Raw genomic sequence first — 56,262 nt, forward strand, 5'->3', positions numbered from 1 at the left:
TGCTCATCGGCGGCGTCTCCTTCAAAGAGCAGGACAAGCTGATCGACAAGGGCGTCGACGTGCTGATCGCCACCCCGGGCCGCCTTCTGGATCATTTCGAGCGCGGCAAGCTGATCCTGTCGGACGTCAAGGTCATGGTCGTGGACGAAGCCGACCGGATGCTCGACATGGGCTTCATCCCGGACATTGAGCGGATCTTCGGCCTCACGCCCTTCACCCGGCAAACGCTGTTCTTCTCGGCCACCATGGCGCCCGAGATCGAGCGGATCACCAACACCTTCCTCAGCAACCCTGAGCGGATCGAAGTGGCGCGTCAGGCGACCACGAGCGAGAATATCGAACAGGGCGTTGTCATGTTCAAAGGCTCGCGCAAGGACCGCGAGGCGAGCGAGAAGCGCAAGCTGCTGCGCCTGCTGATCGATGCCGAAGGCGAGAAATGCACGAACGCGATCATCTTCTGCAACCGCAAGATGGACGTGGATATCGTCGCGAAATCGTTGAAGAAATACGGCTATGACGCAGCCCCGATCCACGGCGATCTGGACCAGAGCCAGCGGACTCGCACGCTCGAAGGGTTCCGGGGCGGCGAGCTGCGCTTCCTCGTGGCTTCTGACGTCGCCGCGCGTGGTCTTGACGTGCCGAGCGTGAGCCATGTCTTCAACTTCGACGTGCCCAGCCATGCCGAAGACTATGTGCACCGCATTGGCCGCACCGGCCGCGCGGGCCGCGATGGCAAGGCGATCATGATCTGCCAGCCGCGCGACGAAAAGAACTTCGAGGATGTCGAGCGTCTGGTGCAAAAGGAAATCCCGCGCATCGAAAACCCGCTCGGCAAAGCCAAACCCGCCGAGGAGACCTCCGACGCACCGGCCAAGTCCGATGACAAGCCCAAGCGGACCCGCTCGCGCAGCCGCAAGGCCGACAAACCTGTCGACGCACCCGCCGAGGACAAGCAACCGCAGGCCGAGAAGGCCGAGGCCAAGGTCGACGCCAAAACCGACGACAAAGCGCAGCCCGAAAAGGCAGAGGCCGCGCTGGACGAACGCAAGTCGGGCCGCGGCAACAAGGACGAGAAGAAGTCGCGCGGCGGACGTGGCCGGGGCGACAAACGGGGCGGCAACGACAACCGTGTCGTCGGTCTGGGCGATCACACGCCAGACTTCATCGGTCTAAGCTTCCGCGAACGCATCTGAACCGCGCCAACGCGGGCATGAATTCGCCGCCGATCCCCGCCGGGATTGGCGGCTTTTTCGTCTGTGCTATGTGAGGGGAAACCCCTCAGATAGGACCATCATGCTGCGCCCCGCCCTCTTCGCCCTTGCCTTTACCCTGACCGCCCTCACCGCCGCCCCCGCCAGCGCCGAACGCTGCCGGGCCGAAGTCAATGGCGCCGAAGTTGTGGTGGAGGCCGAGAATTTTGCCAATTTCGCCGAAGAGGTCGGCACCCGCGAGCGTCTGTTGAATTGGCCCGCGCGGAAGTGGAGCAAGCTTTGGGGCACGCCGCCCGCCTGCGACAGCGGGGTGCTGTTCGACTACCTCGCCACCACAGTGCCGCTGGATCAGATCGACGGCTACTGCCTGACCGCCACGCCCGAAGACGGGCATTTCCTGATCCCCGGCGCGCGGAACTACCGCGGCTATTGCAAGAAGACTTTCTGCGAGCGGGTGAACACCACCAAGGAAGAGACCGTCGAGATCAGCAAGAACATCGCACGCTCCGCCGTGGACAGGCTCAGCCAGCCGGACAACCTCCGCGCCGTGGCGCATAAATCGGGGGCGTTCATTTTGACGGGAGGGGCTTCTGCCCTCAGCGCCAATTTGGCGACGACAGGCAGCACGCTGGCCACCGCACTCTCGACCCCCGCCGCCCTTGCGGCCACGGGGGTAAGCGTGGTCGCGGTGGGCGGCGCGGTCTATATGTGCAGCGGTGACGCGGAGGTCAGCTCAGACGGCTGACCACCACGGTGACTTCGGGCTTCTTGCCGATTTCGTCATAGGACGACTGCCGCGCGACCTTTTTCAAACCGTCATTCAGCTTGTCGTCATCCCGCAGGGTGGCGGCTTTCTGACGGTTCAGCCATTGGCTGAGGTCTTGTTCCAGCACGTCCACGAGCGGCGCGTTGGAGCGGCCCGTTTCCGGCAGGCCCATCAGATCGACCCAAGGCTCGCCCAAAGGCTCGTCATCGGTATCGAGGATCAGCGTCACTGTGGCATGGCCGTTCAGCGCCATGCGGATACGGTCGCGGATCACACCATCCAGCGCGCCGACCTGAACCGAACCGTCCAGATACATGCGACCTGTATCGACATGTTCGACCACCTTGGGCTGGTTGCCCGACAGGTCCACCATCATCCCGTTCACCGCCAGAACGCCGGTGATGCCCTTGGCATCGGCGATCTTGACGTGTTCGCGCAGGTGGCGGTGCTCCCCGTGCATAGGGATCAGAACCTGCGGTTTTACGATGGCATGGAGGGTTTCCAGATCGGGGCGGTTGGCATGGCCCGAAACGTGGTAGAGGCCCGAAGAGTCATCGACCACATCGACGCCCTTTTCCGAGAACTGGTTGATGATGCCGATCACGCCACGCTCATTGCCCGGAATGGTTTTCGACGAAAAGAGGAAGAGATCGCCCTCTTTCAACTCAATCCCCTGATACTTGCCCCGGGCCAGTTGCGCCGAGGCCGCGCGGCGCTCCCCTTGGCTGCCGGTGACCAGCAACATCAGGTTCTCGCGCGGGATGGCGCGGGCGTTCTCGGGCGAGATGACGGGCGGGAAGTCTTTCATCACACCGGTCTGGATCGAGGCTTCGACCATGCGGTTCATCGCACGGCCCAAGAGCACGATAGACCGCCCTGCCCGCGCGCCGGCTTCGGCCAGTGTTTTGACCCGCGCCACGTTGGAGGCAAAGGTCGTGGCAACGACCATGCCCTCGGCGCTGCTGACGAGCTTTTCGATCTCGGGGCCAACGGTGGCCTCCGAACGACCGGGATGCGCGGAGAAGACATTGGTGCTGTCGCAGATCAGCGCATTGACGCCATCCTTGCAGACCTCGGCCCAGAGGGCATCGTCAAAGGCTTCGCCAACACCCGGCGTCCGGTCGATCTTGAAGTCGCCAGAGTGGATCGTGCGCCCTTCGGGCGTGTCGATCACCATGGCCGAGGATTCAGGGATCGAGTGCGAGATCGGCAAGAAGCCCACCTTAAACGGGCCTGCGGTGATCTGCTCGGGCCATGCGCTGACCGTGGTGACCGCATCCTCGGGATGGCCGTGTTCAGACATCTTCCGGCGGGCGATATTGGCGGTAAAGGCGCGCGCATAGATCGGCGCCTTCAGCACCTCATAGGAATGCGCGATGGCACCGATGTGGTCTTCGTGGGCATGGGTGATAAAGATCGCCTCGATCTGATCGCGACGTTCTTTCAGCCAAGTGATGTCAGGCAGGATCAGGTCCACGCCCGGCGTGCTGTCCATATCCGGAAAGGCCACACCGATGTCGACGACGATCAGCCGTTCTTTACCGGGTTTGCCGTAACCGTAGACATAGGCGTTCATGCCAATTTCACCCGCCCCACCGAGGGGCAGATAGATAAATCGTTCGCTGCTCATATTATTCAGCTTTGTCCTTATTATAATCGTGGATCACGGTCAGACCGTGCATCGTGAGTTCATCTTGATAATCATCGAACAGGTCGACTGCCTGCTGAAACAGCGGTGCCAGACCCCCCGTGGCAATAACGCGCATGGGTCTTGCACGTTCCGCCCTTATCCGCTCACATATCTCACGAACCAGCCCGACATAACCCCAAAAGACACCGGACTGCATGCAGGCCACCGTATTGGTGCCAATGACGGAGGGCGGTTTCGAGATATCGACATGCGGCAGGGCGGCGGCGGCATTGTGCAGCGCCTCTAGGCTGAGGTTCACCCCCGGCGCGATCACACCCCCGATATAGGCCCCATCATCGGCCACCACGTCAAAGGTCGTGGCCGTGCCGAAATCCACCACGATCAGGTCGCCGCCATAGAGGTCATAGCCTGCCACGGTGTTGACCAACCGGTCCGGGCCGACCTGCGTCCCCTCGTCCACACGCACGTCGATGGGCAGTGCGCAGCCCGGTTTCCCGACAACGAAGGGCCGCGTGTTAAAGTAGCGATCCGCCAGAACGCGCAGGTTGAACACCACCCGCGGCACTGTCGAGCTGATGATCATATCGGTGATGTCTGCGTCGATATTCTGGAGCCGCATCAAGGTGTTGAGCCAAACGTAGTACTGGTCGGCAGTGCGCTTCCATTCGGTCGATGTGCGCCATGTGGCGATAAACGTGTCCCCGTCCCAGATAGAGAAAACGGTGTTGGTATTGCCGCAGTCGATTGCCAGAAGCATGGTGCCTCCCCTCCCCCCGATTTTAGAAAAACACGTCCGCCGCGGTGATGGGCACCGCGCCGTCGCGGGTGCGCAGGATGAGATTGCCTGCGCCGTCTACATCTTCGAAAACGCCGGTCATCTCGTCGCGCATGGTGCGCGCGGTGATGACCTCTCCGAGCCGCGCGGCATGGGCGAGCCACGCCGTGCGGATCGTGCTGAACCCATAGGTCGTGAACTGCTCTTCCAGACCGGCGTATTCCCGCGCAAGCACGTCGAGGAACTCTTCTGCGCTCACATTGCCCCCCGCTTCGCGTAGGGTCACCGCAGGTAAGGCGCGCGCTTCAAGGCTGCCTGCCGCCGGCCCGTGGGCAAGGTTCACGCCGATGCCAATGGCCAAATGCTCGCCCACGCTCTCCAGCAGGATGCCAGCGACCTTGCCCCCGCGCAGGAGAACGTCATTCGGCCACTTGAGTGCAAAAGCGTCCTCCCGCCCCGTCACAGCCACGAATGCACGGTAAAGCGCGAGCGAGGCCACGAAAGAGCGCAGCGCGGCGACGCCCGGCGGCTCTTTGCGCGGCATCATCAGGGTGGCCGCAAAATTGCCGCGGGGGGTGGCCCAGCTCCGGCCCCGACGCCCGCGCGCCGCCGTCTGCTCTAACGCCAAAATCCAAGTCGGCGCGGTCAGCTCTTGCTGTAACCGCGCCGCCTCTGAGAGGGTGGAATCGAGCGTGTCATAGACGCGCCGGCCATAGCCTTCCGGCCAAGGGGTCATGCGCGCCTCTGGCCGATCTCGTGCCGCACCGCTCAGTTCACCAGCGATGCCGCTGCCGATGCCGCCAAGCCTTCGACGCCGAACATATTGGCAATACCGACGATCATGATGACGGCAGAGGCCATCAACACCACGGTCAGCACGCCGCCGTTCTGGTGATCGAGCGTGTCCGAACGCTCTTCGCCAAAGTACATGTAAAAAACAATGCGCAGGTAGTAATAGGCACCGATCACACTGGCGATCACGCCTGCGATGGCCAGCCATGTCATATTGGCGTCATAGGCCGCGCGCAGCACATAGAACTTGCCGAAGAAGCCCAGCATCGGCGGCACGCCCGCAAGGCTGAACAGCAGCACCAGCATCGCCAGCGCCCGGCCCGGGTTGGTCTTGGCATACATGTTGAGCAGGGTGATATCCGTCACCGGCGCGCCGTCTTTCTGCATCAGCAGGATAAAGGCGAAGGTGCCGAGGTTCATGGTCACATAGATCGCCATATAGACCAGCATCGCCTGCACGCCAAAAGCGGTGCCCGCAGCCAGACCCATCAGCGCATAGCCAATATGCGCGATGGAGGAGAAGGCCATCAGACGTTTGATATTGGTCTGACCGATCGCGGCTACCGAGCCAAAGAACATCGACAATACCGAGAGCAGCGCGACGATCTGGGTCCAATCGCTGACGATCTGGCCAAAGGCGTCATGCATCACCCGCGCGAAGAGACCCATCGCCGCGACCTTGGGCGCCGTGGCAAAGAAGGCCGCGATCGGCGTGGGCGCGCCCTCATAGACGTCCGGTGTCCACATGTGGAAGGGCACGGCGGAGACTTTGAATGCCAGACCGGAGATCAGGAAGACCAGACCAAAGAGCAGGCCAAGCGATGTGCCGCCCGTCTGCGCCGTGGTGATGATGCCCGCGAACAGCGTGGTCCCGGCGTAGCCATAGACCAGCGATGCGCCATAGAGCAGCAAGCCCGAGCTGAGTGCGCCGAGCACGAAATACTTCAAACCCGCTTCAGTGGACTTAACCGAGTCGCGGCGCAGGGAGGCCACGACGTAAAGCGCCAGCGATTGCAGCTCGAGGCCCATGTAGAGCGCCATCAGGTCGCCTGCGGAGACCATCATCATCATGCCGACGACAGCCAAGGCCACAAGCATCGGATACTCGAACCGCAGCAAGCCGCGCAGTTTCATGTAGTTTTCCGACATCACCAAGACGGCAGCGGCCGAAAGCAGGATCGTCACCTTGGCGAAACGCGCGAAAGTGTCGTCGATGAACATGCCGTGGAAGGCGATATTGGTAGTGCCGTCGCCAGACATGGCCACCCAACCGGCCAGCAGCACCATCACCACCGCGGTCACCCAGACGAGCACCCCGGCGGCCTTGTCTTTCGACGTATAGACCGCGCCGAGAAGGCCAAGCAGGGCAAACCCCGCAAGGACGATCTCAGGCAGAATGATGTTCAGATCAGCGGATATCATGCGCCAAGTCCTTCTTAATGCGAGGCATCGGCGGTCTGCACGGCGGTATCAGCCGCCTCCAGCGCCATGTCGTAATTTTCAATCAGGGCCGCCACGGAGGGCCCGATCATGTCCAGCACCAGCGCCGGGTAGACGCCGAGGATCAGGGTCATCGCCACCAGAGGGGCAATGATCCATTTCTCACGCGCAGTCATATCGGTGATCGCCTTGAGGCTTTCCTTGATCAGGTCACCCATCACCACGCGGCGATAGAGCCACAGCGCATAGGCCGCGGAGAAGATCACCCCTGTGGTCGCCACAGCCGCCACCCAAGTGTTCACTTGGAAGGTCGCCATCAGCGTCAGGAATTCCCCCACGAAGCCCGATGTCCCCGGCAGGCCCACGTTGGCCATGGTGAAGAACATGAAGACCAGCGCATAGGCGGGCATCCGGTTCACCAGACCGCCATAGGCGTCGATCTCACGGGTATGCATCCGGTCATAGATCACGCCGACACTGAGGAAGAGCGCGCCAGAGATGAAACCGTGGCTGATCATCTGGAAGATCGCCCCATCGACACCCTGCTGGTTGGCCGCAAAGATGCCCATGGTCACAAAACCCATATGCGCGACCGAGGAATAGGCGATCAGCTTTTTCATGTCCTGCTGCACCAACGCCACCAGCGAGGTATAGACGATGGCGATGGCCGACATCCACAGGATCAGCGGCGTCATCACCTCGGCACCCACTGGGAACATCGGCAAAGAGAAGCGCAGGAAGCCGTAGCCGCCCATCTTGAGCAGGATTGCCGCCAGCACCACGGAGCCTGCCGTCGGCGCCTGAACGTGGGCATCGGGCAGCCAAGTGTGCACCGGCCACATCGGCATTTTCACCGCGAAGCTGGCGAAGAAGGCGATGAACATCAGCGTCTGCATGCCGCCGACGATCTGGATGCCCAGAACCTCAAAGCTTTCGGAGCCGAAGTTATGCGTGAGCAGGCTGATTTCGCAGCCACCGATGCAGGTTGTGCCCGCTTCGGTGAACATCGCCACCATGGCCACCAGCATCAGCACCGAGCCGAGGAAGGTGTAGAGGAAGAACTTGAAGCTCGCGTAAATACGCTCTTTCCCGCCCCAGATGCCGATGATCAGAAACATCGGGATGAGCCCCGCTTCGAAGAAGAGGTAGAAGAGCACCAGATCCAGCGCCATGAAGACGCCCAGCATCAGGGTCTCCAACAGGAGGAAGGCGATCATGTATTCCTTAACGCGATGCTCGACGTTCCAGCTTGCCGCAATGACGAGCGGCATCATGAAGGTCGTGAGCATCACGAAAAGGATCGAGATGCCGTCGACGCCGAGGCGGTATTTCAGGCCCAAGAGCCAGTCGGCCTCATCCACGAATTGGAAATCGGTATTCGACGGGTCGAACTCGAACAGCACGAAAAGCGAGATTAGGAAGGTGACCGTCGTGGTGATGAAGGCCAACCATTTCGCATTGCGCCCGGCGGCGGCATCGTCGCCCCGCAAGAAGACCGCAAGGATCAAGGCGGCGAATGCCGGAATGAAAGTGATGATTGAAAGCAGATGCGTGTCCATCAGTTCGCTCCTCCGCTCATCGTCATCCATGTCACCAGAACGGCGATGCCGATCACCATGGCGAAGGCATAGGTGAAGATATAGCCCGTCTGAGCCTTACCCGCGAGGCGGGTGAAGAAGGGGATGATCCCCATGGCGACGCCATTGAGCGTGCCGTCGATCACAGTGCCATCGCCGCGTTTCCACAGGAACCGGCCGATCGTTTTGGCAGGACGCACGAAAATCACGTCGTAAACCTCATCAAAGTACCATTTGTTTTTCAGGAACAGGTAAAGCGGGCGTTGGTTTGCCGCCAGCCGTCCCGGGACGGTCGGGCTCCAGATATAGAACCACAGGGCCATGACCAGACCGGCCAGCATCGCGATGAAGGGCGAGACCTTGACCCATTTCGGCGCGGCATGGGCATCTTCCAGCACATGGTTGTCAGGTGCGAAGTAAAGCGCCCCCTCGCCCGGCGCACCGCCGAAGGCTTCGTGATGGGTGCCTGCGTCTTGGGGGCCTTCAACCAGCGCATCCGCGCCATGGTCGCCATCGACCGGACCAGTTGCGCCGTGGTCATCCTCGGCCCCTTCGACATGATCGTCGCCGTGGCCTGCCATCTCGGCCATCGGGATGCCGTAGAACTTGCCGACTTGATCCGCGTGACCAAAGAAGCTGCCGTACCAGATCATCCCGGCAAAGACCGAGCCGAGCGCCAGAACGCCAAGCGGGATCAGCATGACCATCGGGCTTTCATGCGCATGCTCATGCGTGTGCTTGTTGCCGCGCGGCTTGCCAAAGAAGGTCAGGAAAATCAGGCGCCAGCTGTAGAAGCTCGTCATCGCCGCGGCGATTACAAGAAGCCAGAAGCCATACATCGACCCACCGCCCCAAGCGCTCTCGATAATCGCGTCCTTCGACAGGAAGCCCGCGAAACCAATATGCGTGAGCGGAATGCCGACGCCGGTGATGGCCAGCGTGCCGATCATCATCGCCCAGAAGGTATAGGGGATCTTTTTGCGCAGACCGCCGTAGTTGGTCATATCCTGCTCATGGTGCATCGCATGGATGACCGATCCCGCGCCCAAGAAGAGCATCGCCTTGAAGAAAGCGTGCGTGAACAGGTGGAACATCGCCGCCGAATACATGCCGACGCCCGCAGCCACGAACATATAGCCAAGCTGCGACATGGTGGAGTAAGCAATGACGCGTTTGATGTCGGTCTGCACCAGACCGATGGTCGCCGCGACAAAGGCGGTGGTGGCACCGATCACGGTGACGAAACCCATCGCCTCGGGCGCGAATTCCATCACAGGCGACATGCGGCAGACAAGGAAAACACCCGCGGTCACCATGGTCGCGGCGTGGATCAGCGCCGACACAGGCGTCGGGCCCTCCATCGCGTCAGGCAGCCATGTGTGCAGGAAAAGCTGCGCCGATTTACCCATCGCGCCGAGGAACAGCAGGAAGGCGATCAGGTTCGCCGCGTTCCAGTCGTTCCATAGGAAGGTAACGGACTGTTCGGCCAGATCGGGTGCGGCGGCAAAGATATCGTCAAAGCGGATCGAGTCCGTCAGCATGTAAAGGCCAAAGATGCCGAGCAGGAAGGCAAAGTCCCCCACCCGGTTGACCACAAAGGCTTTCATCGCTGCGGCATTGGCCGACGGCTTGCGGAAGTAGAAACCGATCAGCAGGTAGGAGGCCACGCCCACGCCTTCCCAGCCAAAGAACATTTGCACAAGGTTGTCGGCTGTCACCAGCATCAACATCGCGAAGGTGAAGAAAGACAGATAGGCGAAGAACCGAGGGCGATAGCTTTCGTTATCGCGGAAGTTCTCGTCATGGGCCATGTAGCCGAAGGAATAGAGATGGACGAGGCTCGACACCGTGGTGATAACGATCAGCATGATCGCGGTCAGACGGTCGAGCCGGATCGCCCAATCTGTGCTCAGCGTGCCGCTCTCGATAAAGCGCAGGATCTGGATTTGCTCGGCTGGGCCGTCCAGCGTCAGGAAGACCACCCAAGACAGGAAGGCGGCAAGGAACAGCAGCCCGGTGGCGACCCACTGGGCTGCCTTCTCACCGATGATCTTCCAGCCGAAACCGCAGAGGATGGCACCCACCAGCGGGGCGAATAGGATCGTGGTTTCCATTGCCTCAGCCCTTCATCACGTTGACATCTTCCACCGCGATCGAGCCACGGTTGCGGAAGAAACAGACCAAAATGGCGAGGCCGATGGCGGCCTCGGCGGCGGCGACGGTGAGCACGAAAAGCGTGAAGACCTGCCCCGTCAGATCACCAAGGAAGCTGGAAAAGGCGACGAGGTTGATGTTCACCGCGAGCAGCATCAATTCGATGCTCATCAGCAGAATGATCACGTTCTTGCGGTTCAGGAATAGCCCGAAGATGCCGATGACAAACAGCGTCGCCGCCACTGTCAGGTAATGCTCAAGTCCGATCATGTCGTCCCTTACGTTCCCGCCCCTTGATGGGCTTTGGTCGCGCCCCGTTCGATGGGGCTTTTAGTATCACTTTGTCCCGGCTGCCACCGGGATTGCCAAGGGTTTAGCCGATAAAGCTGTAGCCGCCGAAAAACACGACGATCAACACCACGACCAGTACCACGATTGTTGTCCTCGACATTTCGACGTCCCTTCTCTCTCTTGGTTCAGCCGTTCTCTTTCAAAATGAACGGCCCCGGAATTTTCAAAAAATTCCGTCTGTTACAGGCCCTGCCCCGACTTCACGTCGCGCAACTCCATCGCCTTGGCCGGGTCGCGCATCATCTGGGCCACCACGTCTTGGCGCTTTACATCCTTGCGGTGACGCAATGTCAGCACAATCGCCCCGATCATCGCCACCAGCAGGATCAAACCCGCCAGTTGGAACAGCAGGAAGTAACGGTCATACAGCAGCAGGCCGAGGGCTTCGGTGTTGAACCGCGCGGGATCAATAGCATTGGCCCGCAGGCTCTCCGCCGCCGCGCTCTGCTCCCATGCGCCGAAGGCCATGACGAATTGCATCAAAATCACCAGCCCGATCAGCAGCGCCAGCGGCATGTAGCGCGCCATCTCGGCCTTGAGTTCGGCAAAGTCCACGTCGAGCATCATGACGACGAAGAGGAAGAGCACCGCCACCGCGCCCACATAGACGATGACCAGCAGCATCGCCACGAACTCCGCGCCGAGCAGAACAAAGAGCCCCGCCGCCGAGAGGAAGGACAGGATCAGCCAGAGCACCGAATGCACCGGGTTGCGACTGATCACCGTGAACAGCCCGCCGGTGATGACGCTGATCGCGAAGAGGTAAAATGAAAAGACCGTCATGCGCCGTCTTCCTTCTTGGTATCTTGTTCTTCGTCTAGGACCGATTGCGCCAGTTCCAGGGCCCGGGTCATCGCGGGAAGCCCGGCAAAGACCGACATCTGGCTGATCGTCTCGACGATATGTTGTTTCGTGGCCCCCGCCTCGCGCGCGTGGCGCACGGTTTGGCGAAGGGCCATGTCATTCTGCGCGCCCTGCATGGTCAGCCCGGCAAGGGTGAGCAGCAGCCGCGTCCGCGCGTCCAGCCCGCCCTTGTTGACCGTGTCGCCGAACCAGAAATCCATCATTTCCTTCGGCATGGTGCCCATCATCGCCTCGAACCCTTTGGGCGAAAAAGCATCCATCGCTGGAAAGGCTTTCGCCATCTCCTGCGCTTGCTTCATCATCGCATCAAAAGGGTTCTTGGGGTCGCTCATCTGTAGGGCGCGTCCATTTCGAGGTTGCGGGCAATTTCGGCTTCCCAGCGTTCGCCGTTGTCCAAAAGCTTGGCCTTGTCGTAGTAGAGCTCTTCGCGGGTCTCGGTCGAGAACTCGAAGTTCGGGCCTTCGACAATGGCATCCACCGGGCAGGCTTCTTGGCAGAAACCGCAGTAGATGCATTTGGTCATGTCGATGTCATAGCGCGTGGTGCGGCGGCTGCCGTCTTCGCGGGCTTCTGCGTCGATGGTGATCGCCTGCGCGGGGCAGATCGCTTCGCAAAGCTTACAGGCAATGCAGCGTTCCTCCCCATTGGGATAACGGCGCAGCGCATGCTCCCCGCGGAAGCGCGGCGACAGCGGCCCCTTCTCATGCGGGTAGTTCAGCGTGGTTTTCGGCGCAAAGAAATAGCGCATCCCCAGCATGAAAGCCTTGGCGTAATCTGCCAGCAGGAAATATTTCGCGGCGCGGGTGTAATCAGTCGCAGCCATATCAGCCCCCTACGGTCCAGCGGGCGTAGATGCCCCAGAACCAATCGAATTTTGCAGCGAATGCCACGAAGACCACCCAGAAGAGCGAGAAGGGAAGGAAAACTTTCCACCCCAGCCGCATCAGCTGGTCATAGCGGTAGCGCGGCGTGATAGCCTTCACCATGGCGAACATGAAGAAGACCATCAGCATCTTGATGAACATCCAGAAGAAGCCATCGGGCAGGAACGGCACCGGCGACAGCCAGCCACCGAAGAACATCAGCGACACCAGCGCGCACATCAGCACCACGGCCACCAACTCGCCGATCATGAACAGCAGGAACGGGGTCGAGGAGTACTCCACCTGGTAACCCGCGACGAGTTCCGATTCTGCTTCCGGCAGGTCGAAGGGCGGGCGGTTGGTCTCCGCCAGCGCCGAGATGAAGAACAGGATCAACATCGGGAAATGCGGCAGGAAGTACCAGTTGAACAGGCCCCAGTCGCCGTCCTGCGCCGCCACGATGGACGAGAAGTTCATCGAACCGGTCGAGAGGATCACGCCGATGATGATCAGACCGATCGACACTTCGTAAGAGATCATCTGCGCGGCGGAGCGCAGAGAACCCAAGAAGGGATATTTCGAGTTCGACGCCCAACCGCCCATGATCACGCCGTAAACCTCAAGCGAGGAGACGGCGAAGACATAGAGGATCGCCACGTTGATGTCCGACAGGATCCAGCCGTCGTTAAACGGGATCACCGCCCAGGCGATCATCGCCATGACAAAGGAAATCATCGGCGCAAGGAAGAAAACCCCCTTGTTTGCGCCCGCCGGAACCACCACTTCCTTAACGATATATTTGAGGAAGTCGGCAAAACTCTGCAGCAGGCCGAAGACGCCCACAACGTTGGGGCCGCGGCGCATCATCACGGCGGCCCAGATTTTGCGGTCGGCATACATGAGGAAGGCCAGCGCCAGCAGCAACGGCACCACCAGCAGCAACACCTGCCCAACCGTCAGCAGGGCAATGCCAAGCCCGGTCGTGTAAAAGAAATCAGCCATAAGTCCTCACACCGTCGGAATGCCGCGTTCCGCGCATTGAAACGCGGTCACTTCGGCATCAATTGTCTTCAAGCCTTTGGGCAGGCTCGGCGAGATTGTGTAAACAGCATCTGCCCGCCATATGCCACCCTCTTCGCTCACATTTGTCCGCACATGACGCGCAAAACCGTAGCCCCGGATCAGCGTGTATTGCGCGGCGGCGCATTCGGCGTAGTCCGACACGTCCTGCGCCGAAAGCGCCTTGGTCATCGCCACGTTGAATTGCACCAAATCCCCGTCCAAAAGCTGGGTTTCGACCCCCTTGTAATCGGGGATAAAATCCTCGGCCACCGGCACCTGCGGTTCGCAGGCGGCCAGTAGCATCAAGGGGGCCAGCGCCATTGTTCTCACTCCGCCGCCATCGGCTCGGCCCGGCGCGCGGCGGCCAGTGCCGACAGTTCCGCCATCAACTGGCTGGCCCGTGCGATCGGGTTGGAGAGATAGAAGTCACGCACCGCAGGCGCGAAAGACGCATCGCCCAGCTTGCCCGCAGGCAGCGCGTTCCATTCGTTTTCCGGCACCTCATCGACATTCGCCAGATGCGGCACGGCCTCGGTCAGTTTGCGGCGCAGCTCAGCGATGGAATCATAGCCCAGTTGCGCGCCCATCTCAGCCGAAAGCGCCCGGAGAATCGCCCAGTTCTCTTTCGCCTCCCCCGGTGCAAAGCCTGCGCGCAGCGCCAGCTGCGGACGGCCCTCGGTGTTGACGAAAAGCCCCGGCTCCTCGGTATAGGCGGCGCCCGGCAAGATGATGTCGGCACGGTGTGCGCCGCGGTCGCCATGGCTGCCTTGGTAGATCACGAAGGGGCCTTCGCCGATCTCGATCTCATCGGCACCGAGGTTGTAGATCACCTCTGCCGCGTTCACGTCGTCCATACCGTTTTCGGCCACGGCACCGATGTCCATGGCACCGACGCGCGAGGCGGCGGTGTGCAGGACCATCAGCTTGCTCTTGGTCTTCTCGGCCAGTTCCATCGCTTTCGCCAGAACCGCCGAACCATCGGCTTCGCGCAGGGCGCCCTGACCCACGACGATCACCGAAGGCTGCTCCAGCACTTCGTCGAAGTCGCTGCCCATCAGTTTGTCGAGCGTGGCGCGGTCGTTGCCCAGATGGTGATGCGGATAGGTCAGATCAGCCGCTTCGCCGATCAGGCCGATCTCGGCGCCATTGGCCCATGCCTTACGGATACGCGCATTCAGCACCGGCGCCTCGACGGCGGGGTTCGTTCCAATGAGCTGGATCATCTTGGCATTGTCCAGATCCTCAATCCGCGCGTTGCCGACATAGCCGAAACGGTTGCCCGCGGGCAGTTTCGCGCCATCGGTGCGGCATTCGACAACACCGCCCTGCCCTTCGATCAGCTGTTTCAGGGCAAAGGCCGCCTCAACCGGGGCCAGATCGCCGATCAAACCGGCCAGCTTCTTGCCCTTCATCGCGGCGGCGGCGGCATTCAGCGCCTCGGGCCAGCTGGCTTTGCGCAGCTTGCCGTTCTCGCGGATGTAAGGTGTATCGAGACGCTGGCGGCGCAGACCGTCCCAAACGAAGCGCGTCTTGTCCGAAATCCACTCCTCGTTCACGCCATCATGGTTGCGCGGCAGGAAGCGCATGACTTCGCGGCCCTTGGTGTCCACGCGGATGTTGGAGCCGAGCGCATCCATCACGTCGATGCTCTCGGTCTTGCTGAGTTCCCACGGACGCGCGGTGAAGGCATAGGGTTTGGACACCAGCGCACCCACCGGGCAGAGGTCGATGATATTGCCGGACAGGTTGCTGTCGATGAGCGCGCCGAGATAGGTCGTGATCTCCGCATCCTCGCCGCGACCGGTTTGGCCCATGACGTGCTGGCCCGCGACCTCGGTCGTGAAGCGCACGCAGCGGGTGCAGGAGATGCAGCGCGTCATATGTGTTTCCACCAGCGGGCCGAGATCGAGATCCTCGGTCGCGCGCTTGGGCTCGCGGTAACGCGAGAAGTCGACGCCGTAGGCCATCGCTTGATCCTGCAGGTCACACTCACCGCCCTGATCGCAGATCGGGCAATCCAGCGGGTGGTTGATGAGCAGGAACTCCATCACGCCTTCGCGGGCCTTCTTGACCATGGGCGAGTTGGTTTTCACGACCGGCGGCTGGCCCTCGGGACCGGGGCGCAGGTCGCGCACCTGCATGGCGCAGGAGGCGGCGGGCTTGGGCGGCCCGCCGACGACTTCCACAAGACACATGCGGCAGTTGCCAGCGATCGACAGACGCTCGTGGTAACAGAAGCGCGGCACTTCGATGCCGACCTGCTCGCAGGCCTGAATGAGCGTCATCGCCCCTTCGACTTCGACTTCCTTGCCGTCGATGATGATCTTGCGGATATCGCTCATAAGCTCACTTTGCCTTCAGTAACGAACCGATCCGGCTCGATTTTTGAATCTCTTCGCGTCCGAGCGCACAATAGCTTTGCGGGTCCGAAGTATCGACCCCCTTCGCCTTGAAAAACGCGGCGCCCCGCGCTCTCATGCGCGCTTTTTCAGCGTCACTATCAATATAGGCGTCGATCTCGGCGTCGGAGTAGCCCAGATCGCCCGCCTTGCCTTTCAGGTCCCAAGCCATCTTGACCGCGCGCAGCATCCGCGCGCTGATGTCGGGGCAGTTCTTACGGATGATGTCGGCCACGCCCATGTCCAAGAGCGCATCGTCGATGGCCGCCACCTCGCGCAGCGGCGGTTTGGCGGCGACCGGTGTCACGGTGGCGGCGGTCAGGCTCAGGCCCATCACGGCGATCATCAGGGTGCGCATATCAATTCTCCTTCAAGCAGCGGGCCGGAACGGCCCGTCTGACAGATGGAGATTGCAGGCCGTGATATTCAATATCACCGCCCCAAAGACCCGCAGGCCCGCGATATGTCGCCGATGCGATCACTGTGGGCAGCGGCCCTGAAAGGTCAGCGCCCCGCCATCGAACCGCAGCGCGCTTGCCGGTGCATCGGGGCCAAAGGTCCAGTCGATTTTCGAGTTGCCGTAGTTGCCGACACAGTATTTCACCGCCTCATAGCGCGCCGCTGCACGGGCGCCGTCGATGGATTTGCCGGCGTCCTTGACTGTCACCTGAAAGACATCCCGCTGGCCGTCGACCTTGCGCAGTTTGGTGTTGAAATACTGCCCGTCAAAGGCAATCCGCTCGCCATCATTGGCGCAGCCCGCCAGCAGGGCGCTGAGCGTCAGAACCGTCAAAGCATATTTCATAAACCTACTCCGCTGCGCCAAGGCCCGGCCTTGCCGATCGCCCCGCGCCTGTTGTGGACGGACGCGCCTGACGCGCGCCCGCTATCGCCGCTTCTGCGTCAAGCGTCCAGCCGGTGAGGCCCGACGCTGCACAGGGTTTCACTCCGCCGCGACCGCGCTGACGCGGCCCGTGCGCTTGTGTTTGATCCGATCTTCGATCTCATCGCGGAAGTGCCGGATCAGACCTTGGATTGGCCAAGCCGCCGCATCGCCAAGCGCGCAGATCGTGTGGCCTTCGACCTGTTTGGTCACGTCGAGCAGCATGTCGATCTCTTCCGGCTCGGCATCGCCCGAGACCAGACGGTCCATCACCCGCATCATCCAACCGGTGCCTTCGCGGCAGGGCGTGCACTGGCCGCAGCTTTCGTGTTTGTAGAACTTCGACAGCCGCCAGATCGCTTTGATCACGTCGGTGGAGTTGTCCATCACGATCACCGCCGCGGTGCCGAGGCCCGAGCGCTGCTCGCGCAGGTAGTCGAAATCCATGATCGCGTCGCGCATGTCTTTGCCGGGGATCAGCGGCACCGACGACCCGCCGGGGATCACCGCCTTGAGGTTGTCCCAGCCGCCGCGGATGCCGCCGCAATGGGTCTCGATCAGCTCTTCAAAGGAGATCGACATCGCCTCTTCGACGACGCAGGGGTTGTTCACGTGACCAGAGATCGCAAAGAGCTTGGTGCCCGCGTTATTGGCGCGGCCAAAGCCCGCGAACCACTCTGGCCCACGGCGCAGAATGGTCGGCACCACGGCGATGGATTCGACGTTGTTCACCGTGGTCGGGCAACCGTAGAGGCCCGCGCCCGCCGGGAACGGCGGTTTCATCCGGGGCATGCCCTTCTTGCCTTCGAGGCTCTCCAGCAGCGCGGTTTCTTCGCCGCAGATATAGGCCCCTGCCCCGTGGTGCAGGTAAATGTCGAAATCCCAGCCCGATTTGCTGGCGTTCTTGCCCACCAGACCGGCCTCATAGGCCTCATCAATCGCGGCCTGCAGGGCTTCGCGCTCACGGATGTATTCGCCGCGCAGGTAGATATAGCAGGTATGTGCGCTCATCGCGAAAGAGGCGATCAGGCAGCCTTCGATCAGCGTATGCGGATCGTGGCGCATGATCTCGCGGTCTTTGCAGGTGCCCGGCTCGGATTCGTCGGCGTTGACCACAAGATAGGCCGGGCGGCCATCGCTTTCCTTCGGCATGAAGGACCACTTGAGCCCCGTGGGGAAGCCCGCCCCACCCCGGCCCCGCAGGCCAGAGGCTTTCATCTGGTCGACGATCCAATCGCGGCCCTTTTGAATGATCCCGGCGGTGCCATCCCAATGGCCGCGCGCCTGCGCGCCTTTCAGGGTGCGGTCATGCATGCCGTAGATGTTGGTAAAAATGCGGTCTTTGTCCTGAAGCATGATGCCTACCTTTGGTTCTCACGGCTGGCCCGGCGGGCCTGCCACATTTGATATATCACGACCATCGCCCAGAAAAGCGCGGCCAGTGCAGCAAAGTCGAAGAGCAGCGCATAACGCCCCGGCAGGCCAAGCGCCGGGCCGGCCCATTGCATGGCCAGCCACAAGCACATGGTCACGGCAATGACCAGCCCTGCGGTGCGGCCCTTGCGGGCAAGCGCTCTGTCTTCGGCTTCGCTCATGTCTCTCTCTTACCCCGATCAGCCCTCGGCCTTGCCGTCACTGGCAAGTGCCTTGGCCTGACCGATCCAATCGTCGCGCCGGATACGGCCCTTGAAACGCAGACGAGAATCGACCCAGTCGATCTCCTCCCCCTCAAGTGCCGCGATCTGATCGAAATGGAAGATGCCCAATTCATTCAGCGTCTGTTCCAGCTTCGGCCCGATGCCGCCAATGCGCTTGAGGTCATCCGCCCCGCCCGCACGGGGTGCATCCAGCAGCGCGGGTTTGCCATCGGTCGATGCGCCGCCTGTCGCCCCCTTGGGCGCGGTCTCGACGGTCTCTTCCGGGGTGGTCACCACCGCGGGCGCTTCTTCGGCTTCGACAACCTGTTCCGGGGTGGCTTCGACGGCGGCTGTGTCAGCCACGGGCGGCGTCGGCGTTGTTTCCTCGGAGGTTTCGGCTGGCTCTTCCTCTCCCGCCACCTCGGCCTCGGCAACCTCATCCGGCGCAGCTTCAACGGCAGCCGTATCGGCCACGGGCGCGGTCGGCGGTGTCTCCTCCACAGGCTCAACCGGCGCGCTGGCCTTTCGCGCGGCCCCGATGCCCGCGTCACCGGCTGGGACGGTGCCCACCGCTGGCGAGACGCTGTCCGATGCTGTCGGCGACGCCGCAACCGATGCTGCCGCCGCGCTGCGGGTGTTGTCTTGCGGTGCGGCGGCTGGCACGTCTTTGCACAGCAGGGTCATCGCCAGATAGCCCACAATCACCGCCACCAGCACACCGGCCAGAATAGACATCAACAGACCCCAGATGCCGAACGCCAGCAACAGGAATGCCACGAGCAAACCGACACCGGCACCCAGCCACCAGCAGCGCTTGGTGCAGGCTTCTCGTTCCGAAATATCCGTCATGACTGTCCTTCTCTCCCTTGATGCGGGCGATGCGGCTTATGGCTCTGCGGGGTGGTGTGGGTGCCGTCCTTGGCCCGTTGTTAATCTCCGTCTTATTCTTCTGCGAGGCGCGCGGCCTGCTCTACCCAATTGTCGCGGCTGACGCGGCCTTTGAACCCTTCGAGGTTCTGGTCGACCCAAGCGACCTCCTCAGGGCCCCATTGGGCGATCTGATCAAAGTGGTAGAAACCCATGCCGTTAAGCATCTGCTCCAGCTTCGGACCGACGCCTTTGATCTTTTTCAGATCATCCGCCTCGCCCTCACGCGGGCCGTCCAACTGCGCGGGCTTTTGGCCGGGCGTCGCGGGGGTGTCGGTCTCGGCCTCGGCGGCATCGACGGTTTCACCCGCGGGGTCGCGCTTGGAACGCGGCTTGCTTTTCGAGGCGGCCTCGGCCTCCTGCTCGGTGATGCCGGTCTTGTCGGCGCTTTCGCCCTCGGCGGGACGCGGCTCTTCGGCTTCGACCTCTTCCACGGTTTCAGGCTGCGGCGCGTCGGGCTTGCGCTGCCAAGGTGTCAGCAGCGGCACCTCGGTGCCGTCGATGCGCTTGACCGTATCGCCGATATCGACCGCGGCCTGAGCGCTGGCGTTATACTGCGTGCGCCCGCTTTCGTGATCCGTGAGGCTGGTCAACCCGCCTAGAGGCTCAGAGGCATAGCGCCCGTTCTGAGGCCCGGGCACGGGCACGCGCCCGTCGCTCAACTCATCAAGGATTTCGTTCAGCCGCGCGGTGGTCAGGTCTTCGTAATAGTCCTTGCCAATCTGCGCCATGGGGGCGTTGGAACAGGCACCGAGGCATTCGACCTCTTCCCAAGAAAAACGCCCATCCGCCGACAACTCATGCGGCTTGGCGGCGATACGCTCCTTGCAGACGGCGACCAGATCCTCGGCCCCGCAAATCATGCAGGAGGTGGTACCGCAAACTTGGATATGTGCCACGGAACCAACGGGTTGCAGCTGAAACATGAAGTAGAAGGTCGCCACTTCAAGGCCCCGGATATAGGCCATGCCCAGCATCTCCGAGACATGTTCGATCGCCGGGCGGGTCAACCAGCCCTCTTGCTCCTGCGCGCGCCACAAAAGCGGGATGATCGCGCTGGCCTGACGGCCTTCGGGGTATTTGGTGATCTGCGCTTCGGCCCATTCTTGGTTGGCGGGCGTGAAGGCAAAACTGTCGGGCTGGTCAGGGTGTAGACGGCGGAGCATTAGTTCGAACCTATGGTCAGGCGGAGGCCAATGATGCCCCCGGCGTAAATTTCTTCAAAACGGGGTGACGCCAGCGGCATCACCGGTCGATCTCTCCAAAGACGACGTCCATGGTGCCGATGATCGCGGCCACATCGGCAAGCTGGTGACCGCTGGCCACATGGTCCATCGCCTGCAAGTGCAAGAAGCCCGGCGCGCGGATTTTGGAGCGATAGGGTTTGTTGGAGCCATCGGCCACAAGGTAGACGCCAAACTCGCCCTTGGGCGCTTCGACGGCGCAGTAAACCTCCCCCTTGGGAACGTGGAACCCTTCGGTGTAAAGCTTGAAGTGGTGGATCAGGCTTTCCATGTCAGTCTTCATCGCAGTGCGCGATGGCGGGGTGATCTTGCCCCGGGCCAGCACATCGCCCTGCCCGTCGGGGGCGCGCAGCTTCTCGATCGCTTGCTGGATGATGTAGGTCGACTGGCGCATCTCTTCCATCCGGCAGAGGTAGCGGTCAAAGCAGTCGCCGTTCTTGCCCACGGGGATCTGGAAGTCGAATTCATCGTAGCATTCATAGGGCTGCGCGCGGCGCAGGTCCCAAGCAAAGCCCGACCCGCGCACCATCACACCGCTGAAGCCGTAGTTGAGGATGTCCTCCTCGGTCACGATGCCGATGTCGACGTTGCGCTGTTTGAAGATGCGGTTCTCGGTCAGCAGCTCGTCGATGTCGACCATGAACTTCTTGAGGAACTGTTCACACCAGGCTTCAATATCGTCCAGCAGCGCGGGCGGCAGGTCTTGGTGGACGCCGCCGGGGCGGAAGTACGCCGCGTGCAGACGCGCGCCACAGGCCCGCTCGTAAAAGATCATCAGGCTCTCACGCTCTTCAAAGCCCCAGAGCGGCGGCGTCAGCGCGCCCACGTCCAGCGCCTGCGTGGTGATGTTGAGAAGGTGGTTCAGAATGCGCCCGATTTCCGAGAACAGCACCCGGATCAGCGAGGCACGGCGCGGCACCACCGTGTCGGTCAGCTTTTCGATGGCCAGACACCAAGCGTGCTCTTGGTTCATCGGGGCCACGTAATCCAGCCGGTCGAAATACGGCAGGTTTTGCAGGTAGGTGCGGCTTTCCATCAGCTTTTCGGTGCCACGGTGCAGCAGGCCGATATGGGGGTCGCAACGCTCTACCACCTCACCGTCAAGCTCAAGCACCAGACGCAAAACCCCGTGTGCGGCAGGGTGTTGCGGGCCGAAATTGATGTTGAAGTTACGAATCTTCTGCTCGCCGGACTCAAAGTCGGTCGACCCGTCGTCAAAGGCTTTTGTGCGAATGTCGCCGTCCATTACCGTTTCTCCAGTTCTTGCAGCTTCATGCCCATCCACCACAGCAGGGCGATCGTGCCCAGCGGGATCAGACAGGCCACCGCCCAGTATTTGTTGATGCCGAAGAACGGCAGCAGTTTGACCATCGGAATGGCGGTCAGCGCCGAGAGGATCAGCCACCAAAGCCCGCCCATTACTTCGCGTCCTTGCTCACATGACCGTCGGGTGCCGACTTGTCGTCGCCGGGCAGGATGTAATCGGCCCCTTCCCATGGCGACATGAAGTCGAACTGGCGGTATTCCTGAACGAGGCTCACGGGCTCATAGACCACGCGTTTGGCGCCTTCGTCATAGCGCACCTCGGTATAACCAGTGGTCGGAAAATCCTTGCGCAGCGGGTGCCCGCGGAAACCATAGTCCGTGAGGATACGGCGCAGGTCCGGGTGGCCGGAAAAGAGGATGCCGAACATGTCAAAGACTTCACGTTCGAACCAATCGGCACTGGGGTGCACGCCGGTGATCGAGGGCACCATGTCCTTCTCCCGCGCGGCGGCGCGCAGGCGAATGCGCTGGTTCTGGTACATCGACAGGAAGTGGTAAACCACGTCGAACCGCTTGGCACGGCCCGGATAATCCACCGCCGTGATGTCCACCAGCGTCGAGAAGCGGCAGGTCGGATCACCTTTGAGGAACTCGACAAGCCCGGCGACATTGGCCAGCGCCACATCCATGTTCAACTCACCCTTGGTGACATCCCATCCGAGCACGCAATCGGGGCGTTTGGCTTCGATATAGGCCCCAAGTTCCTGCAGTTGTTCGCTCATCGCAAATCTTCCTTCCACGCGCCGATCAACGCCATCTCACTGTCCCGCGCCTTTGGCGCTTTGTCCTTCTGCCTGCCCCGCTTGCGGCGCAGGCGGTTGCCTTAGCGCACGATCGTCCCGGTGCGGCGAATTTTACGCTGCAACTGGAGGATACCATAAAGCAGTGCTTCCGCCGTCGGCGGGCAGCCGGGCACATAGACATCGACCGGCACGATGCGGTCACAGCCGCGCACGACCGAATAGCTGTAGTGATAGTAACCGCCGCCGTTCGCGCAGGACCCCATCGAGATCACATAGCGCGGCTCTGGCATCTGGTCATAGACCTTGCGCAGCGCCGGGGCCATCTTGTTGGTCAGCGTGCCCGCGACGATCATCAGGTCCGACTGGCGCGGAGAGGCGCGCGGCGCGGTGCCGAAACGCTCAAGGTCATAGCGCGGCATGGAGCTGTGCATCATCTCAACCGCGCAGCAGGCCAAACCGAAGGTCATCCAGTGCAAGCTGCCCGTGCGCGCCCAGTTGATGATGTCTTCGGTCGACGTCAGCAGGAAGCCCTTGTCCTGCAACTCGGCATTCAGGCTCTGGGTGGCGAATTCAGGGTCCGGCCCCGCGCCATATTGGCCGTAGGCCGCAGGGGCGGAGGCACCGGATTTCACCCGTGGGCTTTGGTGGCCATCGCCCATCACCGGGGTGACGAGTGCGTCATCTTTTACTGCCATTCCAGCGCTCCCTTCTTCCATTCATAGGCGAAGCCCGCCGTCAGCACGCCCAAGAACACCATCATTGACCAGAAGCCCACCATGCTCACCTCTTTGAAGGCCACGGCCCATGGGAAGAGGAAGGCGATTTCGAGGTCGAAAATGATGAAGAGGATCGAGACCAGATAGAAACGCACATCAAACTTCATCCGCGCATCGTCGAATGCGTTGAACCCGCATTCATAGGCCGAGACCTTCTCCGGGTCAGGATTGCGCACGGCCACGACCACGGCGGCGAGGATCAGCACAAGGCCAAGGCCAATCGCCACGGCCAGAAAAACGAGGATGGGCAGGTATTCCCGCAGCATGTCGTCCAAGGGGATGCTCCTTTCGCGGTGCGCGGCATGAGGCAAAGGCCAAAAGCCCGCGCAGACAAACTTGGAACGGGTTTAACTCTGCCCGTGGGTAGGGTCAACGGGCCAAGCCCGGTTAATGCCGCCCACGGGTCCGCAATAGAGCCATTTCGCCAAAGCCTTGAGCTAGACCACCCAAGCGGCTTTGCGCTTATCAAAGAAGGCACCGATTCCCTCGGCGGCCTCATCGGTTTCCCAACGCGCCGCGAGGGCATCAATGGACATTTCCACCGCCTCGGGCGTGGCGATTCCACCCAAGTCCTGCGCCAGCTTCTTGGCCGCTGCCACCGCCCCCGGCGCGCAGGAGAGGTAAGGCACGACTTCGGCCTCGACGGCCGCGTCCAACTCCTCGGCCGGTACGGCGCGGGCCAGCAGCCCCAGATCGACCGCCTCCGCCGCATCGAACAGACGCGCCGACATGAAGACCCGCCGCGCGCGCCCCTCGCCCATCCGCGCCAGCACATAGGGCCCGATTGTGGCCGGGATGATGCCCAGACGGGTCTCAGTGAAGCCCATCTTCAGCGTATCGACCCCCACGGCCACATCACAGACCGAGGCCATGCCGACGCCGCCGCCAAAGGCATTGCCCTGCAGCTTGCCGATCACCGGCTTCGGCAGCGCGTTGAGCGCGCCCAGCATCGTCGCCAGCTTACCCGCCTCCGCCGAGCGTGTCTCGGCATCCATATCGCGCTGGTCGCGCATCCAGCCCAGATCGCCGCCGGCGCAGAAGGATTTGCCCGCCCCGGTCAGCACCACGACACGCACCGCGTCATCCTCGGCCAGCTTGCCCGCCGCCGCGGTCAGATCGGCCAGCATCTGCGCCGACATGGCGTTGTGTTTCTCCGGCCGGTTGAGGGTGAGCGTCGCCACCCCGCGCGCGTCGGTCTCGATCGTCAAAGTCTCGTACATGTCAGCCTCGCATCGCCCGTGCCATTTCGGCGGCTTCCAACACCACCGCTTGATCGACGCCGGTGTCATAGCCAAGCGCCATCAGATGTTCATTCACCGCCTCGGTGGCGACATTGCCCGCCGCCCCCGGCGCATAGGGGCAACCGCCCAAGCCACCGACCGCCGCGTCGAAGACCCGCAGGCCCATCGACAATGAGGCGTCGATATTGGCCATCGCCCGCCCGTGGGTGTCATGGTAATGCCCCGCGAGCCGGCCCGCCGGCACCACGTCGCGCACCGAAAGCAGCATCCGCGCAATACTGTCGGGCGTGCCCGCGCCAATGGTGTCGCCGAGAGAGATCTCGTAGCAGCCCATCGCAAAGAGCTTGTCGGCCACGCGCGCCACGTCGCCGGGATCGACCCTGCCGTCATAGGGGCATTCCACCACGCAGGAGACATAGCCGCGCACCGGAATGTCCACATGCCGCGCCTCTTCGAGGATCGGGGCAAACCGCTCGAAAGCTTCGTCAATGCTGGCGTTGATGTTCTTCCGGCTGAACCCTTCCGAGGCGGAGGCGAAGATCGCCACCTCGTCGGCGCGGGCCGCTACCGCATCCTCGTAACCGCGCATGTTCGGTGTCAGGGCCGCGTAGCGCACGCCCTCGGCACGGGAGATCTGCCCCAGCACCTCGCCCGAACCGGCCATCTGCGGCACCCATTTGGGGCTGACGAAACTGGCGCATTCGATGCGGGCAAAGCCAGCTTCGCTCAGCTTGTTCACCAAGGCGACCTTCTCGGCCACGGGGATCTCGCGTTTCTCGTTCTGCAGACCGTCCCGCGGGCCGACCTCGAAAATCTCACATGGTCCAAGGCTCATTGGCCGCACTCCTTCCCTGTGTGGGCCATGGTCATTCAATCGGCCATGGCGCATAGAAATCCTTCTCGTAGAGCTTCGCTCCCTCGGGCAGCGCCTGCGCGAAGCTGTCGCGTTCCGTGATCCGTTCATACCACGCCGCGACCGAAGGGTGGTCATCCAATTTCACGAAATGCCGCGCCATGTAGACCGCCTGCCCGACCGAGATGTCGGCGGCAGAAAAGCCGGAGGTCAGCAGGTAGTCGCGGTTCTCCAGCGGCGTCGAGAGCCGTGCCTCCAGCGCGTCGTAGCATTTGCCGATCCGCGCCGCCTCGAGCTTCATCACGATGGGGCTGCGCATGTGATCCTCGCGCAGGGCGATGTGCTGCTGGGTCAGTGCCGCTGTGTGCTGGCTGATGGTCTCGGCGAAATGCACCCAGACCAGCCAAGCCATGCGGTCCGGACTGCCGACCGAGCGGCCCATGCGGTCGGGGCTGTAGCGCTCGCAGAGGTACTGGGTGATCGCCCCGGTCTCGAACATGCGCTCGCCGTCGATCTCCAGCGCAGGCACACGGCCCGCGGGCGACAGCACGAGGTATTCCGGATCGCGCAGGCTGCGGTCGAAGGCATGCATTTTGACCTGAAACTCCACGTCGTCCAACTCGTGCAGCAGCCAGAGCGTGCGCATCGAGCGGGTCTGCGGACAGTGGTGCAGCGTGATCATGCGCCCTCCTCGGCTTCCAGACGCACCAGCGCCGCCCCGGCCTCGACCTGATCGCCCGCTTGCGCCAGCACCTCGGCCACCACGCCGTCGCGCGCGGCCAGCAGCGAATGTTCCATCTTCATCGCCTCCAACACCGCCAGACGGTCGCCCTTGGCGACGCTTTGACCGACCTCGGCGTCGATGGCGCGGACGAGGCCGGGCATCGGCGCCTCGACGATATTGCCGTCGCCATGGGCGGCGGCAGCGCGCGCCAGCGGATCGATCACGTCAAAGGCGATGCCATAGGAATCAAACACCGTGACCACATCGCCCGCGACCGAGACCGCAGGCGCGACATGGCCGTCGAGTTTCCAGCGCCCCGCGATGCGCTCGGCCCGAACCTCATGGTCGCCCACGGTCCAAAGCTGCACGTCCTCCGACAGCACCCGCACCTTCAGCAGATGCTCCTCGCCGTCGCGGCCCAGCATCACCTGATGCCGCAACGGCCGCCAAAGGTTGAAGCCCGCCTCGGCCTGTGGCTGGTCGAGCCCAAGTGCTGCCATCCCGGCCAGCGCGACATGCCGCCCCGGCACCTCGGGCTGGGCCGTCAGCGCCTCGATGTCGCGCGCGATCAGGCCCGTATCCACGTCGCCCTTGGCAAAGCCCTCATGTTCGGCCAGCGCACCGAGGAAGGCGAGGTTGGTGACCGTACCGCCAACTTCACACCCCTTCAGTGCCGCGCGCAAGCGCGACAGCGCCACGTCCCGCGTGGGCCCGTGCACGATGACCTTGGCGATCATCGGGTCGTAAAAGGGGCTGATCGTGTCGCCCGCCCGCACGCCGCTGTCGGCGCGGGTCTGGGGAGTGAAGGACAGATGCGTCAGCGTCCCGGTGGCGGGCAGGAAACCCTTCGGCACGTCCTCGGCATAGAGCCGCGCCTCGAAGGCATGGCCGTTGATCGTGAGCTCATCTTGGCGCTTCGGCAGGGCTTCGCCCGCGGCGACGCGCAACTGCCATTCCACCAGATCGACCCCGGTCACCAGTTCGGTCACCGGATGCTCCACCTGAAGCCGCGTGTTCATCTCCATGAAGAAGAACCCGTCGGTCGACAGCCCGCCCGAGCCGTCGACGATGAATTCCACCGTCCCCGCCCCGGCATAGCCGATGGCCTCGGCCGCGCGCACCGCCGCTTGGCCCATGGCCTCGCGCATCTCTTCCGTCATGCCCGGCGCGGGCGCCTCCTCGATCACCTTCTGGTGGCGCCGCTGCAGCGAGCAGTCGCGCTCGAAGAGATGCACCGCATGTGTGCCGTCGCCAAAGACCTGCACCTCGATGTGACGCGGCTTGGTGACGAATTTCTCGACCAGCACGTCCGGGTTGCCGAAGGCAGTCTTCGCCTCCGAGCGCGCGCTCTCCAGCGCCGCCTGAAACCCCTTGGCCTCCTCGACCAGCCGCATGCCCTTGCCGCCGCCGCCCGCGACGGCCTTGATCAACACCGGGTAGCCGATCTTCTCGGCCTCGCGCGCCAGCAGCGCATCGTCGTGATCCGCGCCGTGATACCCCGGCACGACGGGCACGCCCGCCTCGACCATCAGCGCCTTGGCGGCGTCCTTCAGACCCATGGCCCGGATCGCCTTGGCCGAAGGCCCGATGAAGGTCAGCCCCGCGGCCTCCACCGCCTCCACGAAATCGGGGTTTTCGCTCAAGAACCCATAGCCCGGGTGGATCGCCTGTGCGCCGGTATCGAGCGCCGCTTGGATGATCACCTCGCCCTTGAGGTAACTCTCAGCCGGGGCCGAGCCGCCAATATGCACCGCAGCATCCGCCATGGCGACGTGTTTCGCGCCCGCATCCGCGTCCGAGTACACCGCCACGCAGCGCACCCCCATGGCTTGCGCCGTTTCCATTACCCGGCAAGCAATCTCACCCCGGTTCGCAATCAGGATCGTGTCAAACATGCCCTACCCTTTTCATCTCTTTCTGGCTCCAAATATGGCGCGCGTTCCGGGGGGGGGGTCCCCCCCGGAACGCGCGTCGATCACATCCGGAACAATCCAAATTTCGTCGGCTCGATCGGCGCGTTCAGGCTGGCCGAGAGGCTCAGGTAGAGCACGTCGCGGCTCTTGCGCGGATCAATGATCCCGTCGTCCCACAGCCGTGCCGAGGCATAGAGCGGGTGGCTCTGTTCCTCGAACATGTCGATCGTGGGCTGCTTGAAGGCGGTCTCTTCCTCCTCGGTCCATGTCTCGCCCGCGCGTTCCATGGCGTCGCGCTTGACGGTGGCCAGAACCCCCGCCGCCTGCGCGCCGCCCATGACGGAAATGCGGCTGTTGGGCCATGACCAGAGGAACCGCGGCCTATAGGCGCGGCCCGACATGCCGTAGTTGCCCGCCCCGAAGGAGCCGCCCACCAGCATGGTGATCTTGGGCACATTGGTGGTGGCCACCGCCGTCACCATCTTGGCGCCGTGGCGGGCGATGCCCTCGTTCTCGTATTTGCGGCCGACCATGAAGCCGGTGATGTTCTGCAAGAACACCAGCGGGATGTTGCGCTGGCTGCAAAGCTCCACGAAATGCGCGCCCTTCTGGGCGGCTTCGGAAAACAGCACCCCGTTGTTGGCGATGATGCCGATGGGGCAGCCTTTGACATGGGCGAAACCGCAGACCAGCGTCTCGCCGAAGCGCGCCTTGAACTCATCAAAGCGGCTGCCATCCACCAGCCGCATGATGACCTCGCGGATGTCATAGGGCGTGCGCAGGTCGGCGGGCACAACGCCCAGCATCTCGGCGGGGTCGCAAGCCGGTTCCTCCGGGCTGGCCCAGTCCACCGTCTTGGGCTTGCTCTTGTTAAGCTGCCCAACCGCACGGCGCGCCAGTGCCAGCGCATGGGCGTCGTCCTCGGCCAGATAATCCGCCACGCCCGACAGGCGCGTGTGCACGTCGCCGCCGCCGAGGTCTTCGGCCGAGACCACCTCGCCCGTCGCCGCCTTCACCAAGGGCGGGCCGGCGAGGAAGATCGTGCCCTGCTCTTTCACGATGATGGTAACGTCAGACATCGCAGGCACATAGGCGCCGCCTGCGGTACAAGACCCCATCACCACGGCGATCTGCGCGATGCCCTTGGCGCTCATCCGGGCCTGATTGTAGAAGATCGCGCCGAAATGGTCACGGTCGGGGAAGACTTCGTCTTGGTTCGGCAGGTTCGCGCCGCCACTGTCGACCAGATAGATGCAGGGCAGATGGTTGGCCTCCGCGATCTCCTGCGCGCGGAGGTGTTTTTTCACCGTCATCGGGTAATAGGTGCCGCCCTTCACGGTGGCGTCGTTGCAGACCACCATGACCTCATGGCCCTGCACCCGCCCGATGCCCGCGATCACGCCCGCACAGGGGGCCGCGCCGCCATAAAGCCCATGCGCCGCGGTCGCGCCGATCTCCAGAAACGGGCTGCCGGGGTCGAGAAGGTTCGCCACGCGTTCGCGGGGCAGCATCTTGCCGCGGCTTTCGTGCCGGGCGCGGGATTTCTCGCCACCGCCCAAAGCGGCCGTCTCGGCGGCCTCGCGGACCTCGCTCAGGGCTTTCAGATGCGCCATCTCGTTGGCCTTGTAGGCATCCGAGGATGGCAGGGCTTGGGATGTCAGTTTCATGTTACGTCCTCATTCTCTCGCGCCGCCAGACGCTTCAATTCCTTGCGGATCACCTTGCCGGTGACGGTCATGGGCAGGTCCTGCATGAAGGCGATCTCGCGCGGGTAGGAATAGCTGGCGAGCCTGTCCTTCACCCAGTCCTGCAGTTCCTTTGCTTCGACCTCCGCACCCGGTTTCAGCACCACATAGGCCTTCACGATCTCGGTGCGCAGCGCGTCGGGCTTGCCGACCACGCCGCAGGTCGCCACGGCGTCATGGGTGAGCAGGCAATCCTCGATCTCGGCCGGACCGATGCGGTAGCCCGCGGAGGTGATCACGTCGTCCTCGCGCCCCACGAAGCGCAGATACTCCCCCTCCCAGATGCCGCGATCGCCGGTCAACAGCCAGTCGCGGTGGAACTTGGCCGCAGTTTCCTCGGGCCGGTTCCAGTAGCGCAGCATCATCGAGGGCGCGCCGCGGCGCACCGCCACGTCTCCCTCGGCATCGGTAGGCTGGCCGTCATCATCCAGCACGGCGATCTCGAACCCCGGCACCGGTTTGCCAATGCAGCCGGGCTGGGCGGGGAAATCGACGCCGCAGCTGGAAGCCACCATGTTACATTCGGTCTGGCCGTAGAACTCGTTGATCTCAAGCCCAAACGCCTCCCGGCCCCATGCCAGCATCTCGGCCCCCAGAGGCTCGCCGCCGCTGGCGACCGAGCGCAGGCCCGGCAGTGCGACATCCGCCGCCTTCAGCATCCGCAGGGCGGTCGGCGGGAAGAACACGTTGCGCACCTCGCCTTTCGCGATCACCTCGGCGCAGCCCTCGACGGTGAACTTGGGCATCCGCGTGGCCACGACCGGCACGCCGAGCGCCAGCGCGGGCATCGCTACGTCGAAAAGCCCGCCGATCCACGCCCAATCCGCCGGGGTCCAGAGGCAGTCGCCCTTCTGCCCCAGATGGTCATGGCTGACCGATACGCCGGGCAGATGGCCCGAGAGCACCCGGTGCCCGTGCAACGCGCCTTTCGGCGTGCCGGTGGTGCCGGAGGTGTAGATCAGCACGGCGGGATCGTCGGGGCCGACCTCGGCGAAATCCACCGCGTCGCCCGCCACGCCCGCCTCCGCCGCGATCCACGGGGTGGCCAGATCGCCGAGCAGTTCCGCGCCTTCCGCATCGGTCAGCACGATTTCGCAGCCCGCGTCACCCACCCGACTGGCCAGCGCGTCACGTTTGAACAGCTTGAACAGCGGCACCGAAATCGCGCCGATCTTCCAGATCGCGAGATGCGCCGCCGCACACCACGGCGACTGGCTGAGCAGCACGCCCACCCGGTCGCCGCGCGCGACTTGGCTTTTCAGCGCGCGGGCCAAACCGTCGGCCATTGCATGCAGCTCCCCCGTGGTCACATCGCGCCGCGCGGGACCGGTGAGGTCGATGATCGCCAGTGCATCGTCGGGCTGGGCGAGGCATTGCGCCGCCATGTTGCCCTGCCAGATGGGCCAGTCGCCTTCGTTCTTCATATCAGCTTCGGTACTCCGGATTTTCGAAATCGAACCGCGCGCCCGCGTCCCAGGCGTTGCGGTCGTTGCCCTCACACGGGTAGCCGCCCGCGTGTTTCAGCATCCGTGCCAGATGCAGGGCGTTCCATGTCATGATGGTGGTGTTGCGCTGCGTGAACTCGTTGTCGAAACCCGCGCGCTTGCCGTCCACATCATCGCCGTAAGACGGCCCCGGCCCGGCCTCGCCGATCCAGCCGCAATCGGCCTGCGGCGGGATCGTGTAGCCCAGATGGTTCATCGCGAAACCGGTGGTCATGGCGACATGTTTGATGCCGTCCTCGTTGCCCGTCACCACGGTGCCGCCGACCTTGCCGTAGAAGACCGACTGGCCCTTGTCATTGAGCTCCCCGCTCATGGCATAGAGCCGCTCGATCAGCACGCGGCAGACACTGCTCTCCTCGCCCAGCCACAAAGGCGTACCGATGATCAGAATATCGGCAGCCAGCACCTTGTCCCAGATCGCGGGCCAGTCGTCGCGGTCCCAGCCGTGTTCGGTCATGTCCGGATAGACGCCCGGCGGCACTTGGTGATCCAGCAGGTAGAGATGCTCCACCCCCACGCCTTGTGCCTCCATGATGCCCGCGCTGGCGTTCATCAGAAGCTGGGTGTGGCTGTCGCCCGGGGTCTTCTTGAGCGAGCAGTTGACGTAGAGCGCCTTGAGATCGGAATAGTCAGTCACGGCCAAGTTCCTTCTTCAGTTGCTCCAGTTCCCGGTCAAGGAAATAGGAGGTGATGGAGCGGATGATGACCAGCATCAGCAGGAAGAGCAGGTCCGCAAAACGCAGGCTGATCGCGGTGTGTATCACATCCGAGACGATGAAGAGTTCCAGCCCGGCAAGGATGTAGCGCCCCAGTTCGATCCGCTCGCGGTTGGTGCGGCGGACCCGCTCGGGGCCTTTCTTGGAAACCTCGGCAATCGTCACCCCGGTCAGGAAACGTGCCGCACCGATCAGCAGCAGAATGATGGCCGCGATGTCGATGACCGCGGCGAGGATCTCGAACCCCTCGATCAGCCAAGGTAGAAAGTGGTGCAGGACACCGCCTTCTGTCTCCAGTTCTATCAGGTTTTCCATCCCGATCCCTCCGTCCTGTTTGGCCGACACAGCGAGACGCGGTTAATAGGCCGCCCCCAAACGCAGCGCCTGTTCCCCCGTCATCTGCATCAGGCAGGCCAAGGTTGCAGGTCCGCCGCCTGTGCCACCGCCCCATTGGCTGCGTTCATAATCGCAGGCGGCATCGCGGAAGGTAATCCAAGCGCGCTGCATGTCACGCAGCGCCTCGGCCTGCGAAGGCAGTTGCGGCTGGTAGAGGGCATTCTCCTCATCGGCGGATTTCGCCTGCACCATGCGGGCGCGGTAATTCTCGTTCAGCAGGCCGTCCCAAAAGGTCAACTCAGCATCAAGACACCCGCCCATGCCGACGGTCGAATAGCCGCCCGGCCCTTCCATACAGAGGTTGGCCGACAGGCCAATGCAGGCGCGCTGGTCGGTGAACTCTTCGGCCCCGGCCAGACAGTCCGCGGTGGCGGCATCGGAATAGGTGATGTCCTGCGCGGATACCGGCCCCGCCAGAAACGCGCAGGCCAGCAGGAGGGCGCGCATCACATCGCCCCCATCATCTCGCGGCCCACCAGCATGCGGCGGATTTCCGAAGTGCCCGCGCCGATCTCCATCAGCTTGGCGTCGCGGAAGATCCGGCCCACCGGGTTGTCGGACAGATAGCCCGCGCCGCCCATCGCCTGCACCGCCTGATGCGCCTGTACCATCGCTTGTTCCGAGGCATAGAGGCAGCAGGCCGCCGCGTCCTGACGGGTCACATCACCCCGGTCACAAGCCTGCGCCACGCTGTAAACATAGGCCCGCGCCGAGTTCATCGCGGTGTACATATCCGCCATCTTGCCCTGCATCAGTTGGAAATCCCCGATGCGCTGGCCGAACTGCTTGCGCTCGGCCATGTAGGGCATGATCTCATCGAGACAGGCGGCCATGATGCCAAGGCCGATGCCCGCCAGCACGACGCGCTCGTAATCGAGGCCCGACATCAGCACGCGCACGCCCTTGCCCTCTTCGCCGAGAATGTTCTCGAAGGGCACTTCGCAATCCTCGAAAATCAGTTCCGCAGTGTTCGAGCCGCGCATGCCGAGCTTGTCGAAATGCTTGGAGGTCGAGAATCCCTTCATCGACTTCTCGATCAAAAAGGCGGTGATGCCCTTGGAGCCGGCATCCGGGTCGGTCTTGGCATAGACCACCAGCGTCTCGGCGTCGGGGCCGTTGGTGATCCAATACTTGTTGCCGTTCAGACGGAAGTGGTCGTTCCGCTTCTCGGCATGCAGCTTCATGCTGACCACGTCACTCCCCGCGCCCACTTCGGACATGGCCAGCGCACCGACATGCTCGCCCGAACAGAGCTTGGGCAGGAACTGCGCCTTCTGCTCCGGGGTGCCGTTAAGCTTGATCTGGTTCACGCAGAGGTTGGAATGCGCCCCGTAGGAGAGTGAGACCGAAGCCGAGGCCCGGGCAATCTCTTCCACCGCGACGGTATGGGCGACATAGCCCAGCCCCGAGCCGCCGAACTCTTCCTCAACGGTCATGCCCAGAAGGCCCAACTCACCCATTTCCTGCCAAAGCTCGGCGGGGAATTCGTTCTTGCTGTCGATCTCGGCGGCCATCGGCTTGACGCGCTCCTGCGCCCAGCGGTGCACCATCTCCCGCATGGCCGCGACGTCTTCTCCCAGATCAAACTGCATACTTGCGTTGAACACGGCTTCTCCCCCCGATTTATTGAACGCTTGTTCATTACCTACCGCCCCACCCGCTTTGCGTCAAGCGGCGCGATGTGGAACCGCCCCGCGTCGCGGCGGGTTGGCCCTGCGACCAAGCGAACACTACAACAAAGCGAGATGCAAATGAGCGATGATCTGAAAAAAGAGTTCTGGGACCGTCTGGACGACACCCGCGCCGGGATGCTGATGACCAAGACCGCCCGCGCGATCCCAATGACCCATTACATCGACGAAGACGACCGCGCCGCCGTGCTGTGGTTCATCACCGCCAAGGGCACCGATCTGGCGCAATCCGCCGAGGGACGCGCCGCCGCTGAATACCTGATCGCCAGCAAGGACGAATCCCTCTGGGCGCGGATCGATGGCCATGTTTCCGCTGTGACCAACCCGACCGAGTTGGACAAGATTTGGAACGCCATCGCGGGCGCCTGGTTCGAAGACGGCAAGCAGGACCCGGATGTGCAGCTGATCCGCTTTGACCTCACCGAAGCCGAGGTTTGGGCGACCGATGGTGGGATCAAGTTCCTCTATGAGATCGGCAAGGCGCAGATGACCGGCCAAAAGCCCGACATGGGCAAACATGGCACCATCCGCTTCTAAGCCTAGTCCCCTTGAAAAACGGCGCTGACCTCGGCCCGGATAATCCGCGCGATCAGGGCGCAATCCTCCAGCGAAAAGGTCAGCGGCACACGCATGTCGATCAACCCCGCCAGCACCGCATCGCTGGCGGGCATTTTTTCGGCCCGCGCATAGCGCCACGTGTCGTAGCGGCTGGTGAAACCCATAGGCTCGGCCCTGCCGAACCATTTCAACTCCACCCCGCGCGCAGCGCAGCGCGCCAACATCGCCTCGACATCCTCCGGCGACCAACCCTTCAGCAGGAATTGGATTGACGACCCGACGATGCTCTCCGCCTCGGGCCGGTCGATGACCGTGAGCCCCGGCGTGTCGCGCAGCCCCGTCTCGATCACCCGATAACGCTCATTCCAGCGGGCCACCTGTTCCGCCAGCCGTCGCAACTGCGGGCGCAGGACCGCGGCGCGCAGGTTGTCCATCCGGCCCGAGATATTGGGCGTCTCATAGCGGATCGTCTCAAAAGCCTCCGGCCCCGGCGCGGCGGCATGGCGGTCATAGAGCATGTAAGACCCCGACAGCATGATCGCCCGCGCCGCAACCTCGGCATCATCGGTGATCAGCAACCCGCCCTCGCCAGCGTTCACATGTTTATAGGTCTGGCAGGAAAAACACCCCAGTTTCCCCTGCGTGCCCGAGGGCTTGCCGTTCCACGCCGCCCCCATCGTATGGGCGCAATCTTCGATCACCGTGATGCCGCGCGCATCGCAAAGCGCCATTAGGGCGTCCATGTCAGCCAGATGGCCGCGCATATGGCTGAGCAGCAGCACATCGGCCTGACCCGCCTTGGCGGCGAGGTCGTCGAGGTCAATCACCAGCTGCTCCGTCACGCCGACGAAAACCGGGACCGCCCCCAGTGCCGCAATCGCCCCCGGCACCGGGGCGAGCGTGAAGGCATTGGTCAGCACCCGGTCGCCCGGTTTCACCCCCACTGCGCGCAGCGCCGTGGCCATGGCATAGCCGCCCGAGGCCACGGCAAGGCAGTATTTTGCCCCCGTCATCGCGGCGAATTCCTGCTCAAGCAGGGCAACCTCGGCCACCTCCCCCGGGGCTGTGTTATAGCGGTGCAACCGTCCGTGACGCATCACCGCCACTGCCGCCTCGATCGCATCGTCGGGGATCGGCTCTTGCTGTGTGAAACTGCCGGTGAAGCGCTCGGCCATCAGGCGGCTTTGCCGATCAAACGTTCAATGACCTCCGGCAGGTCGGCGAAATCGTCCAACAGCGCTTCGGGCTCCAGCGCGGCCATGTCTTCGCCCGAGGGGCCGAAGGTCACCAGCACGCACGGAACCCCTGCGGCTTTGGCGGTTTTGCGGTCGGTGTCGCTGTCGCCGATCAACACGCATTGCGCCGGATCGCCCCCGGCACGCCGGGCGGTTTCGAACAGGTGTTCGGGGTCAGGTTTGCGCACGGCCAGCGTATCAGCCCCCAGCATCGCGCCGAATGCATCGCGCACGCCAAGACGGGTCAGCAGCAACTCCGCCAAAGCCTCGGGTTTGTTGGTGCAAATCGCCACGCGGTAGCCCGCGGCTTTGAGCGCGGCCACAGCCTCCATCGCGCCGGGGTACATGATGGTATGGGTGTCGATGTCGCGCCCATAGGCTTCGAGCAGCATCGGATAATAGCGGTCGATCGTCGCCGCGTCATCGGCACGGCCCAGCTTTTGCATCCCCAAGGTCAGCATCGCCCGCCCGCCGCGCAGCGCGGTGCCCGCATCCTCGGCATGGACCAGCACATCGCCCTCGCCCATGTCGCGGAAGCACGCATTGGCAGCGGCGATCAAATCGCCCGAGGTATCGGCCAAGGTGCCGTCGAGATCGAAAACCACTGTCTTCACTGGATACTCCTTGGGCGGAACCCCGCCTTGCAAAATGGCATCGTGTTGCAGTCCGCAACCTAGTTTGATGGGCCGCAACCTTGCGCCTTTGTGCGAAGCGCGTAAAGAGAATGCAAGCTGAAGGACAAAGAGATTTACATGGAAACTGCATTGATCATCCTCGCCGCGGGCAAGGGGACACGGATGAACTCGGACCTGCCAAAGGTGCTGCACCGCGTGGCCTCCGCCCCGATGCTGGAACACGCGATGGCCGCAGGCGCCATGCTCGCACCCCGCCATACGGTCGTGGTGGCCGGGCACTGCGCCGATCAGGTCCGCGCCGCCGCCACGCTTTTTGACGAAGACGCGCAGGTCGTCGAACAGACCGAGCAGTTGGGCACGGCCCATGCGGTGGCACAGGCCCGCCCGGCGCTGACCGGGTTCGATGGCATGGCGCTGGTGCTTTACGGTGACACGCCCTTCGTCCAGCCCGAGACGCTTGAGAAGATGCAAGAGGCGCTGGCGACACATGACGTGGTGGTTCTGGGGTTTGAGGCCGCCGATCCCGCCCGCTATGGTCGTTTGGTGATGCAGGGCGACGCCTTGGAGCGGATCGTCGAGTTCAAAGACGCCTCCGTCGAAGAGCGCGCCATTACCCTGTGCAACTCCGGCGTGGTGGCCTGCAAATCCGAACTGCTCTTCGATTTGATCGACAAGGTCGGCAACGACAACGCTTCGGAAGAATACTACCTCACCGACATCATCGGCATCGCCCGCGCCAAGGGCCGCAGCGCCACAGTAGTCACCTGCGACGAGGCCGAGACCATGGGCGTGAACTCCCGCGCCGATCTGGCGATGGCCGAGGCCGCGTTCCAATCCCGCGCCCGCGATCTGTTGATGGAAGACGGCGTGACCTTGGTCGCCCCCGAAACCGTCTTCCTGTCGCGCGACACTTTCATCGGGCGCGATACAGTGGTGGAGCCGAATGTCGTCTTCGGCCCGAATGTCACCGTGGAATCCGGCAGCACCATCCGTGCCTTCTCGCATCTCGAAGGGTGCCATGTCTCACGCGGCGGGGTCGTCGGCCCCTACGCCCGGCTGCGCCCCGGCGCGGAACTGGCCGAAGACGTGCGCATCGGCAATTTCGTCGAGGTGAAGAACGCGCAAATCGCCGAAGGGGCCAAGGTCAACCACCTGAGCTATATCGGCGACGCCACCGTCGGCGCGCGCAGCAACATTGGCGCGGGCACGATCACCTGCAATTATGACGGGGTGATGAAACATCACACCACCATCGGCGCGGGCGCCTTCATCGGGTCGAACACCATGCTCGTGGCCCCGGTGACCATTGGCGAGGGTGCGATGACCGGCTCGGGCTCGGTCATCACCTCGGACGTAGAACCCGAGGCGCTGGCCCTGTCGCGCGCCCCGCAGGTTGAGAAACCCGGGATGGCGCGCAAAATGTTCGAAATTTTAAAGGCCAAGAAGGCAAAATTGCAAAGAGGCAGCTAATTATGTGTGGAATTATTGGGGTGCTTGGCACCCATGAAGTCGCGCCGATCTTGGTCGAAGCGCTGAAACGGCTGGAATATCGCGGCTATGACAGCGCGGGCATCGCGACCCTGAACGAAGGCAAGCTTGAGCGCCGCCGCGCCTTGGGCAAGCTGGTAAACCTCTCGGACGCGCTGGTGCATGAGCCGCTGGCGGGGAAGTCGGGCATCGGCCACACCCGCTGGGCCACCCATGGCGCGCCGAGCGTCACCAACGCCCACCCGCATCAGGCGGGACCAGTGGCCGTGGTGCATAACGGGATCATCGAAAACTTTCGTGAGTTGCGGGCCGAACTGGCCGAACATGGCGCGCAATTCGTGACCGAGACCGATACCGAGACCGTTGCCCTCCTGACCCAGCATCACATGGCGCAGGGCGCAGGCCCGGTGGAGGCCGCCAAACAGACGCTTGCCCGGCTCGAAGGCGCTTTTGCGCTGGCCTTTCTCTTTGACGGGCACGACGACCTGATGATTGCGGCGCGCAAGGGCTCGCCCTTGGCCATAGGCTATGGCGAGGGTGAGATGTATGTGGGCAGCGACGCCATCGCGCTGGCTCCGTTGACCAATCAAATCGCCTATCTTGAAGAGGGTGATTGCGCCGTCATCACCCGCACCTCGGTTGAGGTCACCGACCGCAATGGGGCGCTCGCCAACCGGGCGATCAAATCCGTGCAGATCGACAATACCCGCATCGACAAGGCGGGCCACAAACACTTCATGGCAAAAGAAATTGCCGAGCAACCCGGCGTGATCGGCGCGGCCATCGGCCATTACCTCACCCCCGAGGGAGAGATCAACATCAGCGCACAAGATATTGATTTTGCGCAGTTTGACCGCATCCTCATGGTCGCCTGCGGCACCGCGTCCTATGCCTGTTTCACCGCGAAATACTGGTTCGAGCAGATCGCCCGCCTGCCGGTCGAGATCGATGTCGCCTCGGAATTCCGCTACCGTGAACCGCCGATCCCGGCGCGCACATTAGCGGTTTTCGTCAGCCAATCGGGTGAGACCGCCGACACGCTCGCCGCTCTGCGCTATTGCGAGGGCAAGGCCGCGCGTATCCTGTCGGTCGTCAACGTGCCCGAAAGCTCCATCGCCCGCGAAAGCGATCTGGCGCTGCCGATCCACGCCGGAGTCGAAGTCGGCGTGGCCTCGACCAAAGCCTTCACCTGTCAGCTCGTTGTCCTCTTCGCGTTGGTGCTCAAAGCCGCGCGGGACCGCGATGTGATCAGCACAGAGAGCTTCGCCGATCACATCTCCGCACTTCGTGGACTGCCCGCGCTCATCAGCACGGCGCTTGAACAAAACGACGCGATGCAAGAAGCCGCGCTCAAACTCGCCCATGCCCGCGATGTGTTGTTCCTTGGCCGGGGCCAGATGTACCCGCTCGCCCTTGAGGGCGCACTGAAACTTAAGGAAATCAGCTACATCCACGCCGAAGCTTATGCGTCGGGTGAACTGAAACACGGCCCCATCGCACTGGTGGATGAGCATGTGCCGGTAGTCGTCATGGCACCACGCGACGCGCTCTTCGACAAGACCGTCAGCAACATGCAAGAAGTCATGGCGCGCAAGGGCAAGGTGATCCTGATCTCCGACGCCAAAGGTCAGGCCGAGGCCAATGACGGCGTCTGGTTCAGCATCGAGATGCCCCCGGTGCCGGATGCTTTGGCCCCGATCCTCTATGCGGTTCCGGCGCAGTTGCTGGCCTATCACACCGCCGTGGCGAAAGGCACGGATGTGGACCAGCCACGCAATCTCGCGAAATCGGTGACGGTGGAATGACCCCCGAAACCGCCCTTGAGGAACTTCAAGCGCAGGCCAACCCGGCCCGCGCGGAAGAGATGCGCGCATATCACAAAGCCAACCGAGGCTATCTTGGCCTAACTAACCCGCAAATTGCGGAGCTTGCCCAATCGTGGCGAGCGGCGCTGGACGTCAAGGGCCGTGTCGCGCTTGCCGATGCCCTTTGGCAGTCGGACATTTTCGAAGCACGCGTCGCCGCGGCAAAACTGCTCACCCAAGCGCGGCTGCGCCCGGAAGATCAAGCCGCATGGGCGCTGATCGCAAGCTGGACCCCCGATTTCGACAGTTGGGCAATTGCCGATCATGCCAGCATGGCGGCGCAGAAACGTCTGGTGGCCGATCCGACGCGCTTGGACGAAGTGGAGAACTGGGTCGCTTCGGATCACCTTTGGACCCGACGCGCGGCACTTGTCTCCACCCTGCCTTGGACCAAGCAGAACAATCCTAAGCCTGAGGAGCTGGCCGCGCGCGACCGTATCCTCGGCTGGGCCGCGACGATGGTACCGGATCACCGGTGGTTCATTTAGAAGGCAATCGGCTGGTGGCTGCGCGACCTTTCGAAACACGACCCCGAGCGGACCCGTGGCTTTATCGCCGCCCATGGGGAGGCGATGAAACCGTTCGCGGTGAAAGAAGCCCTGCGCCTGCTGAAAAAGGCAGAAGGCGCAGGCTGATCCCTAGCTTTCGGTCGAGACCTCGACCGTTGTGAGGTCGGTCAGCGACGCGCCGATCAAACGCAAGGCAGGCAGCGACATGCGGCTGCCTGCGGTTGCGGGCCCCTCCAGCGGGATCAGCGTCACCGCGGCGGATTTGCCCGTCGCGGGGTTGGTCACCCGCCCCGGCTGTTCCGCGTCGACCAGAGGTGTTTTCAACCACAGCCCCGGCTCCGTCGCGCTGCCCAAGCTGACCACGGTCGACCCCAAGGCGGCACCGGTACTGGCGGGCGCGCGGGTGGCCGCCTCGCGCTCTGCCGCCGTGGTGGTATCCAGCGCCTCGGCGCTGCTGCCCGCGGTGGCGATGGGAGAGGCGGCGGGCGGCGATGCAGGGGCCGGTCCGCTCGGCGTTGCAGCCTCAGCCGTGGCATCGACCGATGCGGATGCGGGTGCAGGCTCAGACTGGCTGGCATCCATCCCGAGGCGTTCCGTCAGGTTGCTGCAACCGGCGGTGGCGGCGGCGATGAAAAGCGGTAAGATTATACGTGTCATCCACGCAGCCTATCCGCGCCCTGCCCCCTTATCAATCGCCCAAATGGCGCTTGCCCCGGGTTGGGCGGGGCATTACCTATGAAGCATGACAGCACCCCTCATTGACCCTTTCATGCGCGCGATCACCTATCTGCGCGTCTCCGTCACCGACCGCTGCGATTTTCGCTGCGTCTACTGCATGTCGGAGAACATGACCTTCCTGCCGAAGAAGGAATTGCTGACGCTGGAGGAGCTCGACCGCCTGTGCAGCAATTTCATCGACCTCGGCGTCGAGAAGCTGCGCATCACCGGGGGTGAGCCGCTGGTCCGGCGCGGCATCATGACCTTCTTCGACGGCATGAAACGGCATCTCGACAGCGGCAAGCTGAAAGAGCTGACGCTGACCACCAACGGCAGCCAGTTGGAGCGCTTCGCCGATGACCTCTACGCCTCCGGGGTGCGCCGCGTGAATGTCTCCCTCGACACGCTGGACGAGCAGAAATTCGCGGATATCACCCGCTGGGGGCGCCTGCCGCAGGTGCTGCGCGGGATCGACGCAGCGCAGCGGGCGGGGCTTAAGATCAAGATCAACGCTGTGGCGCTCAAGGGCTTCAACGAGCCGGAACTGCTGCATATCACCGAATGGTGCGCCGAGCGGGACATAGATCTCACATGGATCGAGGTCATGCCGATGGGCGATTTGGGCAACGAGGATCGTTTCGGCCAATACTGGTCGCTGCGTGACGTGCGCGCGCGTTACGCCGAACATTACACCGTCACCGATCTGGCTGAGCGTACAGGGGGCCCTGCGCGCTATGTGCGGCTGGAGGAGACCGGGCAGAAGATCGGCTTCATCACGCCTCTGAGCCACAACTTCTGCGAAAGCTGTAACCGCGTGCGGGTCACCTGCACCGGCGAGATTTTCATGTGTCTGGGCCAAGAAGACGTGGCCGACCTGCGCAAACCCCTGCGCGATCACCCGGACACGGACCTGCCGTTGCAGGAGGCCATTCGTGCGGCCATCGACCGCAAGCCCAAAGGCCACGATTTCGACTATTCGCGGCAGCGTGTTGACGGGCAGATGCCCCGCCACATGAGCCACACGGGCGGCTGAGCCTTTGGCGGTGCCGTTTCTCTACCGGGCATGGGTCGCGGCAAGCCGTGTGATCTTGCCCGTGGCCGGGCGGCGCTCCATGGCCAAACTGCGCCGCGCCGAGGTCACACCGGAACGCGCGCGCGAAAAGTTGGGCCATGCCAGCCAACCCCGCCCCGAGGGGCAGTTGATCTGGTTTCACGCAGCCTCGGTTGGGGAGAGCCTGTCGGTTCTGGCGCTGATCGACCGGATGGGGCGCGCCCTGCCGCAGGCGCATTTCCTCATCACTTCCGGCACCGCCACCTCGGCCCGTTTGGTGGGCGGCCGCCTGCCCCCGCGAACGCGGCATCAGTTCGCCCCGCTCGACGCCCCCGGCCCGCTGAAACGTTTCCTTGACCATTGGCGCCCCGATGCGGCGCTCTTCGTGGAAAGCGAGCTTTGGCCGCAGATGCTGCGACGGACCCATACGCGGGGCACGGCGATGGCGCTGATCAACGCCCGCCTCTCGCAACGCTCAATCGAAAGCTGGCAGAAACGGCCCGCGCTGGCTGGGTTCCTCTTTGGCGTGTTTGACCTGATCCTGACGCAGAATGACGCGATGGCCCGGGCCATGGCCACGATCAACGCCCCGGCTGACCGGGTCACGCCGGGGATCAACCTCAAGTCCATGGCAGGCCCCCTGCCGCAGGACGAGGAGACCATCGCCGAGGCGCGAAAGGCCTTGGAGGGCCGCCCTGTCTGGATCGCTTCCTCAACCCACCCGGGCGAGGAGAAAGCGGTGTTGGAAGCGCATCGCCAACTGCTGGAGCGCATCCCCGAGCTGTGCCTGATCCTTGCCCCCCGCCACCCCGAGCGGGGGGAGGAGGTGGCCGGTCTCATCGCCAGCTACGGTCTGACGCATGGGCGTCGAACACGGGGCGACATGCCGCGCGAACAGGTCTATCTGGCCGACACTCTGGGCGAGTTGGGCACATGGTACGCGCTATCCGACATCGTCTTTCTGGGCGGGTCGCTGCACCCGATCGGGGGGCATAACCCCTATGAGGTCGCGCAGGCCGGGGCGATGGTGCTCTCGGGCACCCATGTCGCCAATTTTGCCGAGACCTATGCCGAGATGGAAGCCGAGGGCGCCGCGCGGCTGGTGGCGGGCACGCAGGATTTGGCGGACCGTGTGGGGGCTCTGCTGCGCAACGATATTGCCCGTGCAAGTGGTGTAGCCGCGGCCAAGGCCTATGCCGCCGGGCAGACCGACAAGCTCGACAGTATTGCCGAGCGCCTGATCACGGCCCTGCGCCTGCGAGGGGACAGCGATGCCTGAGCTTTTCGTCACCAACTACAACCGTAATTTCACCGGGGTCTCGGCCACGGCGGCGAATGTGATCCGGCAACAGCTCGACCGGCATGACTTGGCGCTGGTGGGCCAGCCCCTGCCCGGCTGTCCGGTGCCACTGACCCGCGTCGCGGCGGGGCGGATCACCCGCAAACATCCCCCCCAAGACCGCCCCTTCGCCATCTGGCATGTGCGCCGCAACACGGAAATGCGCAGCGCGCTTTGGCTGCGCGATGTGCGTGGGGCAAATATCCGGATCGTCTTTACCTCTGCCGCGCAGCGCCTGCATTCGGCCTATCCCCGCTGGCTGATCCGGCAGATGGACGCGGTGATTGCCACGACCGAGCGCGCGGCGGAGTTTGTGCCCCATGTCCGCGCCGTGGTGCCGCATGGGGTAGACACCGATGTCTTCTCCCCCGCGACGAACCGGGCGAACGCTTGGGAGCAATTGGGCTTTGGCGGCACCTATGGCATCGCCACCGTGGGGCGCATCCGGCCTGAGAAAGGCACCGACCTTTTCGTCGAGGCCATGCTGCGCCTGCTGCCCCAATGCCCCGGCGCGGTGGCGTTGGTGATTGGCCGTGCGGGCGGCAAACATGAGGCGTTTTTGACCAAGCTCAAGGCGCAGGTCGAGGCCGCGGGCCTTGCCAATCGGCTGCTTTTCATCGGCGAGTACCCCGCCGCCGATCTACCGAAACTGATGCGCGCCCTGTCGCTGGTGGTGCAACTGCCGCGCTACGAGGGCTATGGCATGGTCCCGCTCGAAGCGCTGGCCTCGGGCGTGCCTTTCGTCGGCAGCGATGCGGGCTATTACGGCGCTTTCTCGAACGGAGGTCGCGTGGGCAAGGTCGTGCCACTGGGTGCAGCAGAGGCTGCGGCCCAAGCCGCGCTGTCCCTGCTAGGGCGCGAGGATCAAGCCGCCCTCTCGGAGGCCGCGCGCCACTGGGCCGAACAGCGTTTCAGCGCCCGGGCCGAGGCCGATGGGATCGAAGCCGTCTACAACGCGCTTTGGGAGCGCGGCTAGCCCCCAAAGCAAAACGCGCCCCCCGAGGGAGACGCGCTCGCACGTCTTTCGCCGCTATCAGGCCGCCGGCATGCGCTGCTCGACGATGCCTGCCCACCAGCTACAACCCGCGGGGATCGCTTCGTCGTTGAAGTTATACTCCGGATGGTGCACCGCCGCCGTGTCGCCGTTGCCGACGAGGATATAGGCGCCGGGGCGCTCTTCGAGCATGAAGGCGAAGTCCTCGCCTCCCATGACCAGCGGCGCTTCGTCACATTGGCCCGAGATCGAGCGCGCCACATCGGCGGCGAACTCGGTCTGCTCCTCGTGGTTCACCATGACCGGGTAGCCGCGATGGTAGGTCACATCGGCGCTACCGCCAAAGGTGCCTGCGATGCCGTTGCAGATCTCGTTGATCCGTTTTTCGGCCAGTTCCCGCATCTCGGCGGACATGGTGCGCACGGTGCCTTTGATCTGCACCTTCTGCGGGATCACGTTGAAGGCTTTCGAGGAGGTCTCGAAAGAGGTGACCGAGACCACGATCTGCTCCACCGGGTCGGCATTGCGCGCGGTGATGGTCTGCAGCGCCAGCACGGCCTGCGCCGACATCACGGTGGTGTCAACGGTCTCATGCGGCTTGGCGGCATGGCCGCCGCGGCCTTCGAAGGTGATGTCGAACTGATCGGTGGCTGCAAAGAACGAGCCCGCGCGGATGCCGAAGGAGCCGGTGGGCATGCCCGGCCAGTTGTGCATGCCGTAGACTTCCTGAATGCCCCAACGCTCCATCATGCCGTCTTCGCACATCTCGCGACCGCCGCCGCCGCCCTCCTCGGCGGGCTGGAAGATCACCACGACAGTGCCGTCGAAGTTGCGGGTCTCGGCGAGGTATTGTGCAGCACCCAAGAGCATGGCGGTGTGGCCGTCATGACCGCAGGCATGCATCGCGCCGTCGGTCTTGGAGGCATAGTCCAGCCCGGTCTGTTCGTGAATCGGCAGCGCGTCCATATCGGCGCGCAGGCCAAGCACCTTGCCCGAGGCGGTGGAGTTGCCCTTAATCACACCGACGACACCGGTGCGGCCAATGCCCTCGACCACCTCATCGCAGCCGAAGCTGCGCAGTTTCTCCGCCACGGTGGCCGAGGTGCGGTGGGTCTCGAACAGGATCTCGGGGTTTTCATGCAGGTCGCGGCGCCATGCGGTAATGTCGTCATGCAGCTCGGCAAATCGGTTCTTAACGGGCATTTAGGAAGTATCCTCCGGAGTTGGGTTGGGCGCTGTTTTCATGCAGTCGCATTTATCTGCCACATGCTTACGCCCTTGCCAGCCGGTCCTCAACCACCTGCGCGAACCATGAGCAGCCCGCCGGGATCGCGGCATCGTCAAAGTCATATTCCGGGTGATGGACCGTCGCCCCTTCCCCGTTGCCGATCATAATATAGGCACCCGGTCGCGCATTGAGCATATAGGAAAAATCCTCTCCGGCCATGATCGGCGGCGTGTCCCGATCGGTGCCGGGAGTGACCTTGTCGGCGGCCTCAGCGGCAAAGCGGGTTTGATCGGCATGGTTGCGGGTGACCGGGTAGCCGCGCTGGTAGTCGATCTCGGCCCGGCATTGATGTGCCTCCGCCGTGAGGCGTGTGAGGTCGTGCAGACGACGCTCGGCCAAATCCTGAACCTCCGGATCCAGCGTGCGCACCGTGCCGCGCAACAGCACCTTATGCGGCAAGACGTTGTGGCTGTCGGTGTCGCTGCGCAGGGTGCAGACCGAGACGACGACCTGTTTCAGCGGATCGGTGTTGCGGCTGGCGATGGATTGCAGCGCGATCATCACATGGGCGGCGGCGAGGTTCGTGTCCACCGCCTCATGCGGGGCCGCGGCATGGCCGCCTTGGCCCGTCAGCGTGATGGCAAACTCGTCCGCCGCGGCCAGCAGCGCGCCCTCGCGGATGGCGAACTGCCCGGTCGGGTGGCCGGGCATGTTGTGCATGCCGTAGACCTCGTCGATGCCCCAGCGGTCCATCAGCCCTTCCTGCACCATGACGTTGCCGCCACCGCCGCCCTCCTCGGCGGGCTGGAAGATCAGCACCACGCGCCCGTCGAAATTGCGCGTCTCTACGAGGTATTGCGCTGCCCCAAGCAGCATCGCCGTATGACCGTCGTGGCCGCAGGCATGCATCTTGCCGGGGTGTTTCGAGGCATGCGGCAATCCCGTCGCTTCGGTGATCGGCAGCGCGTCCATGTCCGCCCGCAGGCCGATGGTGCGGCCCGAGCTGTTGCTCTGCCCCTCGATCACCGCGACCACGCCGGTCTGGGCGATGCCGGTGGTGATGTCGGTGATGCCGAAGCTGCGCAGCTTCTCCTCGACGAAGCGCGAAGTCTCGGGCAGGTCGAACATCAGCTCCGGATGCTGGTGCAGATGGCGGCGCCAGGCGGTGATCTCGGCGTGGGTCTCGGCAAAGCGGTTCTTGATCGGCATGGAATGTCCTTTTCGAAATATGCTCAGAGCGTCGGGCCAAGGCGGATGGCACTGCCATCGCTGAAACGGTCGGCGCGGAATCTGCGCAGATCATGGCCCGGCGCGTCGCCCATGACCAGAGCCGCCAGCACCCGCCCCATGGCCGGCCCGATGCCGAAGCCGTGGCCCGACATGCCGGTGCCGATGACAAGGCCGGGGATCTGCGCGCAGGTGTCCACTACCGGCACGATATCCGGCATCGTGTCGATCATCCCGGCCCATGAGGCGCGGGCGATGATGGGCGGCAGATCGGGATAAAGCGCGGCAAAACGTTTGCGCGCCCGGCGCAGCGCGCGGTGGTCCGGCATGGGGTCGAGGATGCGCATCGCCTCAAAGGGGCTGTGCGCGTCAGCCGCCCAGTTGCGAGGCGTGCGCCAGGCATCGGGAAAGCCGCGCGGGGCTGCGCCGCGCAGACGCTGACCGAAGGGGCTTTGGCGCAGTTGCGGCAGGTAGTGCCGCAGCGCGCGGAAGGCATCCGGTCCGACATAGAGATCGGGACCCCCGCCGGGCGCCAGCGTATAGCCGCCATCGGCGCGGCGGCGGAAGGCAAGACCCGCCTCGGCGGCGGCCCCGGCGTGAACCTCGGGCAGCTTATTGGTGGCCAGCACGCTCTCGCGCACCGAAAGCTGCGGCAGGCTGACACCATGGGCACGCAGGAACAGCGCCGACCACGCCCCGCCCGCCAGCACGACCGAGGAACAGCGGATTGCTCCCGCCTCGCTCACCACGCCCCCTACGCGACCGGCGGCAAGGTCGAGGCGGCGCACTGCGCAATTCTCGATGATCTTCACGCCTTCGCGCGCTGCCAACGCCGCCAAGGCGGGCACGGCGACCCAAGGCTCTGCGCGCATGTCCGAGGGGGTGGTGAGCGCCCCGGCATAGGTCCCGGCCAGCCCCGGGAAAGCCTTGGTAACTTCGCCCGCGTCCATCAACCGGCTGTCGACGCTGTGGGTCTTGGCATGGGGCAGCCAGTCGGCATAGCCCTGCATCTTGGCCTCGGTCTGCGCCAGATAGGTGACGCCGGTCTGCTGCAAGCCGATGTCACGGTCGAGTTCAGGCGCCAGTTCACGCCAAAGCCGCGCGGCCTCGACCATGATCGGCAACTCGTCCGGGTCGCGCCCCTGTTGGCGTATCCAGCCCCAATTGCGGCTGGATTGCTCCGCGGCGATACGGCCCTTTTCCAAGAGCGTGACCTGTTTGCCTGCGCGGGCTAGAAACAAGGCGGTGCAGACGCCGATCACCCCGCCGCCGAGGACAACGACCTCGCTCTCGCGCGGCGGGGTGCGCGGGTAGCTGGCGGGGGTGGCAAGGGTGATAGGAAAAGCGGACATGCGGACCCCGGTGGCTGACGCCGCGCGGCTGCACCGGGCGGCCGTGAAAAGGACAGGCCCCGCGCGGGGCCAGCCACAGGTCTGTCAGGGAAAGCTCAGCCCTGCAAGCGGGTCAGCAGACGGCGCATGAAGTCGTGGCCGGCCTCGAATTGCGCCACCTCGATGAACTCATTAGGCTGATGCGCCTGCGCGATGTCGCCGGGGCCGCAGATGACGGCGGAATAGCCCGCCTCCTGGAACTGCCCGGCCTCGGTGCCGTAGCTGACTTTGTGGCTGGCGTTGTCACCGGTGATCTGGCGCACGATCTGCTCGGCCTCGCCGTCCTTCTCGGGCTGCAGCGCGGGCACGTCGAAGCGCGTCGAGGTCTCGATATAGGTCTCGGGCACCACGTCCTGCATCTGCTTTTCGACCTCGCGCACCTTCTTGAGGTAGGCGGTGCCCCATTTGTCCTTGTCCTCGCCGGGGACCACGCGGAAATCCATCGCGAACTTGCAGTCCTTGGCGGTGATGTTGTGGGCCGTGCCGCCCTCGATCACGCCGACATGGGCGGTGGTGAAGGGCGGGTCGAACATCGCCGCCGTCTCGGTCGGTTTGGCGGCCATGTTGTCGCTGTTCACGTCATTGGCCCATTCGATAAGCTTCGCGCCCGCCATGATCGCGTTGACCCCGGTGTGCAGCAGCGAGGAATGCACCTCGAAACCCACGAGATGGGTGTTGAAGCCGATGCCGCCCTTGTGCCCGGTCACCGCCTGCATGGTCGAAGGCTCGCCCACGATGACCGCCGAGCCCTTGGGCACCACGCCCTGCATCGCTTGGATCATCGGCGGAGCGCCGGTGCAGCCGATCTCCTCGTCGAAGCTGAGTGCGATCTGCAGCGGGCGATTGACTTCTGCATAATGCGCCTCGACCAGCGCCCAAATCGCCAACGCGTCGAAGCCCTTCATGTCGCAGGCGCCGCGGCCGTAGTAGCGGCCGTCCTTCTCGGTCACGGTGAAAGGGTCGGTGTCCCATGCCTGCCCGTCGACCGGCACCACATCCGTGTGCCCGGAAAGGACCACGGCCCCCTCCTCCCACGGGCCGGCATGGGCAAAAAGCGCATGTTTCGGCTGGTCGGGATCGATGTAGCGGTGGCTCTCGACCCCGTGCGAGGCGAGGTAGTCAGCCACCCAGTCGATCAGCGGGATATTCGTGTCGCGCGACACGGTGGGAAAGCTGATGAGTTTGGTCATCAACTCGAGCGGGGTCAGGCGTTCGGTCATGGGTCTTCTTTCAATAGCCGCTGTCGGTGGTCAGCACATGGTGCCCCGGCTCCACCTCGCGGTAGACCGAAGGCTCGGGCCGGTAACTGACCGGGTGGATCGGCGAGGGGATGGGTTTGAAGTTCAGGTCTTTCTCGGACTTGCGGCGGCGCGGATCGGCGATCGGCACGGCCTTCATCAGCGCCTGCGTATAGGGGTGCTGCGGGTTCTCGAAGACCCGCTGGCGCGAGCCCATCTCGACGATGCGGCCCAGATACATGACGCCGACATAGTGGCTCACGCGTTCGACCACGGCCATGTCGTGGCTGATGAACAAGAACGAAAGTTCCATTTCGGCCTGAAGCTCCATCATCAGGTTCAGCACCTGCGCCTGCACGGAAACGTCCAGCGCCGAGACCGCCTCGTCCGCGATGATGAGCTTGGGGTTCAGCGCAAGCGCGCGGGCGATGGCGACGCGCTGGCGCTGGCCGCCCGAAAGCTCATGCGGGAAGCGGCGCATGAAGCTGCGCGGCAGTTCCACGCGGTCAAACAGCATCTCGATCCGCTTGTTGATCTCCCCGCCCTTGAGCGTGCCGAAGTTGTGGATAGGCTCGGCCACCTGATCGGCCAGCTGCATCTGCGGGTTGAGCGAGGCGAAGGGGTCTTGGAAGATCATCTGCATGTCGAGCCGTGCGGTGCGCAGCGCCGATTGGTCCAGCGACATGATGTCGACGCCGTCGAGGTTCACCTCCCCCGACATCGGCTCCACCAACCGTAGGATCGAGCGTCCGGCGGTGGATTTGCCGCAGCCCGATTCGCCTACGAGGCTCAGGGTCTGGCCCTTGTTGAGCGAGAACGACAGGTCTTCGACCGCATGAACATTGGCGACGGTGCGGCGCAGGAAACCGCCCTGCACCGGGAAGCGCGTGGTCAGGTTCTTGACCGAGAGAAGCGTCTCTTCGCGGCCCTTGATCGGCACGATCTCCTTGTCGGGCGTACCCAAGAGTTTCATCGGCTCAGGGTATGGCTTGCCCGTCATCTCGCCAAGCTTCGGCACCGCGGCGAGAAGCGCCTTGGTATAGGGGTGCTGCGGGTTCTCGAAGATCTCCTCGACGGTGCCTTCCTCGACCTTCTTGCCGCGGAACATCACGACCACGCGGTCGGCCATCTGCGCCACCACGGCCATGTCATGGGTGATGAACATCACCGCCGTGCCGGTCTCGCGCTTCAGCCGGTCCATCAGGGCGAGGATCTCGGCCTGAATGGTCACGTCGAGCGCGGTGGTGGGCTCATCGGCGATCAAGAGACGCGGCTCACAGGCCAGCGCCATAGCGATCACCACACGCTGGCGCATGCCGCCCGAAAGTTCGTGGGGGTATTGCTTGAGCCGGCGCTCCGGCTCGGGGATGCGGACCTGTTTCATCAGCTCCAGCGCGCGGGCCTCGGCCTCTTTGCGGGTCATGTTCAGATGCAGGCGCAGACCTTCGGTCATCTGCTTGCCGATGGTGAACACGGGGTTCAGCGCGGTCATCGGCTCTTGGAAGATCATGCCGATCTCATTGCCGCGAATCTTGCGCATCAGATTGCCGCCGCTGGCCGCAAGATCAACCTGCCCTTCTTCACCGCGCTCAAAAAGCAGGCGACCGCCTGCAATTTCACCGCCGCCATACTCAACCAGTCGCATCAGCGACAGGGAAGACACCGATTTGCCCGATCCTGATTCTCCGACCACGCAAACCGTCTCACCGGGATTGATGTCGAAACTGACATCCTCAACACCGACCACGGGGCCATCTTTGGTTTGAAATTCGACGCGCAGGCCCTGAATTTGGGCGATTGGCGCCCCATTGGTGTGATCCAGCATCTGTTTCCCTGTTGTTTTTATTGGCGCAGATTTTGCCCGACGCTACGGCGAATGTCACGAGACTGTCAAACCTGACGCGCAGAGTTCGAGCTTTGTCATAATTGCGCCACGTCCGCCCTTGCAATTTCCGGCAAACCTGTTTCGATATAGCCCATGCGGTTTGGAAAGAGCGCTTCGATCACAGGTTGAATATTGCTTGTTTTGTTATGTTTAGCTGGCGAAGCTCATGTTCTTTCCGGGGCGACAACAACAAGGCGGGGAACATCCCGTCGACAATAAGCGGCACGCCCACGTGTCCAACATGGAGTAAGATATGAAATTGAAGACCCTATTGATGGGGGCTGTCGCATCGACGGCGCTTGCCCCTATGGCCTTTGCAGAAGCCCATGAGGGCGAGCGGGGCCGCGACGGCGAAGTCAAGATCATCTATTGGCAGGCGCCTTCGATCCTGAACCCCTATCTGTCGAGCGGCACGAAGGACGTCGAAGCCTCCTCGCTGGTTCTCGAACCGCTGGGCCGCTACGACCAGAACGGCGCGCTGGTGCCCTATCTAGCAACCGAGATTCCGACGCTGGAAAACGGCGGCGTGAGCGAAGACCTCAAGACCATCACATGGAAGCTGAAAGACGGGCTGATGTGGTCCGACGGCACCCCCGTCACCGCCAATGACGTCAAGTTCACCGCTGATTACTGCATGAACCCCGAAGGCGGCTGTGCGCAGCTGGCCAAATTCGAAGGTGTCTCCTCGGTCGACGTGGTCGATGACCAGACAGTCAAAGTTACCTTCTCCGAGCCGATGCCGAACCCCTACGGCCCCTTCATGGGCGGCCAATCCCCGATCATTCAGGCGGCACAGTTTGCCGATTGTACCGGCGCCAAAGCGCCCGAGTGCACCGAGGCCAACTTCAACCCCATCGGCACCGGCCCCTTCACCGTCACCGAGTTCCGTCCGAACGACGTGATCACCATGGCCGCGAACGAGAACTACCGCGATCCGAGCAAGCCTGCCTTCGCCACGCTGACTTTCAAAGGCGGCGGTGACGCGACAGCGGCGGGCCGTGCCGTGATGGAAACGGGTGAGTTCGACTACGCCTGGAACCTGCAACTGGCCCCCGATGTCATCGCCAAGATGGCCGAAGGCGGCAAGGGCAAGCCCATGTCGGCTTTCGGCACGCTGGTTGAGCGTCTTGAACTGAACATGACCGATGCCTCCCCCGATCTGCCGGAGGGTGAGCGCGCCACGGCCAAACACCCGCACCCGATCCTGAGCGATGAGAAAGTGCGCCGCGCGCTCTCCATGGCGATCGACCGCGAACTGCTGGTCGAGGTCGGCTACGGCCAAGCGGGCCGCGCCACCTGCAACATGGTGCCTGCGCCTGAGCTTTACGCCTCTGACAACACCGACTGTCTGACCCAAGACATCGAAGGCGCCAAGGCGCTGTTGGACGAAGCGGGCTGGGTTGACAGCGATGGCGACGGTGTGCGCGAGAAGGATGGCGAGAAACTGTCCCTGCTCTACCAGACCTCGACCAACGCCGTGCGTCAGGACTTCCAAGCGCTGATCAAGGATTGGTGGAGCCAGATCGGTGTTGAAACCGAGCTGCGCAACATTGACTCTTCGGTCTTCTTCGGTGGCGACCCCGGTTCGACCGACACGTTCCAGCGTTTCTATGCAGACGTTGAAATGTACGCCAACAACTTCGACGGCACCGACCCGCAGAGCTACCTTGCCCAGCGGACCTGCGCCAAGTTCCCCAGCCCCGAGACACAGTGGCAGGGCGAAAACATCAACCGCTTCTGCAACGAAGAGTATGATGCGATGGTGGCCGAACTGGGCCGCACCGGCGAGATGGAAAAGCGTGGCGAACTGGCCAAAAAGCTGAACGACATGCTGACCAAAGACAGCTACTCGATCCTGCCGCTGGTGGACCGTGGCCGCGTCTCGGCTGCTTCCAACACCCTTGGTGGCGTTGTGCTGAACACATGGGACTCCGAGCTGTGGAATGCCGCCGATTGGTACCGCATGGAAGAGTGATCTAGGACGGAGGCGCGGCAGGCCCGCGCCTCCCTTCACCGACCTTCGGGGGTGTGCGTCATCCACGCGCCCCCGTCTCGCCCCCACCCCCTCACAGACTGACCTACAAAGGCGACGCCCATGTTGACCTTCACCATCCGACGACTTCTTTTGTCGATCCCGACGCTTTTGTTTATCAGCCTGGTGATTTTCCTGCTGCTGCAACTCGCCCCCGGCGACCCGATGGCCCAAGTGCCGCTGACGGTCCCGCCCGAGGTGAAAGAGAAGATGCGCGAGGCGCTTGGCCTCGGCCAGCCGATCTATATCCAATATTGGAAATGGCTCGTGCAGGTCTTCTGGATCGAGCCGCAGGTTTTCATCGACTACCTGACCAACCACTCCGCTCTGTTCAACTGGCTGCCTGATACGGCGCTTTCCGAAGGCAAGCTGCGCGTGATCTCTTGGCAGACCCGCTCGCCCGTGATGGACATCGTGATCCAGCGCATGCCGCAGACCCTTTGGGTCGTGGGGTTGGCCTATATCGTGGGCATCGTCATCGCCATCCCGATCGGCATCTACTCGGCCTACCGGCACTATTCGGTCTTCGATCAGGCCGGGACGTTCATCACCATGATCGGCTTTTCGATCCCGCCCTTCTTTACCGGTCCGCTGCTCATCGTGATCTTCTCGGTCTCTCTGGGCTGGCTGCCGTCAATCTATGACACGACCCATGTCGTGAACGATTGGGAGAGCTTCAAGGTGCAGTTCTTCCAGATGATCATGCCGGTGATGGTGCTGGCGCTGCAAACTACGGCGCAGATCAGCCGCTACATGCGCGGTGCCATGCTCGACAACCTCAACCAAGACTACGTGCGCACCGCCCGCGCCAAGGGTCTGAAGGAAAGCGTCGTGGTCATGGTGCATGTGCTGCGCAACTCGATGATCCCGGTGGTCACCGTCATCGCGCTCGGCATGCCCGCGATCTTTGGCGGCGCCATCATCACCGAGAACGTCTTCAAGGTGAACGGCATCGGCCAACTGCTGCTGACCGCGCTACGCGCCAACGACCTGCCGATGGTGATGACCCTAACCTTCATCTTCGCGGTGCTGATCGTGCTGTTCAACCTGATCGCAGATATCCTCTACGGCCTGCTTGACCCAAGGATCCGTTATGACTGAGCAACCCATTCCCGCAAGCCCGGTCGAAGCCGACCTCGAGTTCATGAAGGCCCTGCAAGACAAGGGCCCGCAAAAGCCGCCGCGCAGCCAATGGCGCGATGTTTGGGACCAGTTCCGCAAGCACAAAGGCGCGCTTTTCGGCGGTGGCTTCCTGATCTTCATCACGCTGGCCGTGATCTTTGGCCCCTATCTGTGGGACATCGACGCCAAGAAGCTGGACATCCGCAACAAGAACTGGCGGCCGATCTATACGCTGCTCTGGAACGGCGATGCGAAGGCGGGCTGGGCCCATCCCTTCGGTACCGACCAGCTGGGCCGCGACATCCTTGCGCAGATGCTTTTTGGCGGACGGGTGTCGATGGCCGTGGGCTGGATGGCGATGGCGCTGGCGCTGATCATCGGCACCGCCGTCGGCGTGCTCTCGGGCTTTTTCAAACGTATGGACTTCTGGCTGATGCGGTTCACCGACCTGATCCTCAGCCTGCCGATCCTGCCTCTGGTCCTGCTCGCCGTGACGCTCTTTGGCCAACCGCTGCGGGCACAGTTCGGGCCAGAGGGTGGCATGTTCATCCTCATCGTCTCGGTCATCAGCCTGACCTCATGGATGCAGACCGCGCGGATCGTGCGCGGCGACATTCTGGCGCTGAAAGAGCGTGAGTTCATCCTCGCCGCGCGCTCCATCGGCACCACGCCGGGCAAGATCATCCGCCGCCACCTGCTGCCCAACGTGATCTCGCCCATCATGGTCTCGGCCACCTTGGGCCTCGCCACGGCGATCATCACCGAAAGCGCGCTTAGCTTCCTCGGCGTCGGCTTCCCGTCTGACTTCCCCACATGGGGCAAGCAGCTGGCCGATGCCGTGGACCGCATGCAGGAGTTCCCCGAGCGGGTGATGCTGCCCGGCATCGCCATCTCGCTGACGGTGCTTGCGGTGAACTACCTCGGCGACGGTCTGCGCGACGCGCTCGACCCGCGCATTCGCGGACGCTGAGCAAAATAAGAACCGACCGGCCCCTGCCCCCTGTGGCGGGGGCCGATTGTTTTGCGCCCCTTGACGCAGGGTGAACAGCGTCGCCCCTTTTCCCATCAATGCGGAATTTAATTCACCCCTCCGGGGGTCGGCCCTGTGCGCTTTCACTTGATTGTGACCCGCGCCCGCTCCAAATGGGAAATAATTCCGTTTTCGAGGGTTTTCGCGATGTTTGAGTCTTTCGGCTTTGAAGAGACGACAGCAAAAGAGGCGTCCGTTCTGCTGGCGGCCCTCATCGGGCTGGCGTTCGGCGTGCTGGCGCAGCGCACGCGGTTTTGCTTTCGCCGCAGCCTCGTGGGCGAAGACCGACGCCAAGCGCTTGGCATCTGGCTGACCGCACTGGCGCTGGCCGTGATCGGCACGCAGGCCGCCGTGGCCGCCGGATGGATCAATTTTGACGCGCATCGCTTCATGGCCAGCGACGTGCCGCTTTTGGCTATTGCCGTGGGCGGGCTGCTCTTTGGCGCGGGCATGGTGCTGACACGCGGCTGCATCTCGCGCCTCACAGTGCTGA

The 56,262-nt window shown here is 63.3% G+C and carries 54 protein-coding genes and 1 pseudogene (2 of these 55 cut by a window edge); 13 read left to right on the forward strand and 42 right to left on the reverse strand.

Annotated features, from left to right (window positions below; translation table 11 throughout):
• Both HKX24_RS11865 and HKX24_RS11870 read left to right on the forward strand, forming a co-directional pair.
• On the forward strand, positions 1-1,193 hold the 3' portion of the coding sequence (locus tag HKX24_RS11865; RefSeq protein ID WP_271693456.1) for a DEAD/DEAH box helicase. 316 nt of this gene lie to the left of the window's left edge; only the last 1,193 of its 1,509 coding nucleotides appear in the window; the start codon falls outside the window, past its left edge; the stop codon is at positions 1,191-1,193.
• A 100-nt stretch (positions 1,194-1,293) separates the two neighbouring features.
• Positions 1,294-1,956 carry a hypothetical protein gene (locus HKX24_RS11870; protein ID WP_271693455.1) on the forward strand — a complete coding sequence of 221 codons (663 nt, stop codon included), beginning with the start codon at positions 1,294-1,296 and terminating at the stop codon, positions 1,954-1,956.
• Here HKX24_RS11870 and HKX24_RS11875 read toward each other — a convergent pair.
• The 34 genes from HKX24_RS11875 to HKX24_RS12040 form a co-directional block, all read right to left on the reverse strand.
• On the reverse strand, positions 1,940-3,607 hold the full coding sequence (locus HKX24_RS11875; protein ID WP_271693454.1) for a ribonuclease J: 1,668 nt from the start codon (positions 3,605-3,607) through the stop codon (positions 1,940-1,942). The genes HKX24_RS11870 and HKX24_RS11875 overlap by 17 nt on opposite strands.
• Position 3,608: 1 nt before the next feature.
• A complete protein-coding gene (locus tag HKX24_RS11880) occupies positions 3,609-4,385 on the reverse strand; it encodes a type III pantothenate kinase (RefSeq protein WP_271693453.1) in 777 nt (258 codons plus the stop codon).
• Positions 4,386-4,407: 22 nt separating this feature from the next.
• Positions 4,408-5,139 (reverse strand): biotin--[acetyl-CoA-carboxylase] ligase, encoded by a 732-nt coding sequence (locus tag HKX24_RS11885; RefSeq protein WP_271693452.1) that lies wholly within the window; start codon positions 5,137-5,139, stop codon positions 4,408-4,410.
• 32 nt (positions 5,140-5,171) lie between these two features.
• Complete coding sequence (nuoN, locus tag HKX24_RS11890) at positions 5,172-6,617, reverse strand: NADH-quinone oxidoreductase subunit NuoN (protein WP_067268151.1); 1,446 nt, start codon at positions 6,615-6,617, stop codon at positions 5,172-5,174.
• 14 nt (positions 6,618-6,631) lie between these two features.
• Positions 6,632-8,194: an NADH-quinone oxidoreductase subunit M gene (locus HKX24_RS11895; RefSeq protein ID WP_271693451.1), complete on the reverse strand. Its 1,563-nt coding sequence runs from the start codon at positions 8,192-8,194 to the stop codon at positions 6,632-6,634.
• Complete coding sequence (gene nuoL / locus HKX24_RS11900) at positions 8,194-10,326, reverse strand: NADH-quinone oxidoreductase subunit L (RefSeq protein ID WP_276154025.1); 2,133 nt, start codon at positions 10,324-10,326, stop codon at positions 8,194-8,196. Before nuoL ends, HKX24_RS11895 begins: the two co-directional genes overlap by 1 nt.
• Before the next feature lie 4 nt (positions 10,327-10,330).
• Positions 10,331-10,636 carry an NADH-quinone oxidoreductase subunit NuoK gene (nuoK, locus tag HKX24_RS11905; protein WP_007119508.1) on the reverse strand — a complete coding sequence of 102 codons (306 nt, stop codon included), beginning with the start codon at positions 10,634-10,636 and terminating at the stop codon, positions 10,331-10,333.
• 261 nt (positions 10,637-10,897) lie between these two features.
• Positions 10,898-11,500, reverse strand: coding sequence for an NADH-quinone oxidoreductase subunit J (locus tag HKX24_RS11910; RefSeq protein WP_067268146.1), 603 nt, complete (start codon positions 11,498-11,500; stop codon positions 10,898-10,900).
• Entirely contained in the window at positions 11,497-11,913 is a 417-nt protein-coding gene (locus tag HKX24_RS11915; RefSeq protein ID WP_271693449.1) for a carboxymuconolactone decarboxylase family protein, read from the reverse strand. Before HKX24_RS11915 ends, HKX24_RS11910 begins: the two co-directional genes overlap by 4 nt.
• A complete protein-coding gene (nuoI, locus tag HKX24_RS11920) occupies positions 11,910-12,404 on the reverse strand; it encodes an NADH-quinone oxidoreductase subunit NuoI (protein ID WP_067263454.1) in 495 nt (164 codons plus the stop codon). The genes HKX24_RS11915 and nuoI overlap by 4 nt, the downstream gene beginning before the upstream one ends.
• Position 12,405: 1 nt before the next feature.
• Positions 12,406-13,446: an NADH-quinone oxidoreductase subunit NuoH gene (gene nuoH, locus HKX24_RS11925; RefSeq protein WP_276154026.1), complete on the reverse strand. Its 1,041-nt coding sequence runs from the start codon at positions 13,444-13,446 to the stop codon at positions 12,406-12,408.
• A gap of 6 nt (positions 13,447-13,452) precedes the next feature.
• Positions 13,453-13,827, reverse strand: a complete 375-nt coding sequence (locus HKX24_RS11930) for a hypothetical protein (protein WP_067263450.1) — start codon at positions 13,825-13,827, stop codon at positions 13,453-13,455.
• A gap of 5 nt (positions 13,828-13,832) precedes the next feature.
• Positions 13,833-15,848, reverse strand: coding sequence for an NADH-quinone oxidoreductase subunit NuoG (gene nuoG / locus HKX24_RS11935; RefSeq protein WP_271693447.1), 2,016 nt, complete (start codon positions 15,846-15,848; stop codon positions 13,833-13,835).
• A gap of 4 nt (positions 15,849-15,852) precedes the next feature.
• On the reverse strand, positions 15,853-16,263 hold the full coding sequence (locus HKX24_RS11940) for a DUF5333 domain-containing protein (RefSeq protein WP_271693446.1): 411 nt from the start codon (positions 16,261-16,263) through the stop codon (positions 15,853-15,855).
• A 120-nt stretch (positions 16,264-16,383) separates the two neighbouring features.
• On the reverse strand, positions 16,384-16,710 hold the full coding sequence (locus HKX24_RS11945) for a hypothetical protein (RefSeq protein WP_209218009.1): 327 nt from the start codon (positions 16,708-16,710) through the stop codon (positions 16,384-16,386).
• Between the two features lie 138 nt (positions 16,711-16,848).
• Positions 16,849-18,144 (reverse strand): NADH-quinone oxidoreductase subunit NuoF, encoded by a 1,296-nt coding sequence (nuoF, locus tag HKX24_RS11950; RefSeq protein WP_271693445.1) that lies wholly within the window; start codon positions 18,142-18,144, stop codon positions 16,849-16,851.
• Between the two features lie 5 nt (positions 18,145-18,149).
• A complete protein-coding gene (locus HKX24_RS11955; protein ID WP_067263425.1) occupies positions 18,150-18,383 on the reverse strand; it encodes a DUF5337 domain-containing protein in 234 nt (77 codons plus the stop codon).
• Positions 18,384-18,401: 18 nt separating this feature from the next.
• Positions 18,402-19,274: a hypothetical protein gene (locus HKX24_RS11960; protein WP_271693444.1), complete on the reverse strand. Its 873-nt coding sequence runs from the start codon at positions 19,272-19,274 to the stop codon at positions 18,402-18,404.
• Positions 19,275-19,366: 92 nt separating this feature from the next.
• Positions 19,367-20,518, reverse strand: a complete 1,152-nt coding sequence (locus tag HKX24_RS11965) for an NADH-quinone oxidoreductase subunit E (protein WP_209218006.1) — start codon at positions 20,516-20,518, stop codon at positions 19,367-19,369.
• A 79-nt stretch (positions 20,519-20,597) separates the two neighbouring features.
• Positions 20,598-21,842 carry an NADH-quinone oxidoreductase subunit D gene (locus tag HKX24_RS11970; RefSeq protein ID WP_271693443.1) on the reverse strand — a complete coding sequence of 415 codons (1,245 nt, stop codon included), beginning with the start codon at positions 21,840-21,842 and terminating at the stop codon, positions 20,598-20,600.
• Entirely contained in the window at positions 21,842-22,015 is a 174-nt protein-coding gene (locus HKX24_RS11975) for a hypothetical protein (RefSeq protein ID WP_169306047.1), read from the reverse strand. Before HKX24_RS11975 ends, HKX24_RS11970 begins: the two co-directional genes overlap by 1 nt.
• Positions 22,015-22,644: an NADH-quinone oxidoreductase subunit C gene (locus HKX24_RS11980; RefSeq protein ID WP_136720172.1), complete on the reverse strand. Its 630-nt coding sequence runs from the start codon at positions 22,642-22,644 to the stop codon at positions 22,015-22,017. Before HKX24_RS11980 ends, HKX24_RS11975 begins: the two co-directional genes overlap by 1 nt.
• 101 nt (positions 22,645-22,745) lie before the next feature.
• On the reverse strand, positions 22,746-23,360 hold the full coding sequence (locus tag HKX24_RS11985; protein WP_231886322.1) for an NADH-quinone oxidoreductase subunit B: 615 nt from the start codon (positions 23,358-23,360) through the stop codon (positions 22,746-22,748).
• A complete protein-coding gene (locus tag HKX24_RS11990) occupies positions 23,351-23,716 on the reverse strand; it encodes an NADH-quinone oxidoreductase subunit A (protein WP_067263411.1) in 366 nt (121 codons plus the stop codon). Before HKX24_RS11990 ends, HKX24_RS11985 begins: the two co-directional genes overlap by 10 nt.
• 162 nt (positions 23,717-23,878) lie before the next feature.
• Positions 23,879-24,661, reverse strand: coding sequence for a crotonase/enoyl-CoA hydratase family protein (locus HKX24_RS11995; RefSeq protein ID WP_271693441.1), 783 nt, complete (start codon positions 24,659-24,661; stop codon positions 23,879-23,881).
• A 1-nt stretch (position 24,662) separates the two neighbouring features.
• Complete coding sequence (locus tag HKX24_RS12000) at positions 24,663-25,517, reverse strand: hydroxymethylglutaryl-CoA lyase (protein WP_271693439.1); 855 nt, start codon at positions 25,515-25,517, stop codon at positions 24,663-24,665.
• A gap of 31 nt (positions 25,518-25,548) precedes the next feature.
• The gene (locus tag HKX24_RS12005; RefSeq protein WP_271693438.1) at positions 25,549-26,217 is read right to left on the reverse strand and encodes a glutathione S-transferase family protein; all 669 of its coding nucleotides are present in this window, start codon (positions 26,215-26,217) and stop codon (positions 25,549-25,551) included.
• Positions 26,214-28,154: an acetyl/propionyl/methylcrotonyl-CoA carboxylase subunit alpha gene (locus tag HKX24_RS12010; RefSeq protein ID WP_276154028.1), complete on the reverse strand. Its 1,941-nt coding sequence runs from the start codon at positions 28,152-28,154 to the stop codon at positions 26,214-26,216. The genes HKX24_RS12005 and HKX24_RS12010 overlap by 4 nt, the downstream gene beginning before the upstream one ends.
• 80 nt (positions 28,155-28,234) lie before the next feature.
• On the reverse strand, positions 28,235-29,839 hold the full coding sequence (locus tag HKX24_RS12015) for a carboxyl transferase domain-containing protein (protein WP_271693436.1): 1,605 nt from the start codon (positions 29,837-29,839) through the stop codon (positions 28,235-28,237).
• Positions 29,836-31,341, reverse strand: coding sequence for an AMP-binding protein (locus tag HKX24_RS12020; protein ID WP_271693435.1), 1,506 nt, complete (start codon positions 31,339-31,341; stop codon positions 29,836-29,838). Before HKX24_RS12020 ends, HKX24_RS12015 begins: the two co-directional genes overlap by 4 nt.
• Position 31,342: 1 nt before the next feature.
• Positions 31,343-32,059, reverse strand: coding sequence for a flavodoxin family protein (locus HKX24_RS12025; RefSeq protein ID WP_271693433.1), 717 nt, complete (start codon positions 32,057-32,059; stop codon positions 31,343-31,345).
• Positions 32,052-32,453 carry a DUF1622 domain-containing protein gene (locus HKX24_RS12030; RefSeq protein WP_271693432.1) on the reverse strand — a complete coding sequence of 134 codons (402 nt, stop codon included), beginning with the start codon at positions 32,451-32,453 and terminating at the stop codon, positions 32,052-32,054. The genes HKX24_RS12025 and HKX24_RS12030 overlap by 8 nt, the downstream gene beginning before the upstream one ends.
• Positions 32,454-32,495: 42 nt before the next feature.
• Entirely contained in the window at positions 32,496-32,981 is a 486-nt protein-coding gene (locus HKX24_RS12035; RefSeq protein ID WP_271693431.1) for a lysozyme inhibitor LprI family protein, read from the reverse strand.
• Positions 32,981-34,141: an isovaleryl-CoA dehydrogenase gene (locus tag HKX24_RS12040; RefSeq protein ID WP_271693430.1), complete on the reverse strand. Its 1,161-nt coding sequence runs from the start codon at positions 34,139-34,141 to the stop codon at positions 32,981-32,983. The genes HKX24_RS12035 and HKX24_RS12040 overlap by 1 nt, the downstream gene beginning before the upstream one ends.
• Before the next feature lie 144 nt (positions 34,142-34,285).
• Between HKX24_RS12040 and HKX24_RS12045 the strand changes: the two genes are divergently transcribed.
• Positions 34,286-34,762, forward strand: coding sequence for a pyridoxamine 5'-phosphate oxidase family protein (locus HKX24_RS12045; protein WP_271693429.1), 477 nt, complete (start codon positions 34,286-34,288; stop codon positions 34,760-34,762).
• Positions 34,763-34,764: 2 nt separating this feature from the next.
• Here HKX24_RS12045 and HKX24_RS12050 read toward each other — a convergent pair whose 3' ends face one another.
• Both HKX24_RS12050 and HKX24_RS12055 read right to left on the reverse strand, forming a co-directional pair.
• Positions 34,765-35,958, reverse strand: coding sequence for an aminotransferase class I/II-fold pyridoxal phosphate-dependent enzyme (locus tag HKX24_RS12050; RefSeq protein ID WP_271693427.1), 1,194 nt, complete (start codon positions 35,956-35,958; stop codon positions 34,765-34,767).
• On the reverse strand, positions 35,958-36,632 hold the full coding sequence (locus HKX24_RS12055) for an HAD-IIIA family hydrolase (RefSeq protein ID WP_271687669.1): 675 nt from the start codon (positions 36,630-36,632) through the stop codon (positions 35,958-35,960). The genes HKX24_RS12050 and HKX24_RS12055 overlap by 1 nt, the downstream gene beginning before the upstream one ends.
• Before the next feature lie 138 nt (positions 36,633-36,770).
• Between HKX24_RS12055 and glmU the strand changes: the two genes are divergently transcribed.
• The 3 genes and pseudogenes from glmU (at position 36,771) to HKX24_RS12070 (ending at position 40,641) form a co-directional block, all read left to right on the forward strand.
• Positions 36,771-38,123, forward strand: a complete 1,353-nt coding sequence (glmU, locus tag HKX24_RS12060) for a bifunctional UDP-N-acetylglucosamine diphosphorylase/glucosamine-1-phosphate N-acetyltransferase GlmU (RefSeq protein ID WP_271693426.1) — start codon at positions 36,771-36,773, stop codon at positions 38,121-38,123.
• A gap of 2 nt (positions 38,124-38,125) precedes the next feature.
• A complete protein-coding gene (gene glmS / locus HKX24_RS12065) occupies positions 38,126-39,946 on the forward strand; it encodes a glutamine--fructose-6-phosphate transaminase (isomerizing) (protein ID WP_271693425.1) in 1,821 nt (606 codons plus the stop codon).
• Positions 39,943-40,641 (forward strand): annotated as a pseudogene (locus tag HKX24_RS12070) (DNA alkylation repair protein). The gene glmS and the pseudogene HKX24_RS12070 overlap by 4 nt, the downstream one beginning before the upstream one ends.
• 3 nt (positions 40,642-40,644) lie before the next feature.
• On the opposite strand, the gene HKX24_RS12075 reads toward HKX24_RS12070, so the two are convergent.
• A complete protein-coding gene (locus HKX24_RS12075) occupies positions 40,645-41,172 on the reverse strand; it encodes a hypothetical protein (protein ID WP_271693422.1) in 528 nt (175 codons plus the stop codon).
• 85 nt (positions 41,173-41,257) lie between these two features.
• Between HKX24_RS12075 and moaA the strand changes: the two genes are divergently transcribed.
• From moaA to HKX24_RS12090, 3 genes are read left to right on the forward strand one after another with little or no spacing between them, the layout of a single operon-like run.
• Positions 41,258-42,265 carry a GTP 3',8-cyclase MoaA gene (gene moaA / locus HKX24_RS12080; RefSeq protein WP_271693421.1) on the forward strand — a complete coding sequence of 336 codons (1,008 nt, stop codon included), beginning with the start codon at positions 41,258-41,260 and terminating at the stop codon, positions 42,263-42,265.
• 4 nt (positions 42,266-42,269) lie between these two features.
• The gene (locus HKX24_RS12085) at positions 42,270-43,562 is read left to right on the forward strand and encodes a 3-deoxy-D-manno-octulosonic acid transferase (protein ID WP_271693419.1); all 1,293 of its coding nucleotides are present in this window, start codon (positions 42,270-42,272) and stop codon (positions 43,560-43,562) included.
• The gene (locus HKX24_RS12090) at positions 43,555-44,598 is read left to right on the forward strand and encodes a glycosyltransferase family 4 protein (protein WP_271693418.1); all 1,044 of its coding nucleotides are present in this window, start codon (positions 43,555-43,557) and stop codon (positions 44,596-44,598) included. Before HKX24_RS12085 ends, HKX24_RS12090 begins: the two co-directional genes overlap by 8 nt.
• Positions 44,599-44,655: 57 nt before the next feature.
• On the opposite strand, the gene HKX24_RS12095 is transcribed toward HKX24_RS12090, so the two are convergent.
• From HKX24_RS12095 to HKX24_RS12115, 5 genes are all read right to left on the reverse strand, one after another.
• Positions 44,656-45,819: a M20 aminoacylase family protein gene (locus HKX24_RS12095; protein ID WP_271693417.1), complete on the reverse strand. Its 1,164-nt coding sequence runs from the start codon at positions 45,817-45,819 to the stop codon at positions 44,656-44,658.
• A gap of 67 nt (positions 45,820-45,886) precedes the next feature.
• Entirely contained in the window at positions 45,887-47,053 is a 1,167-nt protein-coding gene (locus HKX24_RS12100; RefSeq protein WP_276154029.1) for a M20 aminoacylase family protein, read from the reverse strand.
• A gap of 23 nt (positions 47,054-47,076) precedes the next feature.
• Positions 47,077-48,423, reverse strand: coding sequence for an FAD-binding oxidoreductase (locus HKX24_RS12105; RefSeq protein WP_271693415.1), 1,347 nt, complete (start codon positions 48,421-48,423; stop codon positions 47,077-47,079).
• A gap of 95 nt (positions 48,424-48,518) precedes the next feature.
• A complete protein-coding gene (gene argE / locus HKX24_RS12110; RefSeq protein ID WP_271693414.1) occupies positions 48,519-49,682 on the reverse strand; it encodes an acetylornithine deacetylase in 1,164 nt (387 codons plus the stop codon).
• A 10-nt stretch (positions 49,683-49,692) separates the two neighbouring features.
• Positions 49,693-51,525, reverse strand: a complete 1,833-nt coding sequence (locus HKX24_RS12115; protein WP_168612028.1) for an ABC transporter ATP-binding protein — start codon at positions 51,523-51,525, stop codon at positions 49,693-49,695.
• Positions 51,526-51,838: 313 nt separating this feature from the next.
• On the opposite strand from HKX24_RS12115, the gene HKX24_RS12120 reads away from it, so the two are divergent.
• The 4 genes from HKX24_RS12120 to HKX24_RS12135 all read left to right on the forward strand — a co-directional run.
• On the forward strand, positions 51,839-53,560 hold the full coding sequence (locus tag HKX24_RS12120) for a peptide ABC transporter substrate-binding protein (protein WP_168612027.1): 1,722 nt from the start codon (positions 51,839-51,841) through the stop codon (positions 53,558-53,560).
• Between the two features lie 120 nt (positions 53,561-53,680).
• Positions 53,681-54,718 carry an ABC transporter permease gene (locus tag HKX24_RS12125; RefSeq protein WP_271693413.1) on the forward strand — a complete coding sequence of 346 codons (1,038 nt, stop codon included), beginning with the start codon at positions 53,681-53,683 and terminating at the stop codon, positions 54,716-54,718.
• Positions 54,711-55,709, forward strand: coding sequence for an ABC transporter permease (locus tag HKX24_RS12130; RefSeq protein ID WP_271693412.1), 999 nt, complete (start codon positions 54,711-54,713; stop codon positions 55,707-55,709). Before HKX24_RS12125 ends, HKX24_RS12130 begins: the two co-directional genes overlap by 8 nt.
• 207 nt (positions 55,710-55,916) lie before the next feature.
• On the forward strand, positions 55,917-56,262 hold the 5' end (the start) of the coding sequence (locus HKX24_RS12135; RefSeq protein ID WP_271693411.1) for a YeeE/YedE family protein. 728 nt of this gene lie beyond the right edge of the window; the window shows 346 of its 1,074 coding nt (coding positions 1-346); it begins with the start codon at positions 55,917-55,919; the stop codon falls past the right edge of the window.

Origin of the sequence: Sulfitobacter sp. M85, assembly GCF_029285915.1 — a bacterium.
GTDB classification, from domain to species: Bacteria; Pseudomonadota; Alphaproteobacteria; order Rhodobacterales; family Rhodobacteraceae; genus Sulfitobacter; species Sulfitobacter faviae.

Bases quoted from the DNA above. Each gene is read 5' to 3' on its own strand.
- HKX24_RS12100 (WP_276154029.1), bottom strand. From the start codon at position 47,053: ATGCCGATCAAGAACCGCTTTGCCGAGACCCACGCCGAGATCACCGCC.
- HKX24_RS11960 (WP_271693444.1), bottom strand. From the start codon at position 19,274: ATGACGGATATTTCGGAACGAGAAGCCTGCACCAAGCGCTGCTGGTGG.
- HKX24_RS12005 (WP_271693438.1), bottom strand. From the start codon at position 26,217: ATGATCACGCTGCACCACTGTCCGCAGACCCGCTCGATGCGCACGCTC.
- HKX24_RS11945 (WP_209218009.1), bottom strand. From the start codon at position 16,710: ATGAAATATGCTTTGACGGTTCTGACGCTCAGCGCCCTGCTGGCGGGC.
- HKX24_RS11940 (WP_271693446.1), bottom strand. From the start codon at position 16,263: ATGCGCACCCTGATGATCGCCGTGATGGGCCTGAGCCTGACCGCCGCC.
- moaA (WP_271693421.1), top strand. From the start codon at position 41,258: ATGACAGCACCCCTCATTGACCCTTTCATGCGCGCGATCACCTATCTG.
- HKX24_RS11970 (WP_271693443.1), bottom strand. From the start codon at position 21,842: ATGGACGGCGACATTCGCACAAAAGCCTTTGACGACGGGTCGACCGAC.
- HKX24_RS11965 (WP_209218006.1), bottom strand. From the start codon at position 20,518: ATGCTCCGCCGTCTACACCCTGACCAGCCCGACAGTTTTGCCTTCACG.
- HKX24_RS11985 (WP_231886322.1), bottom strand. From the start codon at position 23,360: ATGGCAGTAAAAGATGACGCACTCGTCACCCCGGTGATGGGCGATGGC.
- HKX24_RS12115 (WP_168612028.1), bottom strand. From the start codon at position 51,525: ATGCTGGATCACACCAATGGGGCGCCAATCGCCCAAATTCAGGGCCTG.
- nuoL (WP_276154025.1), bottom strand. From the start codon at position 10,326: ATGGAAACCACGATCCTATTCGCCCCGCTGGTGGGTGCCATCCTCTGC.
- nuoN (WP_067268151.1), bottom strand. From the start codon at position 6,617: ATGATATCCGCTGATCTGAACATCATTCTGCCTGAGATCGTCCTTGCG.
- glmS (WP_271693425.1), top strand. From the start codon at position 38,126: ATGTGTGGAATTATTGGGGTGCTTGGCACCCATGAAGTCGCGCCGATC.
- HKX24_RS11930 (WP_067263450.1), bottom strand. From the start codon at position 13,827: ATGGCGCTGGCCCCCTTGATGCTACTGGCCGCCTGCGAACCGCAGGTG.
- HKX24_RS11895 (WP_271693451.1), bottom strand. From the start codon at position 8,194: ATGGACACGCATCTGCTTTCAATCATCACTTTCATTCCGGCATTCGCC.
- HKX24_RS12045 (WP_271693429.1), top strand. From the start codon at position 34,286: ATGAGCGATGATCTGAAAAAAGAGTTCTGGGACCGTCTGGACGACACC.
- HKX24_RS12095 (WP_271693417.1), bottom strand. From the start codon at position 45,819: ATGCCCGTTAAGAACCGATTTGCCGAGCTGCATGACGACATTACCGCA.
- HKX24_RS12015 (WP_271693436.1), bottom strand. From the start codon at position 29,839: ATGAAACTGACATCCCAAGCCCTGCCATCCTCGGATGCCTACAAGGCC.
- HKX24_RS11880 (WP_271693453.1), bottom strand. From the start codon at position 4,385: ATGCTTCTGGCAATCGACTGCGGCAATACCAACACCGTTTTCTCTATC.
- nuoK (WP_007119508.1), bottom strand. From the start codon at position 10,636: ATGATCGGACTTGAGCATTACCTGACAGTGGCGGCGACGCTGTTTGTC.
- HKX24_RS11910 (WP_067268146.1), bottom strand. From the start codon at position 11,500: ATGACGGTCTTTTCATTTTACCTCTTCGCGATCAGCGTCATCACCGGC.
- HKX24_RS11875 (WP_271693454.1), bottom strand. From the start codon at position 3,607: ATGAGCAGCGAACGATTTATCTATCTGCCCCTCGGTGGGGCGGGTGAA.
- HKX24_RS12090 (WP_271693418.1), top strand. From the start codon at position 43,555: ATGCCTGAGCTTTTCGTCACCAACTACAACCGTAATTTCACCGGGGTC.
- HKX24_RS12030 (WP_271693432.1), bottom strand. From the start codon at position 32,453: ATGGAAAACCTGATAGAACTGGAGACAGAAGGCGGTGTCCTGCACCAC.
- nuoI (WP_067263454.1), bottom strand. From the start codon at position 12,404: ATGGCTGCGACTGATTACACCCGCGCCGCGAAATATTTCCTGCTGGCA.
- HKX24_RS12050 (WP_271693427.1), bottom strand. From the start codon at position 35,958: ATGGCCGAGCGCTTCACCGGCAGTTTCACACAGCAAGAGCCGATCCCC.
- HKX24_RS11980 (WP_136720172.1), bottom strand. From the start codon at position 22,644: ATGAGCGAACAACTGCAGGAACTTGGGGCCTATATCGAAGCCAAACGC.
- nuoF (WP_271693445.1), bottom strand. From the start codon at position 18,144: ATGCTTCAGGACAAAGACCGCATTTTTACCAACATCTACGGCATGCAT.
- HKX24_RS12075 (WP_271693422.1), bottom strand. From the start codon at position 41,172: ATGACACGTATAATCTTACCGCTTTTCATCGCCGCCGCCACCGCCGGT.
- HKX24_RS11915 (WP_271693449.1), bottom strand. From the start codon at position 11,913: ATGAGCGACCCCAAGAACCCTTTTGATGCGATGATGAAGCAAGCGCAG.
- HKX24_RS12130 (WP_271693412.1), top strand. From the start codon at position 54,711: ATGACTGAGCAACCCATTCCCGCAAGCCCGGTCGAAGCCGACCTCGAG.
- HKX24_RS12000 (WP_271693439.1), bottom strand. From the start codon at position 25,517: ATGAGCCTTGGACCATGTGAGATTTTCGAGGTCGGCCCGCGGGACGGT.
- HKX24_RS11885 (WP_271693452.1), bottom strand. From the start codon at position 5,139: ATGACCCCTTGGCCGGAAGGCTATGGCCGGCGCGTCTATGACACGCTC.
- HKX24_RS12020 (WP_271693435.1), bottom strand. From the start codon at position 31,341: ATGAAGAACGAAGGCGACTGGCCCATCTGGCAGGGCAACATGGCGGCG.
- argE (WP_271693414.1), bottom strand. From the start codon at position 49,682: ATGACCGAACGCCTGACCCCGCTCGAGTTGATGACCAAACTCATCAGC.
- HKX24_RS12105 (WP_271693415.1), bottom strand. From the start codon at position 48,423: ATGTCCGCTTTTCCTATCACCCTTGCCACCCCCGCCAGCTACCCGCGC.
- HKX24_RS11975 (WP_169306047.1), bottom strand. From the start codon at position 22,015: ATGGGCGGGCTTTGGTGGCTGATCCTCTCGGCGCTGACCGCCATTCCG.
- HKX24_RS12125 (WP_271693413.1), top strand. From the start codon at position 53,681: ATGTTGACCTTCACCATCCGACGACTTCTTTTGTCGATCCCGACGCTT.
- glmU (WP_271693426.1), top strand. From the start codon at position 36,771: ATGGAAACTGCATTGATCATCCTCGCCGCGGGCAAGGGGACACGGATG.
- nuoH (WP_276154026.1), bottom strand. From the start codon at position 13,446: ATGGCTGATTTCTTTTACACGACCGGGCTTGGCATTGCCCTGCTGACG.
- HKX24_RS12120 (WP_168612027.1), top strand. From the start codon at position 51,839: ATGAAATTGAAGACCCTATTGATGGGGGCTGTCGCATCGACGGCGCTT.
- HKX24_RS11870 (WP_271693455.1), top strand. From the start codon at position 1,294: ATGCTGCGCCCCGCCCTCTTCGCCCTTGCCTTTACCCTGACCGCCCTC.
- HKX24_RS11995 (WP_271693441.1), bottom strand. From the start codon at position 24,661: ATGTACGAGACTTTGACGATCGAGACCGACGCGCGCGGGGTGGCGACG.
- nuoG (WP_271693447.1), bottom strand. From the start codon at position 15,848: ATGAGCGATATCCGCAAGATCATCATCGACGGCAAGGAAGTCGAAGTC.
- HKX24_RS12035 (WP_271693431.1), bottom strand. From the start codon at position 32,981: ATGCGCGCCCTCCTGCTGGCCTGCGCGTTTCTGGCGGGGCCGGTATCC.
- HKX24_RS11955 (WP_067263425.1), bottom strand. From the start codon at position 18,383: ATGAGCGAAGCCGAAGACAGAGCGCTTGCCCGCAAGGGCCGCACCGCA.
- HKX24_RS12010 (WP_276154028.1), bottom strand. From the start codon at position 28,154: ATGTTTGACACGATCCTGATTGCGAACCGGGGTGAGATTGCTTGCCGG.